Origin of the sequence: Hyalangium gracile (genome assembly GCF_020103725.1) — a bacterium.
Taxonomy (GTDB): Bacteria; Myxococcota; Myxococcia; order Myxococcales; family Myxococcaceae; genus Hyalangium; species Hyalangium gracile.
The window spans coordinates 230,687-288,357 of record NZ_JAHXBG010000013.1 but is presented as its reverse complement, the minus strand read 5'-3'; the positions used below and the strand labels follow the sequence as shown (position 1 = coordinate 288,357).

Here is a 57,671-nt window from a genome sequence, read left to right as displayed (position 1 = left end):
CGAGTCAATCAACTCCTGACACTTGCACTCGGGTGGATCAGCTCGCGGCGCTACTCACCTGCTCGCTCTCCAGGCTGCTCCCTATGATGCACTCGTGCATACCCCGGGGCATGCCGTCATCAACCTGGCCATCTTGTCTGGCGCCGTCACGCCCGAGCACACACTGCCCATCGTCGCGGGGGCCATCCTCCCGGACGTTCCCATCGTCGTGCTCTACCTGCGCGAGCACTACCTGCGCGGCCTGCCGGAAGAGCGCATCTGGAGCGAGAGCTACCAGCGCCCCTTCTGGCTCAACCTCATCCATGGAGCGCACTCCATTCCGCTGACGCTGCTGGGCACACTCGTCGGCGTGGCCACGGGCTCCAGTCTGGTGGCAATCTTCTTCGGAAGCATGCTTCTGCATGCGCTGGGGGATCTGCCCGTCCACGCGGTGGACGCGCACCGACACTTCCTCCCCTTCAGCCACTACCGCTTCATCAGCCCCATCTCGTACTGGGATCCGCGCTACCACGGACGCAAGGTGGCGCTCGTGGAGGCGCTGCTGGTCGCGGGGGCCACGGCCTGGCTGTGGCGGGACAGCTCGCTGACTGCTCGGCTGCTCCTCTCGGCCGTCCTCGCCTGGTACGCCTTCTCCTACTGGAAGGCCTTCCTCCGATGAGCGGGCTGGCGCGGCTGTGCACCCATTGGCTGGAGCTGACGCTGGCGGGAGCGGCCTGCGTGGCCCTGATCAAAGCCGTGAAGTACCGGGGCTTCTCGGTCGATGCGGCGATCGATCTGGAGGATCTCGCGTGGGTGGCGGGGCTGGAGCTGGTGCTCGTGCTGCCCGCGAGCCTGGGCCCGGCGGGCGCCGTCGTGGGGCTGCTGGGGGGAGCGCTCCTGTACTTCGCGCTCTGGCTCGACGCGCTCCTCTTCCGCATCTTCACCATCGAGCTGGGCCCTGGAGGCGTGCGCAGCGTCATCCTCTCGGTGCTGTACCGGGAGCTGGCGGAGCTGTCCTTCGCGCGCCGCTTCTTCGCCACCCATCGGCTCTTCGCGGCGCTGCCGGCGGTGGCGGCGCTCGCCCATGCCGGGCTGTTCCTGGGAGCCGAGAGCCCTGCACGGCTGGGGCTCACCCTGGGGCTCTGCGTGTACTTCGTCGCCGCCGCGTGGGTGTGCACGGCCGCTCGGGCACGGCACCGGGCGCTCATGGCCTGTGGCGCCCTGCTGCTGGTGGGCGCGGCCGTGCCCTTCCTGCCTGGCGCGGAGGTGCCCGCCGCGGCCTCGGTGCTGGGGCTGCTGGCGTTGAGCTACCCGGTGCAGGCCTGGCGCGGGAGGAGCACGGGCCCTTCGGGCGTCCGGCACTTCCTCTTCGAGCGTCTCCGCCCGAGCCGCCCAGGCTTCCAGCCTCGCCCGGAGCACGCGCACCTCCTCGCCTCCGAGCCCCGCCCGCCCCGGCCGAGCGCCGCCCATGGGCTGCTGCGCGGACGGGACGTCGTGCTCCTCACCTTCGAGTCCGTGGGGCGGCTCCACCTCCACGCCACCGCTGCCGGCGGCGCGCACACCCCGTTCTTCCAGGGGCCGCTGCCCGGAGCGCTCCGCTCGCGCCACCACGCGTGCCTGTCGCCCACCACCAACAACGCCCACATCGCGCTGTATGCGAGCCGCTACACCGAGGCCGCGGGCTTCTCGGGGCTGCGCGCGCTGCGCGAGGCGGGCTATCAGACCGCCTACCTCACCACCGCGCGCACCGCGGACTATGAGCTGCGCGCCATCCTGGACAAGGCGGGCTTCCAGCACGTCATCGACCGGCCGCTGCTGGCCCCCGAGCAGACGGGGCTGCTGTCGGACCACCTGCTCCTGTCCCAGGGGCTGGAGCAGCTCGGGAAGGCCTGGCGCGGCGGGAGCGGACCGCGCTTCCTGCACGTCCACGCCACCCACACCCACGTGCCCTATCGCGTCATTGACCCGGAGCGCTTCCGCCGCTTCGACTCCACGGAGGACTACGGGCGCTTCCTCAACGCCATCGAGGAGGAGGATGCCCTGTTCGGCGCCCTGCTCGAGGGGCTGCGGCAGCGAGGCCTGGTGACGGAGCCCCTCGTCGTCGTCAGCAGCGACCATGGACAGGCCTTCGGCCGCCTGGGCTACCACTCGCACGGCAGCGCCATCACCCGGGACGAGCTGGATGTCCCTCTCCTCTTCCACCACCCGGAGCTCGCACCTCGTGAGGTGCCCTTCTCCTCGCACTTCGACGTCCTGCCTACCGTGCTCGATCTGCTCGGGCTGGCCCATGGAGAGCCCGTCTTCGGCGACTCGCTGCTGCACGACGACCGGAGGCCCGAGCTGCTCGTCTGGGCGGGCCACCCCTCGCGCGGCACCACCTCGCACTACGGCGTGCTCCTCCAGGGAGAGAAGCTGATGGTGGATCTGGTGCTCGACCGCTGCCTGCGCATGGACTGGAACGACGAGCACGTCGAGGAGCTCACCGGCGCGGAGAAGCGCTACGCGGTGGAGCTGGCCTCCCACCTGATGAACCTGCGAGGCATCACATGATGGCTCCGGCCCCTCTCCCCTCCGAGCGCCCTCGCGTGCTCGTCGTCTGCCCCGGGCCATGGGACAAGGAGACGCTCGGCGCGCGCTTCCACGAGCGCTTCGAGCTGCTCTTCCATGGCGAGAAGCTCGTCGAGCAGCCGTCACTGGTGGCGGGCCTGCGCTTCGACGTGTCGCGCTGGGTGGAGCAGGCCGTGGAGACGTACCGCGACGCGGGCCTGAGCGGCATCCTGGGCACGGGCGACTACCCGGGCTGCATGTTCGCCGCGCTGGTGGGAGAGCGGCTCGGGCTGCCCGTTCCGCCCCCCGCCGCGGTGGTGCTCCTGAGCCACAAGTACTACAGCCGGCGGCTCCAGCAGCAGTCCGTGCCGGAGGCGACGCCAGACTTCGAGCCCATCAACCCCTTCTCCGGACCGCCGCGGCTGCGCCGGCTGGCCTATCCGTTCTTCCTCAAGCCGGTGAAGGGCACCATGTCCATCCGCGCGCAGATGGTGCATGGCCCCGAGGACTTCCGCCGCGCCGTGCGCTTCTCCTGGCGCGAGCGCATCGAGAAGTCCCTGCTGCTGCGGCCCTTCCAGCAGCTCTTGCGGCGCTACACCGACGGGCAGGTCCCCGCCTACTGGTTCATCGGCGAGGCCCCCCTGGCGGGCACGCAGGTGACGGTGGATGGCTTCGTCGAGCGCGGCAGGCCGGTGGTGATGGGCATCGTCGACTCGGTGATGTACCCGGGCACCATCAGCTTCCAGCGCTTCGAGTACCCCTCGCACCTGCCCGACAGCGTCCAGGCCCGCATGCGGGACATCGCCGTGCGCCTGATGCGGGCCTCGGGGTTCGACCATGCCTGCTTCAACATCGAGATGTTCCACGACACGCAGCGCGACACCGTCTCCGTCATCGAGGTGAACCCGCGCATGTCCTACCAATTCGCGGACCTCTACGAGCGCGTGGACGGGATGAACACCTACGAGGCGCAGCTCGCGCTGGCCACGGGCCAGCCGGTGCCATGGCAGCCGGGCTCCGGGAGGGACAGGGTCGCCGCCAGCTTCGTCCTGCGGCGCTTCAGCGATGCCCGCGTCCTCCGCGTCCCGTCCGAGGCGCAGCTCGCGGCGGTGAAGGAGCGCTTCCCGGGCACCATCATCAAGGTGCTGTGCACCGCGGGCGAGCGGCTCTCGGCGCTGGACCAGGACGTGGGCAGCTTCCGCTACGGCATCGTCAACCTGGGCGCGCCGACGCGTGAGGAGCTCTTCGCCCGCTACCAGCAGGTGGAGGAGATGCTCGCGTTCGAGTTCGGCTGACGGCTCACAGGCGCAGCTTCTTGGAGGTGACCTGCCCGGCCCAGATCTCCACCTCGATGACGGTGGAGATGTTCTTCTCCTCGTTGACGAGCTTGAGCTGATGCCGGCCCGCGGGCAGCGGGTGGTTGATGAGCGGGGTGTCCCCAAGCTGCCGCCCGCGCAGGAAGACGCGCGTCCAGGGCGTGGTGTTCAGGGTCAGCCGCCCCATCGCCGCCTTCTTCGCCGTCTTGGACGCGCCAGCGCCCTGCGCGTCGCCAGCCGGCGCCTCCGGAGGGGTCGTCTCCGGAGCTGGTGCCTCAGGAACCAGCGCGAGCACCACCATGGCCCGCTCGCCCGGGTGGGCCAGCTTGACCTGACGCTCCGCCGACTTCCGCCCCTCCAGCGTGGCCGTCACGGTGTGCTCGCCCAGGGCCAGCGTGTCGAGCGTCACGGGCGAGCGCCCGACGTCCTTGCCATTCACCCGCAGCGCGGCTCCCGGCGGATCCGTCTCGATGGTGAGCACCGGCGGGGCTGGGAGCGAGGGCGCGGGTGGGGTGGCTCCCTGAACGACCGACTCCACTGGCGCCGGACGCAGGGCGTAGATGACCCCGGCCGCCAGGGCGAGCACCAGCACCGCGGCCGCCGCCAGCAACGACCGCGGTAGCCCTCGAGCCGGCTGCCCCTGCTGCGTCTTCTCCTCGGGAACCCCACCCTCCGGCATGGACTCCGTGGTGGGCTTGCGCAGCACCCGACGCGCGCTCGAGGGAGTGAAATCCCCGGAGCGTGCCGCCTCGAGCAGCCGGGTGCGCTCCTGGATGCGCGAGCCGAACACCTCGGACATGTAGCTGGCCAGCTCGGCCGAGCCCGGAGCATCCGGCTGGGTGCGCAGCCAGTCCTCCAGCGCGCTCTGGAAGTGACGCGCGGTGGGGTAGCGCTGGTCGCGATCACGCGCGAGCGCCTTCTCGATGATGCGGCTGAGGGGCTCCGGGACGTCGGGGTTGCGCTCGTGCGCCAGGGGAATCGGATCGTCGCTGGCCACCGCCTGCAGCGCCGCGAGCGGCTCGGGGAACTGGAAGAGGCGCCTGCGCGTCACCAGCTCGAAGAGGATGATCCCCAGGCTGAAGATGTCGCTGCGCCCATCCAGCGTCTGCCCCCGCGCCTGCTCGGGCGACATGTAGGACGTCTTGCCCTTGACCTGGCCGGCCAGCGTCTGGCTCTCGCGGTTGGCGGCCTTGGCGATGCCGAAGTCCACCACCTTCACCACCCCGTCATAGGTGATGAGCAGGTTCTGCGGAGACACATCCCGGTGGACGATGCCCAGCAGGGCCCCGTCCGGCCCCTTCTTGGCGTGCGCGTAGGCCAGGCCCTCGGCGACATCCGCGATGATGCGAACCGCGTAGGGGATGGGCAGCGGCTTGCCCTGCCGCAGGCCCACCCGAGCCACGGTGGAGACGTCCTCGCCCGGCAGGTACTCCATGGCGATGTAGAACGCCCCCGCCTCCTCCCCCAGATCGAAGATCTGGACGATGTGCGGGTGGTTGAGCTGCGCGGCGATGCGGGCCTCGTCCAGGAACATCTTCACGAACTCGGGGTCCGTGCCCAGCCCGTCGAGGATGCGCTTGATGACGATGAACTTCTCGAAGCCCTGGGGCCCCAGCTGGCGGGCGAGCCAGATCTCGGCCATGCCACCGATGGCGAGCCGCGACAGCAGGTGGTAGCGGCCCACGTCCAGCCCCTGCTCCCAGGCGGCAGGGACATCCGAGAAGAGCTGGCGTGGGGGTGGGGTGCTCACAGGCCCACTTTCTTCATCCCTCCGGGGCACTGTCAATTCGACCATTCCTGGGATGAACGGTTAGCATGGTAGGGCTTGTCCTCCCTACCCAGGCTCATCGCACTCGCCACCACCCTGCTGCTCGTCCCTCTGGCCCGAGGCGAGTCCGCCAACCCGGACCTGCCCCGCGCCCGGATGCTGTTCGACAGGCTGCGTTATCCCGAAGCCTCCCGGGCCTTGGACGCCGCCCGTGCACATCCCGGTAACGACCGCGACACCCTGCTTCAGATCCTCGAGATGCAGGGGGTGGTGGCCGCCATGCTCCAGCAGCCGGCGAAGGCGCGGACCGCCTTCCAGACGCTGCTGGTGCTCTCGCCGGAGCACCGGCTCGAGGGGGACTATGCCCCCCGCGTGGTGACGCCCTTCTTCGAGGCCAAGGCCTGGGTGGGAGACCACGGGGCGCTGCGGCTGGAGCCGGAGCCGGAGCAGGAGGGGCCCACCCCCATCGAGCGGGTGACGGTGCGGGTGGCGGCCGATCCCTTGAAGCTGGGCCGGGCCGTGCGCTTCCACCTGCGCGCGGAGGGAGCCGACTGGAGCCTCCAGGAAGTCCCGCTCGCGAAGGGCGAGGCCTCGGCGGCGGTGAAGGGAGCGCGGGTGCAGTGGTGGGCGGAGCTGCTCGACGAGCGCCAGGCCGTCCTCGCCCTGGTGGGCAGCGCCACCGCTCCCCTGCTCCGGGCCGCTCCCCGGCCACAGGCCGCCTTGAACCCTCCCCTGACGCCCACGCAGGACACGCCCTCCGTGGAGAAGCGCTCCTCCGCGACCTCCACCTCTGCCTGGCGCAAGCTGGCCTACGTGAGCCTGGGGGTGGCGGCGGGGACCGGGGCCGCGGGGGGATACTTCGGACTGCGCTCCCGCAGCGCCCGCTCCCAGCTGGAGGGCGCCGCGGTGAATGAGCAGGGCCTGACCACCGGGCTCACCCAGCGAGAGGCCTTCGAGCTCGATGAGCGGGCCCGCTCGAACGCACGGCTGGCGAATGTCCTCTTTGGCATCGCGGGCGCCACGGCCATCGCCGGAGGAACGCTCTGGCTGCTCGGCACGCCTGTCACGGTCTCCGCCACGCCGGCGGGGGTCACGGTTGGAGGTGAGCTGCCATGACGCGCTTCGAGAGACGCTCCTCTGTCATCTGGCTCGCCATGGCGCTGCTGGCCCTGCTGCAGGGGTGTGACTGCGGCTCCACCGACGTCACGACGCGGCGCTTCGCGTGCACCCAGGACACGGAGTGTGCCTCGGGCTTCGTCTGCGACCAGGGCGAGTGCCGGGCCGAGTCAGCCCTTCCCGACGGCGGCACGGACGGTGGGGCGGATGGCGGACCTCCCGATGGCGGTGGCATCGATGGCGGGCCAGATGGCGGGCCTCCGGATGGTGGGCCTCCGGATGGTGGGCGCCCGGATGGTGGGCGCCCGGATGGTGGGCCTGCCGATGGCGGGCCTGCTGACGCGGGCCCCGACGGTGGAGTGCCGGATGGGGGCCCTGCTCAACCGACGCAGCTTTCCTTCGTCAGCCCGCCGCAGAGCGTGACGGCGGGACAGTGCTCCGCGCAGGTGGTGGTCGAGACGCGCGATGCCATGGGGAGCCCGGCACCCGTCAACTCCGCGACGCCCCTGTTCCTGGTGAGCCAGGGGGACTCGGGCTTCAACTTCTTCAGCGACTCGGCCTGTCAGACCGTCACCACCCAGGTGACCGTGCCGGCTGGAAACAGCCGCGCCGCCTTCTATTTTAGAAGCACCGTGGCGCAGTTCGCGCGGGTAGTCGTGGGGACGCCCAGCGGGCTGTCTCCCGCGTTCCAGGACGAGACCATCCTCCCTGGCTCTCCGGCGGTCCTCGTCTTCCGAAGTCCCCCTCAGACCCTGCTCACCGGGGCCTGTTCCTTCCGGGTGGAGCTCGAGGCGCGGGACGCGTTCGGCAATGCCTCTGCCTTCTCCTCGCAGACGCCGGTGTCCCTGGTGACGCAGCCCTCCTCGGGGCTCTCGTTCTTCTCCAATGCGTCATGCGTGACCGCCATCACCCAGGCGAGCTTCGCCGCTGGCACGTCACGCGCGTTCTTCTATTTCAAGGGGAACACCGGCGGCACGATGGTCCTCATGGCCAGCGCCTCGGGAGTCACCGCCGCCAGCCAGAGCGAGACGATCCTGCCCATGGTGCGCACAGGCACCTGCACCATGTCGTCCACCACCCGCACGCTGACGTGCCCCATCTCGCCCGCGCAGGTCGACATCTCGAAGACCCTGATGATCTTCCAGGCCACCTCGGACCTCGGCAGCCCCGCCGCCGCGAACGTGCGCTGCTCGCTCACCTCCCCCACGGCCATCACCTGCTACCGGAACACCGCGGAGGGCACCGTCCGGATCCGGTGGCAGACGGCGGAGCGGTCTTCCGGCCTGAAGGTCCAGCACCTGGAGGCAAGCTGCGCGGGCGAGAACATCATCTACCTGCCCATCCAACCCGTCGCGAGCTTCCAGCGGACGTTCCTGCTGGTGAGCGCCGAGAAGGGCGGCGTCTCTCAGGACGCGGATGACTTCTACGTCGCCAGACTCGCCGATCTGGACGAAGTGGAGCTGGAGTTCGATTCCGACTACACCTGCTCGCCGACCTGGACAGCCTCGGTGCAGGTCGTCGAGCTCGCCAGCGTGAACGTGACGCGAGGAGAGACGCTGCAGATGCAGGGCACGCAGCAGATCGTCTCCAATCTGACGCCCGTGAACCCCGCCTCCACGGTGCTGCTCTTCACCTTCAATGCGGATGAATCCAGTGGTTCCGGCATGTGTGATCTGGTCGTGCGAGGAGCGCTCAACCCCAACAACCCCACCACCTCGCTCCTCTTCACGCGCAGCGCCGGAGACTCGACCTGCACGGAGACGGACATCGAGTCCATCTCCTGGGAGCGCATCGACTTCGGCACGAGCGCACGGGCGCAGCACGTGGGGGTGGAGATGCTGCCAGAGACCACGACCACCTCCGTGCCCATCACCGCGGTGGATGTGACGCGCACCCTGACCTTTGCCGGCGGGCAGTGGCAGTCTGGACAGGGCGGGGGCGAGAGCGACTACCAGGACGATGACATCCTCGGAGAGGCGGTGGGCCTGCACTCGCTGACTTCGCCCACGACGCTGGAGGTGACTCGCGGCAGCGGCAATGGCACCACCCGATGGACCTCCACGGTGCTCCAGCTCGAGCCCTGAACGCCGGTGGCGCGGTAGCATGGGAGGATGAGCCCTCCCTCCGTTGGCAGCAGCACCCAGGCTCCGCCTGCACGCGAAGCGGAGGAGCCTGTTCCTCCGGCTGAGCCGAACTCCCATCAGGCGGCCTCGCTCGCGCTCACCGTCAGCATCATCGCCGCGTTCACGGCGCCCGTCTGGGTTGTGGCCGGCCTCTTCCTCGACTCGCTCGCTTTTTTGCTGGCAGGCATCCCCGGCATCGTGTCGCTCGTGCTGAGCCTCCGGGCGCTCATGCTCACCTACAGGAGGCCTGGCGGGAGAAAGCGCAGCCTCGTGTCCCTGGGGTTGGGGGCGCTCGCGTTCGTCATCGCCCTGCTCTCGAGCGGCCTTGGCCTGGCGTTCATCCAGTCCCAGATGCGCGGGGTGGAGGGGCGAGCGCTCCGCATCCGAGGACGCCCCGTGACGGCGGATGGCGCCCCGGAAGATGCGTGGTCGGGGGACGAGGCTCCCGAGGCTTCCTCCTCGGACGCGGAGAGCCGGGAGGTGCTCGCCGCTGAGTGGGAAGCGGACGCGAAGAGCGAGCACGCCTCCATCGCCTCATTCACCCGGCTCTCGTTGGATCTGATGGCGGAGGGAGCCCCACCCCACCTCATCGAAGCCTGCCTGCGCGCGGCCCTCGACGAAGTCCGGCATGCCCGGGGGGCCTACTCGCTCGCCTCGGGGTATGCGGGCCGCTCCCGGGGGCCGGGGCCGCTCCCGGAGGTCGCCACGGCGCCAGGAGGGCTCTCCCGCCTCGCCATGGAGACCCTCATCGATGGCTGTTTTGGCGAGGGGCTCGCCGCCGCGCGTGCGCGCGAGGCCGCGGCGGAGGCGAGGGATCCTGCCGTCCGGGCACATCTCTCCGCGGTGGCTCGTGAGGAGAGCGACCACGCGGAGCTTGCATGGGACGTCCTGGCCTTCTGCCTCGAGCGCGGTGGCGTTCCGGCGCGCCTCGCCACAGAGCGGGCACTGGAGATCTGCGCGCGTGGCGTACAGCCCGTCTCGAACAGCTCTCGCCCGCTCGATGGCAGGCTCTCACCCGAGCGCATCGCAGCGCTCAGTGTCACCGTTCAACGGGAGGTGGAGGCTCGGGTCCGGCGCATGTGTGGCGTAGCTTCCGTGCCTGCGGAGAGTTCCTCCTGGCTGTGAGGGCGAGAGCGCGGAAGAGTTGCTTCGCCGGGTGCGTGCAACCCCAGCCTCCGAACCTCCGACCAACGCAGAAGAAGCTGCGCCGAAGCAACGGGGTAGGCCCCGGAAGGTCCCAGCGGTGGGGACCTGAACCGCTCGTGATGGTTCGAAGCGAGGAAGTTCCTCCCGTTCTGCCGGTCCGACCGGTCGGACTAACGTAACGAGAAGCATCCACAGGCTTGCTGCCTGGAAATCAAACCTTCCATGTCCTCTCGAACTGGTTCAAAGGAGTGAACTCCACGTTGCGGATCTTCGCCCGTTCGAGTGCCCTCTTCACCTCCTCCACCACGAAGACATACCCGCCGCGCTCGGCTGGCATGAAGAAGTCAGATCCATCCCACGACTCTGGGTCAAAGAAGAGCCCCATCCACACAGGGAAGATGCCGGCTGGGCGGCTCCTCGGCACCTCGACACCTCGCTCCCAAGCGATGTTGCCGCACCGTCCGGTGATGGAGAGGCCACTGTAGCCTGGGATGGGCTGGCCCTGCTTATCGCGAACCGCGACATCATATAGAGACCAGCCAGTGAACCCGTGCGACCGCAGAAGCTGCACCACGGAATCCGCAAGAATGAGTGGTGCTGCGTACATCGTCCACATCACCTGCATCGGCCTGGCGCTGCCCATCGCCCATTCGACTGGGATCGGCTGAGAGGGACGCAGCTCGGCACGAGTCAATGCAAAGGGATCGATCTCGATGCCCATCTTGCCTCTGAACGCCCTGCTGCTACCTGACTCCCCAAGGGTGAAGACCCTGTCAAAGCCGGGGAAGGCCCTAGAAATGGACTTTGAACCCAAACTCGCCTCCCAGCTCTCTTCCGTACTGAAGAATCTACTCGAAGGCTCAACACGGGGAGGCTCAGGCTCAGGGCTCTCCCGAGGTAGGCGCCGGGGGGCTGAGTATGAGGGGCAAGTAACAGGCGTCCTCGAAGTCGAAGGCCTCTGGACCACAGGGTGGCTTCTTCCGCGCCACCTCGACCCAGCAGACTCCATTGATGGCGCGTTGTGACTCGGGATCACAAGGGGGCTTCTTCTGTCCCGGAAACGGTGTGGTAGGCATCGACCGCCCCAGGGAGCGCAACTCGGGAAGGAGCGCCCGAGGAATCTGCTCGATGGCGACCAGCGCCTCATCCGCCACGCCGGCATCCGGCATCTCAGGAGAAGGCACGTGCCGTTGCAGCTCCGCCAGGAAGTACGAGGGATCCGGCTGCGGCGGGGCCGTCAGCTTGAATGCCGCAAACACCACGAGCCCTCCCACCAGAGCCGCAGCGCTGGCCGAGAGCCACCAGGGGACGACGAACTCAGGCGGAGGGCCCGGCCTGGATGCACGCTCCGTCCTGGCTGCTGAAACAGTGGGAACGATGGGCCTGGAGGCGTCCTTCTCTCCGGCGGCTTCTGAAAAGCAGATAGCCAAGGCCTTCGCAGGTGGGCGTGAGACACGCTCTTCGGAGAGTGTTGACAGAACGAGCCGCTCGAGGCCCCTGCTCACCGTAGCCAGGTCGCTGGGCGGAAGCACCCGGCGCTGCGGGCCGGAGCCTTCCTCCGGCGGCGGAGGGTAGGTGCGCGTGCACAGCCGGTAGGCCGTCACGCCCAACGCGTAGATGTCATCCGGAGGGCCGGCCTCATAGGGCTCCCCTGTCTTCCGGTGTGCCCAGGCCCAGCGATGGGCCTCGGGCGTGCGGTAGCTGCGAGTGCCCGGGGGCAAGGCCGAGTCCGTCAGTTCCTTCGCTCCGGCATACGTGCCGCAGCCCCAATCAAGGAGGACGGCACGCCCCTCGGTCGTGACGAGCACATTGTCCCCCTTGATGTCGCGGTGCAGGCTGTCGGAGGCGTGCGCCACGACGAGGGCCTGCGCCAGTTGCGCCAGCAGCTGCAGCACGTCGGCGGAGGTACGTTGCTGCTCCCGGGCCCACCTGTACAAGGGCACGCCCTCCACCCACTCCATGACGACATACGGGAACAGCAACCCCTCTTCCCCCGTCCACCAGCCCCGATCTTCGAAGTGCGGCACCGAGGGATGCACCACCCGCTGGAGAAGGTCTACCTCTCGGACGAAGCGCGGGTCCTCGGGATGCAAGGCGAGTTTCAGCGCAAAGTTGCCGGCTTCGGGGTGACCGGCGCGTTCCACTCGGAAGACGAGCCCGAAGGAACCCTTGTCGTGCCGCTCTCGCACGACCCAGGGGCCGATCCCCACGCCGGGGACAATTTCGGGATGAGGACGCATATCGCGAAGAGTCATGGCTGCCCTCAAGGGTCGGCAAGATGCAACCCTACCTCGCAAGGTGGGTCAGGCGCCAGATGCGACGCCCCACTCCACCGAGAGCGCGGCCCTCACGGCAGGTCACGTGCAGCGAACATCGCGGCCTGCCGCAAGGACTCCGCCGGAACGAAACTACGCCGGTCCGACCGGTCGGACTGTCGTAAGGGCTCGGTCGGACTTACGCCGTGCCGAACGGTCGGACATATGCCGTGCCGAACGGTCGGACCTACGCCGTGCCGAACGGTCGGACTGCCGTAAGGGCTCAGTCGGAATTACGTCGGTCCGACCGGTCGGACTGCCGTAAGGGACTCCAGCAGTGGCCAGCCCTACATCGGTGCCCGTCTCCCGCGGTGGACTGGACCGTCTCGCAACTCGGACTTGTCGCCTCACAAGTGCCTGATTTTCCGAGCGCGGGAGCCTGGCCCCGCTCCTGCTCTATGGGCGCGCAACCGGCATGCCCTGACCCGCCGGCCGAGCCTCAGCAGGAGTGAGGCTCAACAGGGGGGGGCTCACACTTATGCAGAACAACACTGTTATCCCGAATCCCTACGAGGGACTGACGAAGGAAGAGGCGCTGGAGACCATGCTCCAGCTGGTGAAGGACGGGGCGCGCAACCACATCCGCATGGGGTTGCTCTACAACTACCTGGTGGACAGCAAGCTGCTGGAGGGCTCCAAGCAGTACAAGAGCCCGCTGGACTTCATCTGCGACAACGTGGAGGAGGTGTCGCGCACGTCCTTGCTGGACTACGGCGCGGTGGCGCGCGCCTTCCGCGAGGAAGTGGGGGTCCGGTACGGCGTCACCCGCCTGCGCGTGCTGCTCAGCTACAAGGACGCCACGAAGCTGGAGCTGGACTACGCGGAGCCGGGCACCACTGTCATCCAGGTGCCGAACAAGAAGGGCGAGGTGAAGCCCAAGCTCTTCGCGGACTGCAGCCTGGAGGAGCTGCGCCAGGCCCTCAAGCGGGTGCGCGAGGAGGAGCCCTCCACGCCCTTCCCGCCGGAGGATCGGGCGCTGGTGGACGGCTACCGCGAGGCGGTCCTGCGCAGCGTGCCGCAGGGCTCGCCGGTAAGGGTGCAGCTGAACCGCCACAAGGGAGAGTCCGTGATGGAGATCCGGACCCTCCCCCTGGGGCAGGTGCACAACCTGATCGAGGCGCTGCTGAGCCAGTACAGCCCCATGGCGAGCACGGTGCCGACGCCGCTGAAGCGGGCGGACAAGACGCCGCGCTCCTGAGGCAGGGTGCTGAATGAACAGCGGCCCCGTGTTCCGAGAAGACTCGGAGCGCGGGGCCGTCGTTCTTGTATCCAACGCTCCCGGCCATCCCGCCGAACAGCTCCAGATGAGCCGCTCCTGAGTCGCCAGCCCACGGAGTAGGCTCCCGCGCATGGAGAGCGCTCCCGAGGGAACGAGCAAGGCGGGCCACCCGGTGGCGTACCTCACGGATGTGGAGGGCATCTGGGAGAAGCTGGCCACGTTCTGCCAGGACAATCCCCATGTCTCCCTCGAGTCCGGAGATCGGCTCGTTGTGCGGCCGGGCGCGACGTTCGTGTTCGGAGGAGACGCCATCGACCGAGGCCCGGCGGGGCTCCGGGTGCTGCGGACGCTGCTGGAGGCCTGGCGCCGGCAGCCCTCGCAGGTGGTGCTCCTGGCGGGCAATCGAGACATCAACAAGCTGCGTCTGGTGCGGGAGCTGCACGGACACCCTCCCACGCGAACGCCGCCCGAGATACGGACCGCTCCCCGCCCCGTGCTGCTGCGGTGGATCTTCGAGAACACCATGGGCGCGCGCGGGGCGTTCGACCACCGCCTGGAGGAGCTGTCCCGCACCGGCACGCCCGTGAGCGATGAAGACGTGGTGGACAGCTTCCTGGAGGACCTGGGCCCCGGAGGCCTGCTGCGCGACTACCTCACCGCGTGCCGGCTGGTCCACCGCATCGGAAACACCCTCTTCGTCCACGGCGGTGTGCACGAGCACAGCGTCGGTCGAGTGCCCTCCCGAGCTCCGGTGAAGGGCGTGGACGCCTGGGGAGAGGCCCTCAACCGCTGGTACAGCGAGCAGCTCGAGGCCTTCGCCGAGCAGCGCTTCACGCCCGAGGGCACGCCTGCCTGGGAGCCGGTCATCGCGTATCAAGCCCCCACTCCGGGCCAGCGCATCAACACCGCCAGCGTGGTGTACGGGCGCATGGCCGACCAGCACAACCACCCCGCCCTGCCCTCCCAGGCCCTGATCACGACGCTGGCCCGCGAGGGCATCCATCGACTGGTGGTGGGCCACACGCCCAGCGGGGACAGCCCCTCGGTGCTGCGAAGCGAGCAGTTCGAGCTCATCCTCGCGGACAACTCCTACGGCCGCGTCGAGGGGGCCTCCCAGCTCTTCCTCCGCGAGGACAGCGTGTTCGTGGAGGGCCGAGCGAAGCTGGACGACGGGCGCCTGGAGCAGGTCCGCTTCCAGCTGGCGCTGGAAGACGATGCCTCCCTCATCGGGCGGCAGCTGCTCGACACCGGGCAGCTGGTGAAGGGGCCACTCCAGAGTGGCGAGTGGCTGCTGTTCCGAGCCCTGCCGCAATGGCGCATCGAGCAGCTCGCGGCGCCTCTCGGAGAGCTCGCGCAACGACACCCGGGCCCTGCACCGCTCGCGCCCCAGGCGCCGTGACGCTCAAGGCTTCGCCGCCGGGCTCTCCCTGCGCAGCAAGGCCTCGTAGCGGGGGTACACCCACTCGACGCCCTTGAGGAGCAGCGTGGTGGCCACGACGAGCCCAAGCCACGCCACGACGTAGAGGCCCCACCCCAGCTTGTCCCGCGCGAGGACGGCGAGCGAGATGCCCCCTACCTGGTAGTAGATGAGCATCTCGTGGAAGAAGTAGCCGGCGAGCGAGTTCGTCCCCAGCGTCTCCACGAATCGCCCCCAGAAGCCCTCCCGCCAGTGCCGCGGCAGCCGAGGCTCCAGGAGCAGCAGCCCCATGAGCACCAGCGACACGATGAGGAAGCGCTGCCCGTGGTTGCCGGGGCTCGAGACGTGGAACTTGTGGGGCGGGTAGACCGCCGTGAACACGGGCCCCAGGAAGTAGCACACGGCCCCGATGCCGGCGATGAGGGCGAGGAAGGCGAGGATGTGCCGCATGCTCCCGCCCGCCGCCACCGCCCCCACGGCGGCTCCCAGGAAGACGTAGCCGGTCCACGGCAGCAGGGGGAACAGCGCCTTCATGGGCCCCTGCCGGTTCACCACATCCGCCCAGGGGCCCGCCACGAGCTCCCCGTAGGGGGTGACCAGGAAGAGCCCGAGCGCCACCAGCAGCGCGAGCACGGAGAGCACGGCCGGCCGGCGCGCAAGGCCCACAATGAGCGGCAGCGCGAGCAGGAGCGACACGCCGATGCACGGCAGGATGTCCAGCCGCAGCAGCCACCCGGGCTGCTGTCTCCAGGGGAACCAGATGGCGTTGACGAGGAGCCCCACCGCCAGCACCTCACCGATGCGGCGAAGGCTCCGGCGCACGCGCGGCCAGCGCGGCCCGTGGGCTCCGCGCACCTGCACGAGCGCCAGGCTGAAGCCGGCGGCGAAGATGAAGGACGGCGCGACCAGCCCGTTGAACCAGCCGAGGGAACGGGCCGCCTCCGATGCCCGCAGCTCCGGACGCAGGAGCACCAGGGCGTGCGTCTCGATCATGAAGAGGACCGCGAGCCCTCGCAGCCAGTCGAAGGCCTTGATCCGGGGAGAAGCAGAAGCCATGTCAGCCTTCTTCCATCACCCGAGGAGGGCTGGAAGCAGCCACCGGATCAGGGGCCGATCCGGCGAAGGATGAGGATGGGGCCGTCGTCGAGCTTGCGGCCGCGCAGATCGATCTCGCAGTCCAGGAGCCAGTCCCCATGGCCCTCCGGGTCCATGATGCGCTGCTGGGCCTCCCACATGCGCTGGCCCGCCTCCTTGATGAACGTCAGGCTCGGCCTGCGCGCCGCCGGCGTGAGCACCACCACCTTGTGCTCCTCGAAGTACGGCGCCATCGCCTGCTCCAGCTTGGGGGCCGTCCACTCGCCCACCGCGCCGTCCAGCATCGCCAGCGCGTCCATGTAGCGCTTCTGCCCCAGCGCCCGCAGCAACCGGTGCAGTTCCTCGCGCACGCGCGCCGCGAAGGCCTTCGGATCCTCTGTCAGCTCCTTGGGCTTGAGCTCCACCACCGGCTTCGGCGCGAGCACCGCCTCCGGGTTGCGCATCCGCTCCCACTCGTCCAGCAGGCTGGAGTCCACCTGCCGCAGCGTGGCGCGCAGGTGATCGAGGATGTCCTCCACCGCCTCGTCCTTGAAGCGCTCGGGCACCGTCTGCACCAGCGTCTTGTACACGTCGCTCACGTACCGCAGCAGCACGCCCTCGCTGCGCTGCAGCCCGTACTCGCGCACATAGTCGTGGAAGGACATGAAGCGCTCGAACATGTCCCGGACGATGGACTTGGGACGGATGTTCTCCTGGCCCACCCACGGGTGCTTGCGCTCGAACTCGTTGAAGGTGCTGTAGATGAAGTCCCGGTTCGGCTTGGGCCACTCCAGCTTCTCCAGCTCCGCCATCCGATCGTCGTACTCGATGCCCTGCGCCTTCATCTCCGCGATCTTCTCCCCCTTGAGCTGGTGGAGCTGCGCGTAGAGGACGACGTCCGGGTTCTCGAGGATGGACTCCACCAGCGTCACCACGTCCAGCGAGTACGTCTCCGTGGTGGGATCCAGCTTCTCCAGCGTGTCCAGCAGGTACAGCGACAGCGTGTGGTTGAGCGAGAAGTCCCGTTGCAGATCCTCGGCCACCTTCACCAGCGCCCCACCCGGCCGCTTCTCCACGCTGACGATGCCCGCCCCCGCCAGCGTCCGGAAGCAGGCCGCCGCCGTCTTCAGGTGCCGGCGCTTCACGTAGTCCGAGTCGTGAGTGCGCCCCACCAGCTGCACCAGCCGCTTGTACCCGCCGCTGCCCTCCGTCAGATCGCTCTGCAGCAGGTTGAGCAGCAGCCCGTGGGAGACTTCAAAGCGGGACTCCAGGGGCTCGGGGATGCCGTTCTGCAGCCGCTCGAAGGTGCTCCTGTCGTAGTTGACGAAGCCCTTCTGCGGCGGCTTGGCCTTGGGCGCCTTCTTCTTGCCCGCGGCCTCCTTCTGGGCCTGCTTGATGTTCTCGATGACGTGCTCGGGCGCCTGGGCCACCACGCTGCCCTGGTCATCGAAGCCCTTGCGGCCCGCCCGGCCGGCGATCTGCTGGAAGTCGCGCACGCTCAGCGTGGCCAGCTTCTCGCCGTTGAACTTGAACAGCTGCGTGAAGAGCACCGTGCGGATGGGGATGTTCACCCCCACTCCGAGCGTGTCCGTGCCGGAGATGACCTTGAGGTGTCCCGCCTGCGCCAGCTTCTCCACCAGCAGCCGGTACTTGGGCAGCAGGCCCGCGTGGTGCATGCCCACGCCATGGCGCAGGAAGCGCTGGAACTCCTTGCCGTAGGGCGTGTCGAAGGGCGCGTCCATCAGCGCCTGCCGGATGGCCTCCTTCTCCTCCTTGGTGGAGAAGTCCACGCTCATGAGGTTCTGCGCCTGCTCCGCCGCCGCGCGCTGGGTGAAGTTCACCAGGTAGATGGGGTACTTCCCCTTGCCCACCAGGTCCTGGATCGTCTCGTGCAGCGGCGTCTCCCGGTACTCGAAGTCCAGGGGCACCGGGCGCCTGGCGCTGCGCACGGAGACCACTTCCTTCCCCGTGAGCTTCTGCAGGCCCTCCTCGATGATGTGCGTGTCGCCCAGCGTGGCGGACATCATCAGGAACGTCGTCTTCGGCAGCCCCAGCAGGGGCAGCTGCCAGGCCGTGCCACGCTCGCGGTCCGAGTAGTAGTGGAACTCGTCCATCACCACGTAGTCCACCGGGGCGCGCGAGTCCCGCATGGCCATGTTGGCGAGGATCTCCGCCGTGCAGCAGATGATGGGGGCGTCGCGGTTGATGCTCGCGTCGCCGGTGAGCATGCCCACGTTCTCCGCGCCGAAGGCGTCGCAGAGCGCGAAGAACTTCTCGTTCACCAGCGCCTTGATGGGGCACGTGTAGTAGGAGACCTTGCCCTCGGCCATGGCCTTGAAGTGCAGCGCCGTGGCCACCAGCGACTTGCCCGAGCCCGTGGGCGTCTTCAGGAACAGGTGCTTGTCCGCCAGCAGCTCGAGGATGGCCTCCTCCTGCGCCGGGTAGAGCTCCAGCCCGTTGGAGGACACGTAGGTGACGAAGCGGTTGAGGATCTCGTCAGAGCTCAGGGGGGGCGCGCCCCGCGCGGGGAGCAGGGCAGCCAGGGGAGCGCGTTTCTCGGGGGTATCCATCTCGGAGGTGGAATCTAGGCGGGCGAGCGCGACCGTTCCTTGAAAAATCGCGCTCCAGGCGCTTCCTCTGGAAGAATGCCCGCATGGCCAGCATGCAAGGGAAGACTGTCGTCATTACCGGGGCTTCCGCCGGAATCGGCAAGGAGCTCGCCGTGGTGCTCGCCGGGCGCGGGGCGAACGTGGTGCTCGCGGCCCGGAGCGAGGAGGGGCTCGCCCAGGTGAAGCACCAGTGCGAGCAGGCGGGGGGCCGCGCCATCGCCGTGGGGACCGACGTGGCGGACCCGGAGGCCTGCCGGCGCCTGGTGGAGCGCGCCGTGGAGGCCTTCGGCGGCATCGACACCCTGGTGAACAACGCGGGCATCACCATGTGGTCGCGGCTCGACGAGGTGAAGGATCTCTCGCTCTACGAGCACATCATGCGGGTGAACTACCTGGGCGCCGTCTACTGCTCCTACCACGCCCTGCCCCACCTCAAGGCGCGCAAGGGGATGCTGGTGGCCATCTCCTCGCTCACGGGGAAGACGGGGGTGCCCACGCGCAGCGCCTACAGCGCGAGCAAGCACGCCATGCAGGGCTTCTTCGACTCGGTGCGCGTCGAGCTGATGGGCACAGGGGTGGACGTGCTGGTGGTGTCTCCCGGCTTCGTCGCCACGGAGATCCGCGCGCGCGCCGTGGGGCCGGACGGCAAGCCGATGCAGCGCAGCAAGCGCGATGAGACGCTGCCCACCATGGACGTGCACACCTGCGTGGCGCAGATCGTCCGCGCCATGGAACGCCGCGACCGGGAATTGGTGATGACGGCCCAGGGCAAGGTGGGCCAGTTCCTCAAGCTCGTCGCGCCGGGGCTGGTGGACCGCATGGCCCGGCGGGCCGTCCAGGAGCGGGATTCCTAGGGGGAAGCCGAAGGCCCGCGCTCTCGCTCGGGGGGCGGAGCGAGAACGCCGCGGATGTGCTAACTGAGACACCTCTTCTCGCGAGGACCGCACCGTGAGCGCTTTCACCTACCAGGACATGCTGCCGCTGGGCGAGGACACCACCCCGTACCGGCTTCTGAGCAAGGACCACGTCTCCACCTTCGAGGCCGGGGGGAAGACATTCCTCCAGGTGGCCCCCGAGGCCCTCACCCTGCTCACCCGCGAGGCGATGCGCGACATCGCCCACCTGCTGCGCCCCGGCCACCTGCAGCAGCTGTCCAACATCCTCAAGGATCCCGAGGCCACCTCCAACGATCGCTTCGTGGCGCTGGAGCTCTTGAAGAACGCCAACATCGCCGCCGGCCGCGTGCTGCCCTCCTGCCAGGACACCGGCACCGCCATCGTCATGGGCAAGAAGGGCCAGTACGTCCTCACCGGCGCCAATGACGAGGAGGCCATCTCCCGCGGCATCTTCGAGACGTACACCACCAGCAACCTGCGCTACTCGCAGCTGGCCCCGCTGGACATGTACAAGGAGGCCAACACCGGCACCAACCTGCCGGCGCAGATCGAGCTCTACGCCACCGAGGGCGACGCCTACAAGTTCCTCTTCATGGCCAAGGGCGGCGGCTCGGCCAACAAGAGCTACCTCTTCCAGGAGACCAAGGCGCTGCTCAACCCGGACAGCCTGATGAAGTTCCTGGATCAGAAGATCCGCTCGCTGGGCACCGCCGCGTGCCCGCCGTACCACCTGGCCATCGTCGTGGGCGGCACCTCGGCGGAGTTCGCCCTCAAGACGGCCAAGTACGCCTCCGCCCGCTACCTGGACTCCCTGCCCACCACCGGCAACAACCTGGGCCGCGGCTTCCGGGACGTGGAGCTGGAGGAGAAGGTGCACCAGCTCACCCGCCGCATGGGCATCGGCGCCCAGTTCGGCGGCAAGTACTTCTGCCATGACGTGCGCGTCATCCGCCTGCCCCGTCACGGCGCCAGCTGCCCGGTGGCCATCGCCGTCTCCTGCTCCGCGGACCGCCAGGCCGTGGGGAAGATCACCCAGAGCGGCATCTACCTGGAACAGCTCGAGACGGATCCGGCGAAGTACCTGCCCGAGACGACGGACGCGCAGCTCGGCGGCGAGGTGGTGAAGATCGATCTCAACCGGCCCATGTCGGACATCCGCGCTGAGCTCGGCCGCTACCCCACGAAGACGCGCCTGTCGCTGTCCGGGCCCGTCATTGTCGCGCGCGACATCGCCCACGCGAAGATCAAGGAGCGCCTGGACCGGGGCGAGGGCCTGCCCCAGTACATGAAGGACTACGCGGTGTACTACGCGGGGCCGGCGAAGACGCCGCAGGGCTATGCCTCCGGCAGCTTCGGCCCCACCACCGCCGGCCGCATGGACAGCTACGTGGACCTGTTCCAGGCCAACGGCGGCAGCCTCGTCATGCTGGCCAAGGGCAACCGCTCCAAGGCCGTCACCGAGGCGTGCAAGAAGCATGGCGGCTTCTACCTGGGCAGCATCGGCGGCCCGGCCGCGCGCCTGGCCCAGGACTGCATCAAGAAGGTGGAGGTGCTCGAGTACCCCGAGCTCGGCATGGAGGCCGTGTGGAAGATCGAGGTGGTGGACTTCCCCGCCTTCATCGTCGTGGATGACAAGGGCAACGACTTCTTCGCCGAGCTGAACGTCTCCGCCAAGGACTGAGCCCCGGCTCAGGAGCGCGGCAGGTGCACCGTGAACGCCGTGCCCTCCCCTTCCAGGGAGCGCACCTCGATGCGCCCGCCGTGCGCGCGGACGATGCTGTCCACGATGAAGAGCCCCAGCCCGATGCTGCGCCCGGCGTTGGCCTGCTCCGAGCCGCGCCGCATCGGCTCGAAGAGCTGGGGCAGCAGCTCCGGAGCGATTGGCGGCCCCTGGTTGTGCACGCGCAGGAGCACCTCATGCTCCGCGCCGCGCGTCTCCACCCGCACCGGTGTCCCCTGGGGGCTGTAGGCCAGGGCATTGCTCACCAGGTTGGTCACCACCTGCGTGAGCCTGTCCCCATCCCAGGCCCCCTCCCCTTCCCCCTGGCAGTGGAAGTCGATGACGCGCTCCGGGTGGGCCGCCTGCACCTCCTCGAGCGCCTGGCGCACCGTCGCGTGGAAGTCGAGCGCCTTGCGCTCGATGGGGATGCCTCGCCCGAAGCGGGCCTGGGTGAAGTCGAGCAGATCCCTCGTCATGCGGGTGGCGCGCTCGGCGGCGGAGATGAGCCGGGCCACGGACTTCGCCTGCCGCTCGGTGAGCTCCTCGCCGCGCAGCAGCACCTGGGCCGACAGCGTGATGGCGTTGAGCGGGTTGCGCAAGTCGTGGCTGACGATGCCGATCAGCTGCTGCTCGAAGCTGGCGCTGCGGCGCAGCTCCGCCTCCTGGCGCTTGATGTCGTCGATGTCCGTGCTCGTGCCCAGCCACTTGATCACCCGTCCGCTCTCATCCCGGGCCGGCACGGCGCGGGTGAGGTGCCAGCGGTAGACGCCATCCTTTCGCCGGAGGTGCTGCTCCACCTGATAGGGCTCGCCCGTCTCGAGCGAGCGCCTCCAGGCCACCAGCACCTCCGGAACGTTCTCCGGGTGGAGGATCCGGTGCCAGCCGGGCTCCAGCAACTCCGAGCCCTGCCGGCCCACCAGCTCGCCCAGGCGCTGGTTGACATAGTCCACCTGGCCGTCGGGACGGGCCGTCCAGACGATCTGCGGAATCGACTCGGCCAGGGTGCGGAACTCCCGCTCGCTGCGCACCAGCGCCTCGCGCACCTGCCGGAGCGCGGAGACGTCCTGCACGGTGCCGATGAAGCGCACCGCGCGCCCCTCCTCGAACCAGGCCTGCCCGCTGGAGTGTCCCCAGCGCAGGACTCCATCCTGGAGCCCCACCACGCGGTACTCGATGTCGAACCTGCTCCCCGGTGGCTCGGTGGCGCGCTTCACGGCGGCATCGACACGCTCGCGATCCTCCGGGTGCACCCCCGCGAGGAACGTGTCGTAGGTCACCTCCGCCTCGGAAGGCAGCCCGAAGATGGCCTTGCACCGCTCATCCCAGCGCAGCGCTCCCGTCACGGGGTTGTAGTCCCAGGTGCCCAGCTGCGCCGCATCCACCGCCAGGCGCAGGCGCTCCTCGCTCTGACGCAGCTGGGCGTTCGCCCCACGCAGCTGGCCGATGAGGAGCGCCCGGTCGACGATGCCGGACAGGTACTCCACCAGGGTCTCGAAGTAGCGGCGGGCCTGGGGCTCGAAGGAGCGCACCTCGGCCAGGCCCACGTAGAGGACGCCGAGCAGCTCGCCATGAGGCCAGAGCCTGAGCCCCAGCAGCGAGCGCAGTCCCGCCGTGCCGAGCCCCTCGGTGGTCTCCTTCAAGGCGGTGGTGGCGTCCGGCAGGTGGAGGGGCTCCTCGGAGCGGGACACCTGGCCGAGGAAGGACGCGGGAGCCAGGGGGATGGAGAGCCGGAGCGGGCGGCGAGAGCACAGGCCCGTGGCGACCGCCGCGACCAGGTTCCTGCCGGACGCATCCACGAGGAACAGCTCCGCCCCGTTCGCTCTCAGCGCATCCTGGATGACTTCCACCACGGGCATGAGCTGCTCGCACAGCAGGCTCGGATCTCCGTCGCGATCCAGGGTCTTGGGAGCGAGCGCGTCCAGCCTGCGCAAGGTGCGCTTCTCACGCTGCCGATCCTCCACGGAGTAGCCGCTGAAGAAGGCGATGGTGGAGTCCATCGCATCCTGGAGGTCGGCGAAGAGCAGGTCCGTGTCCTCGGGAGGCGGCTGCTCCTCCCGAGGCAGCTCCGCCCAGAGGCCCGCGATGAGGCTCCCCATCACCGTGTACTCGGTGGTGACCTCCTCCTGGTTGTAGCCCAGCCGAAGGCGCAACGAGAGGTGGGTCTCCTCGAGCCGCTTCTTCGTCCGGGCCTTGTCTCCCCGGTGTCCCTGCCGAGAGATGGCGACGAGCGTGTCCAGGTACTCGGGGAAGGTGTCCGTCAGCTCGTGAAGAGACAGGCCCCGAGCGGACTCCAGCTTGCCCACCTCCTCGGAGTAACGCCGGACGAGGTACGCATGGTTCCTCTCGATGAAGTCAGCGACGCTGGGCATATCGGTGGCGGTTCCACGAGAGCACGTGCCCGCCAGCAAACCGAGTCCAGACCGACCGTGCGGCTCCGCTCCGTGTCCTTCTCAACGCTGAAACACGTGGGGTGCCCCAATGGGCACTAGATCCCCAGGTCCTCCCGGACGTTCCTGAGTGTGCATTTTCGATCATTCTTCCTGTATTTCTCCGGGGTGCTTCGATGAATCGGTTGGAAGCAGTGCGTTCTGGGAGGGGCTCCTCCCGGATGGGTCCAGGTGTGCTCGCGCTCCTGGGGCTGTGGGGAACACTCACCGTCGGCTGCGGTGGAATCGCGGCGGAGGAGCCGCGGCCCGTCGAGCCGGTGGGAACCACGCAGGGCGCGCTGGGACTGCCGGGGCCCGTCGCCCACTGGGCCATGGAGGACGCCTCGGGCTCGAGCATGCTCGACAGCTCGGGCAACGGGGCCACGGGCACGCGCTACAACGGGTATGGGAGGACGCTCCAGGGGCGCATCAACTCGGCCTTCACCTTCGACGGGGTGGATGATCGCGTCGAGGTGCCGGACCGCCCCGCCTTCCACTTCACCAGCGCGATGACCGTCTCCGCGTGGGTGAAGCCCTCGCGAATCACGGGCCTGCAGTCGCTCGTGGGCAAGTGGTACTCGCCGGACGCGTATATCCTCCTGATCCAGGACGGGCAGTACCGCTTCACCGTGCAGCTCTCCAACGGGCAGCTGCCGTCTGTCTCCGCGCCCGCCACGGTGAACCAGTGGGCTCACGTCGCCGGTGTCTTCAACGGCTCGTCGATCCAGCTCTATGTGAACGGGGTGCTGGCGGCGTCGGCCCCCGCGCAGGGAACGATCCAGGACTCGGCGCGCCCGCTCGTCCTGGCCAACCACCCCTCGTGGAACGCCTACGCGGGAGCGCTCGACGAGGTGCGGCTCTACAACGTGCCGCTCACCTCGAGACAGGTCCGCTTCCTCGCGGAGGCCATGAAGCGGCGGCTGGCGGTGGTCCGCTACGATCCCATGACGCCCTCGGGCCGGCTGACGACGGTGCTCGGGTGGCCGAGCGCGACGACACGCGCGCAGATGCTGGTGGACACGCTGCAGGCCGTGACGAACGGCGCGGTGAACTACCAGATCGTCGAGAACGTGGTCATCAACGCGTTCCCGAAGAAGCTGGACGGCTTCCGCTACACGTACAGCACGTACATGGCGTGCCGCGCCGACCCGGCCAACTGCCACATGCCCGATGAGATGAGCTACGCGTCCATGCTGGCCGAGTACAAGACGGCATCGGGCAAGGATCTGTGCGCCCAGATCTCCTCGGGAGCCGTGGACGAGGTGTGGATGTGGGGCGGCGACTACTTCGGCTTCGACGAGTTCGCCTTCAAGATCCCCGGTGATCAGCCCGCCTACTCGCCCCAGCCGTACAACTACTGGATCTACGACGGACGGAAGAAGGATCTACCGGTGTGCGGGCGGACGTACTTCGTCATGGGCTTCAACTGGGACGTGGGCTTCGACAACCAGATGCACAGCTACGGGCACCGCATCGAGTCGGCGCTGACGATTGCGCCCCCGGGGCAGGGCTACTGGCACCGCTGCAGCACGCAGAGTTCTTGGACGCAGTTCACCTGCATCGATCAGGACGCGCCAGGCGGGGGCTCGTGCGGAGACGTCCACTATCCGGTGAATGGGGCCAGCGACTACGACTACGGGAACACGGCGGCGCGGATGAGCTCGTGCGCGCAGTGGGACACCTACCCGGAGATGAACCTGGGCAACCGGACGCCGGTGGACTGCTCCACGTGGGGCTGCTCGCAGGAGGGCTACCTGACGTACTGGCTGTCGCGCATCCCGAAGAACCCCGGCAACAGCACCACCGAGCATTACAACTGGTGGAAGTACATCGTGGACTACGACACCGTGTACCGTCCGCTTCCGTGACCCCTTCGGAAGCAGAGCCGCCCTACCCGGTGACGCCGGATGGGCGGTACTTCGTGGTGCGAGGCAGGCTCTGGCGCCGCAGCAACCCGGCGCTGGGGCCTCGCCAGCGCGCCACGCTGGTGGAGGCGCTGATGCGGGCCCGAGCGGACGTGCGCCGGGCACTGCGCGCGGGAGCTCGCGACGCCGAGCGCGACGCGCGAGCCCGCGTCCACCGGGCCAAGGTGGGCCTGGGCGAGCGCGGGCCGGTGTGGTGGAGCGACGGCGCCCCCGACTTCAACCGCAAGATGGCGCGCAACACGCCCTACGCGGAGTGGTACTCGCGGGTGATGCGTGAGACCTAGTTTCCCAGACAGGACGGGACGGCACGGCACGGTGCTGATTCCTCTCCTCTGTCTGCTGTCCGCCTGCACGACGAGTTCGGGAGTGACGCGCCCCATGCGTGACTTCAAGCTCTCGAGCCATGACCCGCCGGCGATGGCCTTGGAAGGCAGTGAGCACTCGAACCCTCTGCTCACGCCGCCTGCTGTTCTCCCGGAACACGACGACGAAGACCTGGAGAAGGCTCGACAGCTGGAAGCCGAGCGCGTCCAGGAGACGCTATGGGCCGCAGTGAGCTCGACGGAAGCGGTAGGTGCTGAGTGGGAGTTCCATTTCTGGTCCCACCGGGGCGTCATGACGCTCCTCTCCCTGCGCCTCACCAGGCAGGGCCAGGGACGTGCCGTCCCTGTCAGTCGAGGGGCCTTCCTCGAGCGCTTCAAGGAAGACCTCCCCACGCTGCTGGGTTCCCATGCACGGGAGGTCACCGTCACTCTCAAGCGTGAGGAGAGGAGCTGGAGCGCGGATCTCGAAACCTCCTCGCGGGACATGCCCCCCTCGCATGCGCGGACCGTTCCCTCCTTGCACGGTGGCACGTCCGCGGAAGAGCTCCGGGCGGCACTGCAGCTGGCGCGAAGCGTGACCCGGCTGATGAGCGTGCCTCGTGACGGCAGCGCACGGCTGGAGGTACGGGTGGGGCTGGAGGATGAACGCATCATGGAATGGGCTCCGGGTGCGATGGAGTCCTCCGGCGACGGCCCATCATTCCGTGCGTCCGACGAAACCGCCTCCCTCGTTCTCGGCCTCTTGCTGCCGTTCACGCACGCCCTGGGCGAACGCACGGTGGCCCTCACACTGCGGGGTGAACACAGGCGCGGCGAGGACAGGCCGCGCTGGCAGGTGGCGGAGGCTCGAACGCTGGAGCCCCCCCCGCCACCCATGGAAGTGGCCGACATCCATCAGGAGTACCGCGCACTGCACGAGCAGATCCTCGTCGAGTTCCAGGACCAGTCGCGCCACTACGCGGTGCTCGCGGCGGGCTTCACCCTGGAGCAGATCGCCTACGCCTTCGTGGGCGGCATCCTGCTCAAGCGAGCCCTGGTGCTCGTCGAAGTGGCGGCACCGACCATCGCATCCATCCTGTCCCGAGGCGGAAAGGGTGCGGTGAGCTGGTTCCGCACCCTCCTGGTCCGCGCGGCTCCCGAGGAGCACTACACCTGCACGTCCACGAAAGTGTCAGTACCGTCTGGCGCTCCACCCGGGATGTCTCGCATCGTCTGAAACCTCGGGACGTCGCGCGAGTCATCGACATCATCCACCACCACTATGGCCGCTGGTTCGACCGACTCTACGATGCAAAGGATGCTTCGGCGCTCGCCCGGGCCGAGCAGTCCGCGCTAAGCGAGGTGGCTCGGCTCAAGGCCTCACTCTCCCCATGAGATGAAAACGGAACGAGATGCTCACTGACTCCACGCTCCCTGGGCTCGACCAGCTCACGGCGGTCTGCCAGCGCCACTCCCTTCGGATGAAGCTCGCGCCTCCAGGGGTCCCCAGCCCGCAGCCAGGCGAGTCCATCCTCGGTACCCCCCTGGACCCCCAGCTCGCCGCCATCTACCGCCGCCTGGGTGCCGCCGAATTCTGGGATCTGGCTCTCCATGGCCTGACCTCGGACGAAGACGGCCTCATCCCAAGGAACGAGTGGCTGAGGAGGCGGGGACAGGTCCAGTACCGTGCCTCGCTCGTCTTCGGCTGGAAGCCAGGCTTCGCCTTCTACTACGGCACGGTTCCCCAACTGGCCAACTCTCGGGGAATCCAGCCCGTCATCTACATCCAGGCCATGGAGGCGCTGTTCGCGGTCCCCATTGCCTCGAGCGTTGACCGCTTCTTCCAGCTCTACTCACACTATCTCGAGCGCTTGGTGAGGAACCCGGGCTACGTCGGGAGCGGCATTCCCGACGTCACCTTTCCGTGGGACATGGCGGATCTCATCGGACAGGATGCAGCGCTGATGCGGCAACTCCATGCCGGCCGCTTCGACTTCCTGACCGACAACCAACGGGACGCGCTCGAATGGCTCCAGGAGTTGCGGGCGCTGCATCCTTGAGCAGGCTGATCTACCCGCTGCCCACCAGATCGAACATCTGCCCGACGCCCTTGGCACGCGCCACGTCGTAGAGCGCCTTCGCCAGCGCCACGTCCTGCACCGCCAGGCCCGTCGAGTCGAAGATCGTGATCTCGTCGCCCTTGCGCCCCGGCTTCCGGCCCGCCACCACCTCGCCCAGCGTGCCCGCGATCTGCTCCTTGCGGAGCTGCCCGTCGTGCAGCGGCACGTTCACCTCGCCCGAGTGCAGCGCCTGCTCCTCGTCGTCGATGAAGATGCGCCCCTCCAGCAGGATGCGCGGATCCAGCTCCTGCTTGCCCGGCGCGTCCGCGCCCATCGCGTTGATGTGCGCCCCCGCGCGGATCCACTCGCGCTTCACCACCGGCGAGCGCACCGGCGTGGAGGTGCAGACGATGTCCGCCCCCGACGCCTCCTGCAGGCTCACCACCCGCCCGCCCTTCTCCTTCTGCAGCGCCTGCGCCGCCGCCTCCGAGGCATCCGCGAGCAGCAGCTCCAGCCCCTCGAACAGCGCCCGGTGCGCGTCGATGAGCACCCGCGCCTGCACGCCACAGCCCACCAACCCCAACGTCCGCGGCTTGCCGCGCCCCAGGTACTTGGACGCCACGCCACCCGCCGCGCCCGTGCGCCACGCCGTCAGCAGCGTCCCGTCCATGATGGCCAGCGGCGACGCCGTCTCCGGATCGCTCAGCACGTACACCGCGCGCACCGTCGGCAGGTGGTGCTTCTCCGGGTTGCGCGGATGCGCGTTCACCCACTTCACCCCCGCCGCGCCGTCCAGGAACGCCGGCATCGCGCGGAAGTCACCGTCGTACTTCGGCAGCGAGAGGTACACCTTCGCGGGCATCAGGGCCTCGCCCAGGCCGTGCGCGCGGAAGGCACGCTCCACGGCGTTCAGGCCCAGCTCGACGGAGTAGAGGCTTCGGAGATCGTTCGCACTGAGGAGGAGGGTCGGCATGGGGGCGCCTTATAGCGGGGGAAGTCTCCACGGCAAACGACGCGGCACACGCCCCCGTTTCACCCGCGATGCCCCTTGTTCTGGATGAGCGGAAAGAAGTAGGAGTCCCGGTTTCACGGGTTGTGTCACTCGTCCCCAGCCAGCCTGCCGCGTCCCGGAGCCCCATGAGCCACCGCCGCCTCTCCACCCTCCTTCCCCTCCTGCTGTCCGTGCTGGCCCTCACCCGCTGCGCGCCGCCGGAGGCCTCCGAGCCGGACGCCCCCCTGGAGGAGAGCACCCAGGCCCTCAGCCCCGGCGGCGGCCTGCGCGTCATGACGTACAACATCAAGCACGGGGAGCTCAGCAGCCTCGAGGCCATCGCCAGCGTCATCAACGGCCAGGCCCCGGACATCGTCGCGCTGCAGGAGGTGGATGTCCTCACCAACCGCTCGGGCAAGGTGGATCAGGCCACGCGCCTGGGCCAGCTCACCGGCATGTACGCCTCCTTCGTGCCCTCGCTGCTCAGCTATGACGGGGGCCAGTACGGGCTCACGCTCCTGTCCCGCTACCCCATCGTCTCCTCGCAGCGCATCCCCCTCACCTCCGCCGCCGAGCAGCGCATCCTCGCCCTCTACGAGGTGCAGTTGGACGCCGCGCACCGCATCCCCGTGGGCGTCAGCCACTTCGGCCCCACCGGCGCCACCGAGCGCAACAGCCAGGCCGCCGAGGTGAAGGCCGCCCTCGCCGGGAGGACGTGGGCCGTCTTCGCCGGTGACTTCAACGCCACGCCCTCCGAGTCCAGCATCACCAGCCTGCTGCAGCAGTTCACCGACGCGTGGGCGCGCGGCGGCTCGGGCAGCGGCTACACCAGCTCCGCCAGCTTCCCCACCAAGCGCATCGACTACGTGATGCTCGGCTCCTCGTGGACGTCTCCCCTCACCGCCAGCGTCGTCGGCGCCTCGTCCCAGTCGGACCACCGCCCCGTCGTCGCCACCCTCATCCTGCCGTGGAGCCAGACGCTGCTGGGCGATCGCACCCCGGGCACCGCCGTCCAGGCGGACACCAAGGCCGTCGAGGTGGGCGTCCGCTTCCGCAGCAACGTGGCGGGCACCATCGAGGCGCTCCGCTTCTACCGCGGCACCGGCAACGCCAACGGCTACGTGGCCCGGCTGTGGACCCACTCGGGCACCCTGCTGGCCCAGGTGTCCGTGCGAGATGGGCGGCTCCCCGGATGGCAGGAGGCCACCCTCCCCGCCCCCGTCTCCATCACCGCGGGCACCACCTACGTCGTCTCCTACTACTCGTCCAACGGGCAGTTCGCGCGCGACGTGAACGGGCTCACCAACGCCATCGTCAGCGGCAACCTCACCGCGCCGGCCAGCGCCAGCGTGGGCGGCAACGGCGTCTACGTCTACGCCACGGGCGGAGGCTTCCCGACGAGCTCCTATAAGGACACCAACTACTGGGTGGACGTCCGCTTCAAGCCCGCGCAGTGAGCCCCGGGCCCGGCGCTGGCCTGGCTCGCTCCCAGCCAGGACGCCTCCCCGGCCAGCGCCCGAGCCCATGACCTGGAGTCCACCGTCCACCCAGGTGAACAGTGGTAGCTTGAGCCCATGGCGCCGTCAGATCGAAACCGAGACATTCTGCTCACCCTGGACTCCCAGGGTCAGGGGAACCCCGAGGGCGGAAGCGCCGAGGGCGGCAACCTCCACGAGACGCTCCCCTACGAGCACGCGCGCCGTCCGGAGGGCCTGCCCGCCGTGCGCCGCTTCCGCCTCACGGTGGTGGAGGGCCCCGGGCTGGGCACCTTCTGGGAGTCCGCCTCGGACGTGTGCTCCATCGGCTCGCACCCGCTCAATGACTTCCCGCTGGATGACTCCACCGTGTCGCGCTTCCACTGCGAGGTGCGCATCGGGCCGCGCGGCCCCCAGGTGAAGGACCTGGACAGCACCAACGGCGTCATCGTGGACGGCGTGCAGGTGGCGGAGGGCTACCTGCGCGGCGGCAGCCTGCTGCGGCTGGGCCGGGCCGTGCTGCGCTTCGACTTCAGCGCGGAGAACAACCGGCTGCAGCTGTCCGCGCACACGCGCTTTGGCTCCCTGGTGGGCACCTCGGTGGCCATGCGCGGGTGCTTCGCCCTGCTGGAGCGCGCGGCGGCCCGTGACGTGACGGTGCTGCTGGAGGGCGAGACGGGCACCGGCAAGAGCCAGGCCGCCCAGGCCGTGCACGAGGCCAGCTCCCGGCGGGACAAGCCCTTCATCGTCGTGGACTGCGGCGCCATCCCCTCCAACCTGCTGGAGAGCGAGCTGTTCGGCCACGAGAAGGGCGCCTTCACCGGCGCCATGGGCCGGCGCGCCGGCGCCTTCGAGGAGGCCCACGGCGGCACCGTCTTCCTGGACGAGATTGGCGAGCTGCCCGCCGAGCTCCAGCCCAAGCTGCTGCGCGTGCTGGAGAACCGGGAGATCCGCCGCGTGGGCAGCAACACCTACCAGCCGGTGGACATCCGCCTCATCGCCGCCACCCACCGCGAGCTGCGCGGCGAGGTGAACGCGGGCCGCTTCCGCTCGGATCTCTTCTTCCGGCTCGCGGTGCTGCGCATCACCCTGCCCTCGCTCCGCCAGCGGCCGGAGGATCTGCCCACGCTGGTGGAGAAGCTCCTGGCCTCGCTGGGCGCCGCCCCCGAGCACACCCAGGCCCTGCGCACCCCCGAGTTCATCTCCCGGCTGCAGCACGCGGCCTGGCCGGGCAACGTGCGAGAGCTGCGCAACTACCTGGAGCGGTGCCTCGTCTTCGAGGACGCGCTCGCGCTCTCCGAGGAGCAGGCGCGCACCGAGGGGACGCTGGAGATCGATCCCACCCAGCCCTACGCGGAGCAGCGCCGCCGGGTGATGGACGACTTCGAGCGGCGCTACCTGCGGGCCCTGCTGGAGAAGCACCAGGGCAAGGTGGCCCAGGCCGCCACCACCGCGGGCGTGGACCGCGTCCACCTCTACCGGCTGCTGCGCCGTCACGGGATAAAACCGTGAGCCTCAGCGGCGGCCGGTGACGCGCGCCAGGCCCGCCGCGCCTCCGGGCTCCACCCGGAAGTCCGCCTCCAGCCCGTGCACCGCCGCGCCCGTGGCGGCCAGCCCATGGCCCGAGTGTGCCGCCCACCCCGGCAGCCACAGCAGGCCACCCGGCTCCGAGGGCGTGGGCCCCGCCAGCTCTCGAGGCGCCGGCGCCGCGTCCACATGCACCGTGAGGCTCAGCCTCACCCGACGCAAGGGCGTGAGCGCCCCGGCGTACTCGAGCAGATCCAGCGCCGCCGTCAGCACCCGGGCTCGGGCGGAGTGCTCCCCGGCCACATCCTCGGGCAGCGGCGCCGCCGCGAGCAGGCACCCCGCCCCGTCCACCTTCAGCTCCAGCCCGGCGACGCGCGCCACGGCGCCCGCCCGCTCCAGCACCAGATCCAGCTGCTCCAGCGAGGTGGCATCCGGCTCGCCGTCCACGTGCGCCTCCGCGTAGAGCGCCACCGCGCGCCCCACCCGCGCCGGCCCCTGGCCTCCCCGCACCGCGCGCCGCAGGTCCTCCAGCAGCTCGTCCACGTCCGCGTAGCGCTCCTCGCGCCGCTTCTGCAGGCAGCGGTGCACCACGCCATCCAGCGCGGCCGGCACCGGAGCGCGCTCGCTCACCCGGGGGGGCGGCGCGTGCAGGTGCTGCTCCTCCACCTCGTGGGAAGTCGCCCCCTGGAAGGGAGGCTGCCCGGTGAGGAGCTGGAAGAGGAGCACGCCCATCGCGTACAGGTCGGTGCGCGGATCAGGCACCTCGCCGCGGATCTGCTCCGGCGCCATGGACAGCGGGGTGCCCAGCACCGCGCCCGTCTGCGTCAGCGTGGAGGCGCCCGGGGCCTCCGGGGACAGGCCCTTGGCCACTCCGAAGTCCACCAGCTTCACGCGGGGCTCGGGCCCTCCGGGCAGCCGCATCACGTTCTGCACCTTCAGGTCCCGGTGCACCACGCCTGCCTCATGCGCGGCCCGAAGCGCGGCGCCCACCTGCTCCAGCACCTCCAGCGCCTCGGAGGCGGAGAGCGGCCCTTTCGTGGCCAGCTCGGCGGCCAGGTCCTTCCCCTCCAGCCACTCCATGGCGATGAAGGGCCGGCCGTCCGCCAGCTCTCCGTACCCCAGCACCTCGACGATGTGCGGGTGGCGCAGCCGCTGGAGGGTGTCCGCCTCGCGGCGGAAGCGCCGCAGCGCGGTGCTCGTCTCGGTGAACAGCGAGCGCATCACCTTCAGCGCCGTGGGAGCCCCGGTGCGCAGCTCCCGGGCGCGGTAGAGGATGGAGACGGGCCCCTGGTAGTGGAGCTGCTCCACCACCCAGCCGCCCACCAGGGCGCCGGGGGACAGCTCCTCTCCGTAGAGCGACTCCTCTCCTCCAGGGACCATGGGCTCCTTGTAGCGCGCCTACTTGCGCTGGCACACGCCCGACTTGGGGGAGCCGACCGTCACATCACACGCCTGGTTGAGGTAGACGGTGAGGGGCTCCGCCCACAGCGTGCCGGTGTTGTCGCGGCAGCCCGCGAAGTCCCCGTCTCCCTCCACCCGCGAGCCATCCTCCGTAGCGCACATGGACGTCGGGTAGGAGCGGTGGCTCGGATCCACGCACGTGCCCACCACCTTGGCGGCGCAGTTGGAGCCCGAGGAAGGCAGCGCGCACACCCGGTGGGCCGCCGTGGCCGCGCCGGCTGTCCAGCCCGCGTCGAAGCAGGAGTACATCCGCAGGTACACGGAGCCGTGCACCACCTGCCCCCTGCCGATCACCTGATCCCCCTCCACGTAGACCTGCACGGCCAGCGCCCCCGGATCGAAGATCGTCCCGTAGTAGGCGCCCTCCCGCTGGGCGAAGACCTCCGCCTCGGACAGGCGGTAGTCGGCTGGCGCCGCCACCTGCACCGTCGTCAGCACGGCCAGGTTGCTGTTGAAGGAGCCCTTCATCACGTTGAAGTACCCTGACGCCGGGCAGGTGAACGACACCGCCGGAGCCAGCTGGCTGCAGCTTCCCTGGCTCTGGGCCAGCATCCGCTGGCTGGCGTTGTCACACCCGGCGATGCCGTCGCACACCCGGAGGATGGCCCGCCCCAGGTTGCTGGAGCCCAGCATGGGGCCGGTGCAGTCGTCCGGCGCGCGCCCCCCGGCCCCCAGCCGCACCGTCTGGCCCGGCGTGCAGCTGCCGATGGAGTCCACCGCCCAGCCGCAGTTGCGTGCCGCGCCCAGGGTGGCCAACTCGCACTCGCTGATGCTCGCCAGCCGCGACGAGGTGTCCGGATCGTACGCGGAGGGGCGCGCCACGGCCTCGAGCGGGTAGGCGCTCAGGTTGGTCGGGTGCTCGCCCCGGACGGACAGCTCCACCCGCAGGCCGAAGGCGTTGTTGCGCGCCAGCAGACAGGAGGACACCCGCTCCAGACACCCTGGGGAGGGAGCCTGCGTGGCCCACTCCGGACACAGCCCCAGCGAGCCGGGCCAGACGTCCTGAAGTCCCGTCAGCGGGTTGGTCCACTTCAGGTCCTGCCCCGTCTTCAGCGCGCAGCTCACCACGTACTTCATCAGCTGCTGCGCGTTGGGATCCTTGAGCTGGGTGTTGATGTACGGGTTGCCCGGCGGGAGGAAGAGCGACGTCAGCGAGCTCGTCCCCATCATCTGGTTGGCCGTCGGGTTCGTCGTCAGCGCGTTGAGCGTGAGCGCCTGCGTCGACAGGGAGTTGGGGATGCGGATGGCCGCCTCCTGCGTCTCCCACTCCATGCCCGTCTCGTCCCCGCCCTCCCCCGGCAGGGCCTGCCCGCAGCCCCCCAGCACGAGCAGCACCGAGACCCCCGCCCCACGAACCCACTGCCGCCAGGAACGCGCACGAACCTTCATGAACTCTTCCTCCGTTTCAAGCTCAGCCAACATTGCAAAGCTCGGAAAGCACGTAGCGCGCCAACCTCCGAACGGAGGCTCTCAGAGGGCCGGCAGGCTGGGGGTCCGGGGGCTGTAGCGCGGGGAGCTACAAGCGTCGGGCACACGAGTAGCGCTCCGCGCTACACCCTCTCTTCGAGCGCCTGTCGGAGGGGATGTAGGCGCGCGCGCCACAAGGGAGCTCCTTCCACGGCGCGCTCCGCTCGTGCGAGCCACTCACGTGCTTCCCCCACGCGCCCGGAACGCAGCGCGCCACGCGACACCTGGAGCAGGATCTCTGCCATCTCATCGGCCGAGGCGCAGGACTCGGCCTCGGCCACCAGGGTGCGCCACTCCTCGCCGCCTTGAGCGGCGCCCGTCTCGGCCTCGCGCACCGCCAGCTCCACCAGCCTGCGCATGATGGCGGTGGGGGGCAGGGACTCGGGGGCGCAGCGGGCCTGGATCCACCGCAGCTGCCGGGCCGCCTCCGCCGTGTCCCCCAGGGCCATGGCGATCCGGGCGATGAGCAGCGCGTCCATGGGCACCGGGTGCTCCTGGAAGAAGCGCACGCCCAGCTCGTGCGCGCGGCGGGCCAGCGGCAGGGCCTCCTCCAGCCGGCCCTGCATGTACAGCACCTCGGCGAGGTTGAAGGTGGACCAGCGCTCCACCTGGGCGTGGCCCAGCTCGCGCCCCAGCGCGATGGCGCGGCGCAGGTCCTCCTCCATGCGCGCCACATCCCCCAGCTTGAGCCACAGCAGCACCCGGGCGGTGCTGGTGGCCGCCAGTTGCAGGGCGTCCCCCACCTGCGCGCAGCGGGCCAGGGCCTCCTCGAAGCACGCGGCGGCCTCGGCCGTCCGGTCCAGGAACGTCAACGCCGAGCCCAGCATCGCCAGGGCCACCACGTGCGTCTCGTGCTCCCTGGCCAGCTCCGCTCCCTCGGCCGCGGAGCGGAGCACGCGCGCGGCGGGCTCCCACTCTCCCAGCCGGACGTGCAGCCGGCCTCGGGCCAGGGTGCAGCGCAGCGAGAGGCGGGGATCATCCAGCCGCTCGATGCGCTCCATCGCCTCGCGCGTGCAGGCCGAGGAGCCCTCCACGTCCTCCATCCAGTCGCGGGCGGTGGCCTCCTCCAGCAGCAGATCCACGACGCGGGGCTCGTCCCCCAGCGCCTCGGCCAGGGCGCGCGCGGCGGACAGATCGGCCAGCCCCTCGCGGAAGAGCTGGAGCCGGTGGCGCACCCGCCCGCGGCCCGCCAGCGCCTGCGCGCGCAGGGCCCGCTGCGGCTCGGGCAGCAGCGAGAGGGCGCGCGTATAGGACTGCTCGGCCTCCACCAGCAGGTGGGTGCCGCGAGCCTCCTCCGCCAGCGCGAGGAAGGCCCTGGCGGCATCCAGGTGGGCACCACAGCCCGCGGCATGGTGCGCTCGGCGGCGGCGCTCGGAGGGCCCCTCGCCCTCGAGCGAGCGCAGGGCGGCGGCATGCAGGGCCCGGCGGGTGGAGGCAGGCAGCGCCGCCTCCAGGGCGTGGCGCAGCAAGGGGTGCCGGAAGGCGAAGCGGCCCCGCTCCGTCTGGCGCATGAGCCCCGCGCGGACCAGGCGCGCCAGCCCCGCCCCCGCGTCCCACAAGGCCACCCGCTCCACTTCCTCCCGCGCTTCCAGGTGCCGCAGCGCCGCGTCCACCCGAGCCACGTCCACCTCGTTGCCCAGCACCGCGCACAGCTGCGCCAGCACCTGATGCACCTCGGGAAGCTCGGCGAGGGCGCGCGCGGCCAGGCGCTCGAAGAGCGGCGTGACCGAGACGTCCAGCAGCGCATCCGGGGCCAGGTACCACCCTCCGCCGGGAGAGGCGCGCAGCGCCCCCGCGGCCCGCAGCGCTCCCGTCAGCTCCACCAGCGACAGCGGCACGCCCTGCGCGAGCTGCTCCAGGCGCGCGAGGACGGGCTCGGGGACGAGCTCCACCGGGTGCAGCAGGGAGAAGAGCAGGGCCCGGCTGGCCTCGGGAGACAGGGGCGGCAGGGCGTGGCGGGACACCCGGGCGCTGCGCTCGCCGAAGTGAGGGCGCAGGCCCAGCAGCGAGGGGCGTCCGGCCACGCAGATCCACAGGGGCGCCTGGGCGCCGGCCAGGGTCGCCATCTCCAGCAGGTCCAGGCTGGTGGGATCGGCCAGGTGGGCATCGTCCAGCAGCAGCACCAGCGGCACCTGCCGCGCGCGCTGGCGCAGCCCCTCGGCCAGGGCGCGTGCGTCGGCATGGCGCCGGGCCCCCGAGGAGGCCGAGGGAGCCGCGGGGCGAGCGTCGCGCTCGAGCGCAGCGGCGCTCCTCAAGGACTGGAGCAGCATGTCCGGCGAGGTGCTGTCGGGAGGCAGGGCCCGGAAGCTGAGCACCCGGAGGCCTCCCTCCGCCTCCCAGCGCGCGGCCAGGGACTCCAGCAGCCGCGTCTTCCCGTGGCCCACCTCGCCCGTCAGGACGCAGAGGCCCGGCACGCCGTCGGCGAGGCACCGCGCCGCCTCCGCGCGCAGCTCCTCCAGCAGCGCCTCGCGCCCCACCAGCGGTGGAGCCTCGGAGGCGGAGGACGCGGCGCCCCGCTCGAGGACGAGCAGGCGCTCGCCGCCGGGCCCCGGGCGGGTGGCGCGGGCTTCGAGGCCCGCCGAGGCCTCGGGAGTGACGAGCACCTGCCCCTTCGTGAGCTCCGGCGGCCACCAGCGCTCGGGAGACTCCAGGGCGGTGCCGGCGACGCGGGTGGTGGCGGCCCCGGGGCGCACGTGCAGCTCGGCGAGGTGGAGGACGGCCGCGGCCTCTCCCTCCTCGACGAGCCTGCGCGCGGCGAGGGAGGCGGCTCGCAGGCTGGCCTCGGCGGAGAGGGACTCGGGAAAGGCGACGAGGTAGCCCGCGGGCCGTGCTCGCGCGAGCGTGCCCCCATGGGGCTCGACCGCCGCGAGCAGCACATCCACGGGCGCTCGCGTCCTGACGCCCAGGAGCGCCACGGGCCGCTCCCCCGCCCCCGAGGCCACGGCCGTGGAGGCACTCGGAGCCACCTCCGAGACCATGGGCCCCGTGACGTGGCACGCGGCCTCGAAGGCGGCGAGCACATCCGCGGCGCGGGCAAAGCGGCCAGCGGGGGCCTTGTCCAGGCATCGCCGCACCACTTCGTCGAGCGCCGACGGCAGCTCGGCGCGCTCCGAGACACGCGGGGGGCGGAGGCTGACATGCCCATGGCGCACCTCGTCCGCGCTCCCGGTGAAGGGCGGCGTCCCGGTCAACAGCTCGAAGAGCAGGACACCGATCGCATAGATGTCCGCGGCCGTCCCGGCCTCACGAGCATCCAGACACTGCTCGGGCGCCATGTAGACGGGAGTGCCCAGCCGCTGGCCCTCGCGAGTGAGCTCGGCGGGCTCCTCGCCCGGCACCTCCTCGCCCGGCGTGTCGGGGAAGCGCGCGAGCCCGAAGTCGAGGAGGCTGAGCGCGCCGCCCTCGCGCAGGAAGATGTTCTCGGGCTTCAGATCGCGGTGGGCCACTCCGGCGGCATGCACGCGCTCCACCGCCGCGCACAGGCCGGCGAGCAGCTCTCGCACCCGAGGCACGGAGGCGGCACCCTTCCCCGGCAGCGTGGCCATCCACGCGGCGAGCGTCTGCCCATGCAGCGCCTCCAGCACCAGGAAGGGCCGCCCGCCCGCCGTGCCATGCTGGAACAGCTCGGGCACGGTGGGTGGGCCCACCCGGCGCAGCGCGGCGGCCTCGCGGGCGAAGCGCTCGGGATGGGAGCCATGGCCGACCTTGAGGGCCACCTCGCGCCCATCCACCGCCTGATAGGCGGTGAAGACGTGCGAGAAGCCGCCGCTGCCCAGCTCGGTGGCGGCACGCAGGCCAGGCACACTCGGGAGCGGAAACGGCTCGGGAGGTGGGGCTGGCGGTGGGCGCTCGCCATGCACGGGGCACGCCGCGCCGGGAGCAAGACGGCGGTAGCAGACCGGACAACGCATGGGCTCCCTTCGAGGCTACCAGACTGATCCCAGTGCGGCGATGACGACTCCAACGAGCCCTTCGCCCGCGATGAGCCCCGCGGACAGAGGTAGCACCCGGCCCTCCACGGAGGCGGGACGCACGCGCTGCGTCACCGCCATCGCCAGCCCTCCGATGAAGAGGCCCATGGAGGTGGACGCCGGCAGCAGACACGCCAGCCCCACCCCCAGCGGCGAGGGAGCCCAGCGCCGCAGCCGCTCGGGCAGCAGGTGCTCGGCGAGGGTGAGCACGGCCGCGGCGAGCGCCGCCCAGGCCACCGCGGCTCGAATGGCGGGCGAGAGCCCCTCCAGGCCCGAGGCGAGCACCTCGGCGACGCTCGCGGTGGTGAAGGCCGCGGGGGCTGGGAAGCGCTCTCCGCCCAGCGCGGAGCGGTCCGGCACCAGCAGGTAGAACAGGGGCACGACGGCCAGGGCGCCCACGGCCGTCCCCAGCAGCTGCGCGAGGAACTGGCGCCGCGGGTGGGCGCCCAGCAGGTGCCCCGTCTTGAGATCGCTCAAGAGGTCCGCCGCGGAGGAGGCCGCGTTGACGGTGATGCCGGCCGTCACGAGGTTGGCCTCCACGTTGCGCGGCAGCAGCACGCCATAGGTGAGCTGCGTCACCTGCCCCAGCGGCCCCACGGGCGTGGCATCCGTCTCGCCGGTGACGCGACAGGCCATCAGGCACAGGATGAAGGACAGCCCCACGGCGAGCGTGGCGTGGAGCACGGGGATGCCAAAGCCCACATGCGCCACGGCCACGGTGGCGGGGGTGAGCACCGCCATCCCGGCGAGCAGCCAGCCCCGCGGCACCTGGAGCGCGTCCACCGGATGCGGCGGCCGGTTCCGCGCGGCCCCCCACCCTCGCAGCGCGCGCGCCAGCGTCCGGCCCTGGAGGGCGAAGCGCAGCAGCGACGCGGTGGTGAGCGCGGCGGCGCCCGGCCAGAGCCCCCAGGTGAGGAGCGCACCCACTCCCCCCTCGGCGGAGATGTGGCCGGCCGAGATCAACCTCGGCGCCACCAGCCCATGGAACACCCCCGCGCCCAGCAGCATGGAGGCGGTGGTGCGCAGCCCCAGGAGCGCCCCGGCCCCCACGGGCAGCAGGCTCGTCTCCAGGGCAAAGCCCAGCTTCTCCAGAGGCACCCCGCCCAGCGAGCCGGGGAGAGGCCACGCGGCGGGGATGCGGCCCAGCGCCTCGCGCCCGGCGGTGATAACCCCCGCCACCAGCCCCCCCAGCCCCAGCGCCCGCAGCCGGGCAGCGGCCTCGGCCCCCGTGCCGTTGAGCGCATGCACGGTGACGGCGGCGGCGGTGCCGGTGGCGAAGGGGAGCTGCTCGCGATCCACCAGCTGCCGCTTGAGCGGCACGGCGAAGAGGACGCCCAGCGCGGACAGCAGGAACGTCCACGCCAGCAGCGTCCACCCGGGCGGGTGGTGGCCCTGGGTGATGAGGTACGCCCCCTGGACGGACACCAGCGCGCCCCCGGTGGCATAGCCCGCCGCGGAGGCCACCGCCTGTGAGCAACACGCCTCCAGCGGTGACAGGGGCGCCCCGCCGAGCCCGGGCGAGAGCCGGCGCAGCAGCCCATGGGTCATCTGCGCCAGCAGCACGGCGGTGACGGCCACGCCGAACTGCAGGCCCACCTTCAGCCCGGCATACAGGTTGGTGGCACAGGTGACGACACCGACGGCGCTGCCCAGCAGCACCGCGCGCAGGGTGAGCTGCGGCAGCCGATCCCCCCGGTACACCTGGCGCAGCCAGAAGGTGTCCGCCGCCTCGGGAGTGTCGCCGGGGACGCGCAGCAGCATCCGCGAGGGCGGCACGGAGGTGGCGTCCTCGGGCTCGGGCTCGAGGCGGAGTGCTGGCTGGGCCATGGGGAAGGCTCCATCCTGCCACCGCGCCCCCTTCCCGACCCTCCCTGGAAAGCCCGAAGTGCCTTCCCGCTCGGTCCACTGGCAGACTGTAGGAGGATGTGCCCGTAGCGGAATATTTGCCGGGAGGTAGAATCCAACCCGCCCCTGACTTCACTGCTTTTCGCACTAAGGAGGACTTGGGTTCACTCCTGGTGCTTCCCGTCGCTGCCGAGCCGCACCGAGAGCATCGTCACACTGAACATTCTTTCACCAACGACCGAGCAACTCTCCGCCCGGTCGAGTAGGGTGTGCTGCCATGACGCCAGAGAAGCTCGTTCACGCACAGACCGTCGAAGCGCTGTTCGTCCGTGCCTTCGAGAACCGCCTGACGCCGGCTTCCCGAGAGGCCTTCAAGAAGGTGGGCCTGGACCTGGACCGGAAGCTGGAGCGGTCCTACACGCTGGAGCAGTGGAGGACGTTCCTGCGGACCGCCGCGGCGCACATCTACGGGGGAGTCCCCGCCGAGGCCGCCTACTACTCGCTGGGCGGGCGCTTCATGGACGCGTGGTTCGGCACCTTCTTCGGCAAGGCGCTGCTGGGCATGGCCCGGCTGGCGGGCCCCCGGAGGATGCTGCTGCGCGCCGCCCACGGCTTCCGCGCGGGCAACAACTTCAGCGAGGTGCGCGTGGTGGAGCGTGGCCCCACCTCGGTGGAGCTGTGGATGAATGACGTGATGGCGGATCAGCCCACGTTCGCCGCGGGCCTGCTGTCGCGGGCGGTGGAGCTGGCCGGGGGCTGGCGCGTGGTGGCCATCCCCGAGGGCTTCGACGGCACCTGCTGCACCTTCCACATCCGCTGGTCCGAGGCCCCCGCCGTGGAGACGCTCACCCCGGGCGCCACTGCGGATGGGCAAGCAGCCGCGCCTCGACCTCGGGCGTGAGCTCGGCCCCATGTGGGGCCCTGGAGGAGGAGCGGCGCCACCGCTCCAGCCACCGGGCCCCCAGCGGGGCCTGCAGGGCTTCCAGGCGGGTGGCCGCCACCGTCGTCTCACCCTTGGTGCCGGTGGACACCCCTGCTCCCACATAGAAGCCCGCCAGCAGCAGCGTCACCCGGGTGGGCGTGGCCGCGCTGTACGTCATCAGCAGGGCGCCCTCCCCCTCCTGGCGGCAGTGGGCGCGCACCTGTGAGAGCACCCCTTCGGTCCACATCTCCGGGTTGGAGGCGGGCGAGAAGGGATCAAAGTAGACGAAGTCCACCGGGGGCAGTGGCTCCTTCAGGTGGGCCAGCGCGTTGCCCAGGCGCAGCCGCCAGCGCAGCCCCTCCGCCTCCCACACCCCGTCGCGCATGAGCGCCTCGGCGGCCTCGCGGAAGGGCTGGAGGAAGGGGAAACCCGAAGCGTCCGCCAGGGCGAGCCGCAGCGGCGCGAGCTCCACCTCCAGGCTGACGACTTCGAGCGGCCGGCGGCGCTCGGCCCCCAGCTCGCGCGCGCACGAGAGCGCGGCCACGGCGTTGGTCGCGGCGCCCAGCCCCACGTCGAGCAGGACGAGCGGCGGGCCCGGCTGGCGCAGGCGCTCGGCCAGGCGCGGCTGCTCCACATAGAGGCGCAGCGCCTCCTGCCAGGGGCCCACGCTCGGGTGCATCACCTCGCCGTGCCCCAGGTGCCGCACGGCGCGCGCGCCGTTGCGCAGCGTCACCAGCTCGAAGTCGCCGTCGCGCGGAGAAGTGTCGGGCCCGGGCTCCCCGTTCGGAAGTGCCATCCGGCTCCCTCTATCGACACGGGCGCGCCCTGGGAAGAGGTGACGGCGCAGGCCGCTCCGCCGCCGAGTAGCCCGGGAAGCCACAGGCCGGCGCTGGCTGTGACTCCGCGAGTTACTGCTCTACCCCCGCTTCCGAGGGAAGCGCTCCTGTCAGCTCCCTGGCCCGCGCCGTGCACCACGGTGTCGCGTGTCGATGACGACCCCAACACCGGGGGATTTCCCCCGGTCATGGACACCGTGGAGCCTCACATGAAAAAGCTGAAGCATCCCTTCACCATGAAGTTCCTGCGCGGCGTGCTGACGCCGGCGCTGGCCTCGGTGGCGCTGCTGAGCGGCAGCGCCATGGCCCAGCAGGAGCCGCCCCCCGAGGAGGAGCCCAAGTACGAGGAGGTCATCCTCGAGGAGGGCAACGGCTGGCAGCTCAAGCACATCAAGGGCACGGCGCTGGACGAGCGGACCAAGACGTACCAGCCCTACGAGGAGAAGGTCTTCACGCTCACGCCGAAGGGCCTCTACGAGGCGCCGCTGGCCGGCGGCGTGAGGGAGGAGCTGATCGCGGACGCGAGGGAGGAGACGGACGTCTTCACCCTCAACCAGCGCATCCTCGAGGAGATCGACATCTCCGAGAAGCAGGGCTTCCTGACGCCGGCCCTGAAGGAGCTGGCCCAGCCGGCCGACGAGGTTCCGCCCGATGAGAAGTCGAGCGGCATCGAGCGCAACGGCTACACCCAGTTCGGCTCGTGCTCGGATCAGATCCACACCCGCTCCAAGTCGCTGAACATCAACACGCCGCTCAACTGGTCCGGCAACCTCGGCGGTGGCTTCTCGGGCAGCCTGTCGGCCTCGGGCAACCTGTCGGGCTCGGCCACGGGCGAGGTGCAGTTCGCCATCAAGCGCAAGAAGGTGCTGTGGTGGTGCGTGCCGTACGGCGCGAAGTTCAACCACGCCCACGTGTGGGGCAACGCGAGCGTGGCGTACGGCGCCAACGTCAACGGCAACCTCAGCTACAACTGGGCCTGGCAGACGCAGATCGCCAAGCCGAGCCTGGGCTCGCTGTCCTTCTGGATCGGGCCGGTGCCGGTGTACATCGGCTTCAACCTGCCCATCAACCTGGGCATGGACGTGCAGGCCTCGGTGACGGGCAACCTCACCTACAACGGCTCGCAAACGGCGACGGGCTCCTTCAACTACACGTGCACGCTCAGCGGGTGCTCGGGCAGCTCCAGCTACAACCTGGGCGGCAACACGCAGAACACGCTCACCGGCAGCGTCTCGGGCCGCGTGTACCCCAACGTCTGGGTCCAGGTGGCGGTGCGCGCCTACCTCTATGACGAGTGGCTGGCCTACGCGCAGATCGGCGTGCGTCCCTACCTGCGCGGTGACTTGTGGGGCTACTACGGCAACGCCTGCGGCGACGCGGATCAGAACGGCGCCAACGAGACGGTCAGCGCCCTCACCTTCGATCTGGACTGGCAGCTCTACCTGACGGGCGAGGCGCGGGCCTTCGGCAACTCGCCGACGCAGTGGAACAACCTGTGGAGCACCCCGCGGCGCCACATCAAGTTCTGGGATCTGATCGGCTCGAGCGCGCTGCGTCCGATGACGAGCGGCCCGGCGTCCACCACGGTGGGCACCAGCACGGCCTACAGCGCGCGGATGCGCCCCTGCTGGCCGTACAGCGATCAGATGGGCTACCGGTTCGACTGGGGTGATGCCTCCACGACGACCTTCAACGGCGCGGCCCACGCATGGAACGCGAGCAGCCACGCCTGGGCGGCTCCTGGGACGAAGACGCTCTCCCTGACGGCCCAGAGCGACACGCATGGCCGCACCCTCAACCAGACCACCACGCGCGGCGTGAAGGTGGTGGGCTGGACGCCGTGGCTGAACCGCGATGCCCCGGGCGGCGTGGGTGACTACGAGACGCTGTCGGACTTCCTGGCCGCGGGCCAGGCCTGCTCCAACCCGACGGCCATCGAGTGCCGCACCACGGGCGGCGTGCTCTGGAACCAGACGGGCCAGGTGTACAGCTGCACGCTGAGCGGCGGCGCGTGCCAGAACAGCAACCAGAGCAACGGGCAGTGCCTGGACTACATGGTGCGCTTCTACTGCCCGTAAGGCAGCTCTGAAGGGCTGAAGTGGAAGCAACGGGCAGGCTCCTGGACAGGGGCCTGCCCGAATCATTTGGGGGCCCTGGCGCTGGCCCCGGGCCTTCAGCTTGGCACGTGCTCGCCCTCGATCCCGAGAACGCGGTGGCCCTGCAGCTCTCCGGGTGGCTCAAGCAACGGGACGAGGAGCTGAACCGTCAGCCTCCACCCGTCTCCCCCAGGGCTCTACAAGGCGGCCGAGGCAGCGAAGGACGTCTACCTCCAGGCGTACGCGCTCGAGGACAGCGAGCCGAAGAAGAGCATCCCGCTGTTCCAAGAGGTGATGAAGCTCACGCCCGACACCGACGAGACGCACCAGAAGGCAAAGCACTGGCTCGACAAGCTCCGGAAGTGAAGGCGCGGAGCGGAGCCCCTGGACCGGACCGAGGCCTATCGGCCGGACCGGTTGCGAACTGGTATGACAAGCATACCAGTTGGCGGCGCGCTGGCCCGACACGGGCCCCTCCCCACCCGGTGCTTGCACCGGACCGGGCGTCCCTGGAACAGGTCAGCCCACTTCCTTCAGCGTGACGGTGTCGGGCGAGACCTCCCCGCGCAGCTCCTTCGGCGGGGAGATGGTGGCCTTCAGCTCGGAGTACACCTGGGCATAGGAGCCGCGGAGGATGGCCTCGCGCAGCCGGCCCATGAGCAGCTGATAGTGGCGCACGTTGTGGATGGAGAGCATCCGCGAGCCCAGGTGGTGCTTGCCGCGCATCAGGTGCTGCAGGTAGCCGCGCGTGTAGCGCTTGCAGATGAGGCAGTCACAGGCGGGATCCAGCGGCGAGTCGTCCAGCCGGTGCACCATGCGGGTAATCCGGACCAGGCCCTGGAAGGTGTAGGCGTAGCCCTGCTGCGCCATCTTCGTGGGGATGATGCAGTCGAACATGTCCACGCCGCGCATCACCGCCTCGACCAGATCCATGGGGGTGCCCACGCCCATCAGGTAGCGCGGCTTGTCCGTGGGCAGCGAGGCCGTCACGCGGGCCGTCATCGTCTCGCGCTCCTCCTTCGTCTCGCCCACCGCGAGCCCGCCGATGGCGAAGCCGTCGAAGGGGTGCGGGGTGAGGAAGGCGGCGCTCTCGTCCCGGAGCCGGGAGTGCACCCCGCCCTGGACGATGGCGAAGAGGGCCTGGCCGGTGGACGACTTCTCCTTGGCGGCCAGGCTGCGCAGGGCCCAGCGGTGGGTGCGCTCCATGGCCTCGCGGGTGCCGGCCTCGTCCGTGCGCGAGTCGATGCACACGTCCAGCACCATCATGATCTCCGAGTTGATCGCCTGCTGCATGGCGATGCTGGACTCGGGGCTGAGCAGCTGCCGGCTGTTGTCGTAGAAGCTGCGGAAGTGCGCGCCCTTCTCCTCGATGTGGCGATCCTCGGGCAGCGAGAAGATCTGGAAGCCGCCGGAGTCCGTCAGCACCGCCCCGTCCCACTTCATGAAGGGGTGGATGCCGCCGAACTTGCGGAACACCTCTGCGCCGGGCCTGAGCATGAGGTGGTAGGTGTTGGCCAGGAGGATGCGGGCCCCCGTATCCCACACCTCCTCCATGCCCAGGTGGCGGAAGGCGGCGTGGGTGGCCACCGGCATGAACATGGGGGTGGGGAACGAGCCTCGGCGGGTGTGCAGCACCCCGGCGCGGGCCCCGGTGGGATCGGTGGAGAGGAGCTCGAAGCGGACAGCCATTGGGGGGCCTTATACCTGTGGCGCCGCCGCTTCACCCGGACGATGTGAGCGCCCCTCCCCCCGTCCGCCAGCCGGGCAGGCCAGGGGGCGGAGGGCCCCATCCCACATGGGCGCCGGGCGGGAACCGGGGGGGCCTGCCCGCACCGGGGGCATGAACGCCTGAGGCAACGCGTTAAAAGGTCTCCACACCGCGCCCTTCGCGGTGCTAATCGCGCGCCATGTTCAACGTCATCAACGTCTCCAAGGCCTACGGACCCAAGAAGCTCTTCGAGGAGGTGAACGTCTCGTTCGCCCCGGGTCGCCGCTACGGTCTCACCGGCCCCAACGGGGCGGGCAAGTCCACCTTCATGAAGATCCTCGCGGGGGACGAGGAGGCGGACATGGGCACGCTGTCCCGGCCGAAGCGGCTGGGCATCCTCCGCCAGGACCACTTCCGCTACGAGGACACGCGGGTGCTGGACGTGGTGCTCATGGGGAACAAGGCCCTGTGGGAGGCCATGCACGAGAAGAACACGCTGCTGGCCAAGGCGGACATCACCGAGGAGGACGGCAACCGGCTGGGCGAGCTGGAGGGCGTCATCGCCGAGGAGGACGGCTACGTCGCGGAGAGCGACGCGGCGACGCTGCTGGTGGGCCTGGGCATCGAGGAGAAGTTCCACGAGGGCCCGATGCGGCAGCTCACCGGCGGCCTGAAGCTGCGAGTGCTGCTGGCGCAGGCGCTGTTCGGCAAGCCCGAGGGCCTGCTGCTGGACGAGCCCACCAACAACCTGGACATCGAGTCCATCCGCTGGCTGGAGAACTTCCTGAAGGAGTACCAGGGCGTGCTGATCACCATCAGCCACGACCGGCACTTCCTGAACGAGATCTGCACGCACATCGCGGACATCGACTACGAGACGATCATCCAGTACACGGGCGGCTATGACGACATGGTGCACCAGAAGGCCCAGGTGCGCAGCCGCGTCGAGTCGGAAGTCAGCGAGAAGAAGAAGAAGATCGCCCAGCTGCAGGACTTCGTGGCGCGGTTCCACGCCGGTACGCGCGCCTCGCAGGTGCAGAGCCGCATCAAGCAGATCGAGAAGCTGCGCACGGACGACCTGAAGCGCTCGAACATCGCGCGGCCGTTCATCCGCTTCGATCAGAAGGCGCCCAGCGGCAAGCAGACGCTGATGATCGAGGGCATCCACAAGTCGTTCGACGGGGTGCCCGTCATCAAGCCGTTCAAGTCGCTGGTGGTGAAGGGCGAGAAGATCTGCGTCATCGGCCGTAACGGCGTGGGTAAGTCCACGCTGGTGAAGATGATCGCGGGGCAGCTTGAGCCGGACGGCGGGAGCATCCAGTGGGGCCACCAGGCGAGCATGGGCTACCTGCCGCAGGACCACCACGGGACGATCCGCAAGGACAGCACGGCGTTCGAGTGGCTGCGCGACATCAACGTGAAGCTCACCAACGAGGAGATCTCCGGCGTGCTGGGGCGGATGCTCTTCTCGGGCGAGGAGCGGATGAAGCCGACCAACACCCTGTCGGGTGGTGAGACGGTGCGGCTGCTCTTGTGCAAGCTGATGCTGACGCAGGACAACGTGCTGGTGCTCGACGAGCCCACCAACCACCTGGACCTGGAGTCCATCAGCGCGCTGGCCGAGGGCCTCAAGAAGTTCGAGGGCACGGTCATCGTGGTGACGCACGACCAGGAGCTGATCTCCGAGGTGGCCACGCGCATCTGGTCGCTGAAGGGGGATGGTAGCGAGGTGGTCGACTACAACGGGCCCTTCAGCGAGTTCCTCGAGAAGCACGCGTCCGACACGACGATGCGCCGGCGCTAGTCCCGGGCGCGCAGGAACGCGTCGATATCGGCGAGCGGGGCGCGTCGGGGCTCGGGCGTGGGGGCCAGGGCCTCTCGCGCCGCGGTGGCCAGCGACCGGGCCCGCTCGGGCTCGGTCCGGGCCTGGCGCAGGGCCCTGGCCAGGCTGAAGCGGGCGGCGGCCATGGTGAGCGGCGTGGCCTCGGACTTCTCCCAGCTCGCGAGGGCCTCCTCGAGGTGCTTGCGCGCTCCCCCGGCATCTCCACGCGCCAGCAGCACCTCTCCGAGCACCTGCAGTGACTCGGGCGACGCCTTCCCTCCAGGACCTGAGAGGCGTGAATGGAGGTCGATCGCCTCCTGAGCGGCGCGCTGTGCCTCCGGGAGACGACCGGTGCCCAGGAGCGCCTGGGCCAGGATCGGGAGCGTCCCCGCCCTTCCGGACTCGGCGCCCAGCTCGCGGAGCAGCTCCAGTGACTTGCGTGCCGCCTCGACGGCGCGCTCGAACTGCCCGGTGCGCAGCAGCACCTCTCCCTGAGCGGCGAACGTCCTGGCGAACCACATGCTGCGCCGGCCCTCCGCCGACGCGGCCTGCTGCTCGGCCTCGCTCTCGCGCAGCAGCGCCATGGCCTCCTCTGGGCGCCCCCGATCGAGGAGCAGCTGGGCCACGTTGCTGCTCAGCACCACCCGCGTGGGGTGTCCCGGGGGCAGGTTCTTGCGCGCCAGCTCCAGCGCCCGCCCGAGGAAGCGCTCCGCCTCCTCGTAGTGCTCGAGGCTGTAGTGATTGGCGCCGATGTTGCTGAGCATGGGGACGACGTAGCCCACCGGCTCGCCAGGGCCGTGCGCCCGCTCGAGCAGCGCGAGGGCCTTCTCCTGGGAGGCGAGCGCCTCGTCGTAGCGCTTGAGCGCGACCAGCGTCGTGCCCTGGTTGTTGAGCACGAGCGCCACGCGCGGGTGCTCGGGGCCATAGGCAGCCTCGAGGAGGGCCTGCGCCCGGCGCTGGAGCGCGAGCGCCTCGTCCAGGCGTTCCAACCCCTTGAGGGTATCCCCCAGGGTGTTGAGCACGCCGTGGAGCTCGACGCCGTCCTTGCCGTACAGCTGCTCCTGCAGCGAGAGCGCCTTCTGCAGGAGCGGCAGCCCTTCGGCATAGCGCCCCTGCCGGGACAGCGCGGTGCCCCGGTAGCGCAGCAGCAGCGACTCCAGGAGGGTGTCGCCGCCCGTGCGCTCCAGGAGCGCGTTCACCTGCTCCGTCAGGGCCTCCACCTGCTCCGGGCGCTGGGCAATCTCGCCCTCGACGTGGATCTGGTGCACCAGCGCCTCGATGGCGTGCTTGTCGTCGCGGCCCGCCAGCGAGGCCAGCGCCGCGCGGCGCAGGCGGGAGGTGGCGTTCTTGTCGTCGCGGAGATCCTTGTAGGCCATGCCCTCGACGAGCAGCGCCTCGCCCAGCAGGGGCTTGTAGCCCAGCGACTCGGCCTCGGCGGCCACGGCGGCGGCGCGCTCCGCGGCCTGCTTCCACTGGGCGGCGTTCAAGCGCGCCCGAGCGTCCGCGAGCTTGCCGAAGGCCACTTCCACCCGAGGCGCCAGCTCGGGGCGCTCGGGAGGCGGCACCGGCTGCGCGAGCGCCTCGACGTCCGCGCACGCGGAGAGCGGGCTGAGGGCCTGCGCCGCTTCGGGAGCCCGGAGCACCGCGGCCTTGTCGGCCGAGAGGAGCACGTCCGTGAGCGCGCCGAGCTCACGGCGGCGACGGTCGAGGCAGCGCATCCGCAGATCCAGCGCGGCCTCCGACTGCTCGCCGCGCACGCGGGTGGCCTCGCAGGCATCCCGGTGGGCGCCCACCCAGGCCTGGGCATAGGCATCGAGCACCCGGCCCGTCGCCGCGTGCAGGGAGACGGCGGTGGGCGCGCCCGTCGCGGTGAAGGCCCGCAGGAGCGCTTCCTTGCGCGCGGCGCTCCAGACGTCGGCCAGTCGCGGAGAGGCATCCGCGCACGCAGCGGGCTTGCGGAGGGAGACCACCGCCGCGGCCACCACGACCAGACCGACGCCGGCCGCCACGAGCACCCTGCGCCGAGCCCGTGGAAACGCGGCTCGATCCAGGGCTTCGAGGAGCGCCTCCATGGAGGCATGCCGGGCCTCGGGCGCCTCGGCGAGTCCTCGGGTGACGATGGCCTGCACCGCGCGGGGCACGGACGAGCGGCCCACTGGAGCTCGGGCCCCTTCCTGAGACGGCCTTGACCCGAAGAGCCCCTCGTACAGCGAGACGCAGAAGCTGTACTGGTCCGAGCGAGCATCCGCCGGTGTGCCCTTGAACACCTCGGGAGCGATGTAGCCCGGTGTCCCAGCCACGGCCGTCTGCGCCACCTTCCCCTGCTCCGCCGGAGCCTGGGCGGGCTCGGATGAAGGACCGTCAGCGGGCGCCGGAGGCGGGAGCGCTGGAGCGGCCATGCGGGCCAGCCCGAAGTCCGTCACGCGGACGCGCCCCGCGCGGTCCACCAGGACATTGTCCGGCTTGAAGTCGCGGTGGATGACGCCCGCGGCATGAGCGGCGGCCAGGCCTCGGCCGGCCTCGAGGTACAGGCGGACAACCTCACGCCAGTCCGGGCGAGTGGCGGCCAGGTGCTGGCGGAGCGTGCCTCCATCCACCAACTCCATGGCGATGAAGACCCGGTCCTCGAAGGTGCCCACGTCATGCACGGCGACGACGTTGGGGTGCTGGGTGCGCGCGGCGGCCTGGGCTTCCCGCATGTGCCGCTCGACGGAGCCGACGGAGCCAGCGCTCGTGAGGAGCAGCTTCAGCACGATGCGCCGATCGATGCTCGGATCATACGCGGCATAGACGACGCCCATGCCGCCAGCTCCGAGGCGATCGAGGACGACATAGCGCCCGAGCAGCGTGCCGCGGGCGAGCTCGGGCATCCGGGTCTCGGATGATCGGTCACCGCGCAGCACGGTCGTGGCAGCCATGGTGGGGTCGGTGTTCCCGGGTTCCACGGCGGGGGCCCGAGCTCGCAGGAAGCCCGCGAGCTGCTCACGGCAGTGGGCGCAGCTGTCGAGGTGGGCCTCGGCGCGCTCGCGCAGCTCGGGAGAAGGGACTCCGTCGGCCAGATCGAGCAGCTCGACCTCGTCGAGACAGGCGGAGGCGGGAGACTGGGACATGGGACTCAGTTTTCCTTGAACAAGGAGGAGAGGCTCACCTCGAGGTGCCCATCGAGGACACGCAGGAGGCTGTCGAGCTGGGCGGTGTTCAGCGCCAGCCGCCGGGCCAGGCCCGCGCGAGTTCCCTCGAGCAGCTCCGCGCGAGCCTTGGCGAGCCAGCGCGAGATGGTGGAGGCGTGCACATGGTGGAGCGAGCCCAGGGCCTCGACACCCAGCCCCTGGGCGAGGCTGAGGCGCAGGAGGTTGCGATCGCGCACCGAGAGGGAGGCGAGCGCCTCGGCGAAGGCGGCGCGGAAGGAGGGCCGGTAGCGCTGCTGCATCATCGCGAGCTCCGGATCGGAGGCTCCGAGGCCCGACTCGAGCATCGCGTCATCCAGGGGCGTGGTGTGCTCCGGGCGGCGCTTGAGCGACACGGCGACGCCAACCGCGACAGCCTCCGCCCACCGCCGCAGCGGGCCCTTGCCGGCATACTCACTCAGCCGAGGCCCCTTGCGATCCTCGCCCACGAGGAGCCGCAGGCGGGTGAGCTGCATCACCTCATCGACGAAGGCATCCGCCGCATCCACGCGCCGCACGGCACGCTCGGCGGGAGCGAGCGCGGTGCGATCGATGGCCTCGAGCGCGGAGCGGTCACCCTCCAGCCCCGCCAGCGCCAGATAGAGATCCTCGCAGTGCATGGCGCGCAGGCCGGGCTCGAGCTGGGCGCCCGCAGGGAGACACTTCCCGAGGTGGCGCGCGAAGTCCTCGGGGGGAATACGGACCTCGGACCAGGCTTGCTGGCTGCGGGCCACGGCCTCGGAGAGGAGCTGTCCGAGGAGCTCCTCCTTGCCCGTGGGGCACGAGCGGCCGGCACCCGCGACGAAGGCCTGCACGAGCTCCGAGGGTGAGGTAGGCATGGGTTCCGATCGAGCCTCTGCCACATCGACTCACGGCGGACGTTAGCGAAGGGCGCGGGCCTCCCGGAAGACCCTGGCGAGTGGGCCCCCTGCCTGCTGCCCGTCAGTGGACGGTGGTAGCGTGCCTGCTCCTCACCCAAGGAGACGTCATGTCCCACACTTCCTGGAAGTTTCTACTGCCCTGCCTGCTGATCAGCACCGCCGCGCTCGCGGCGGGCAAGGCCGACGTGAAGGTCGGCACCGCCATCGAGAAGTACGAAGTGATGGGCGCGTCGGACACCTTCAAGGTGTCGCCCGAGACGAAGCTCTACGCGGGCACGAAGGTGTCCGGCATCGAGAACGACAAGGTGACGGTGCTCTGGCAGAAGGAGGGCAAGGACGCGTCGAAGGTGGAGCTGAAGGTCCCGCGCAACCCCTACCGGACGCACGCGTACAAGACGTTCCGCGCGGGGGACTCGGGCGCGTGGACGGTGAAGGTGGTAGGCCCGGACGGCACGGAGCTGGGCTCGGCCAACTTCCAGGTGGACGTCTCCGGCTGACGGGAGCGCGCTGATCCAGCCCTTGCGTCGTGGGCCCTTCCACGGCGCAAGGAGTCCAGTGACTCAGGCGGACTTGCCCAGCACCGCGCGCATCTCGGCCAGATCTCGCTCCAGCTCGGTCCTGCGCGCCGCGTGCTGCTCGAACGACTCGAAGGGCACCGCGTCGAGCTCCCGGGACGTAGCAGCGGCCACGCGCTCCAGGCCCTCGCGGGTGATGAGCCCTCGCCGGAAGGCCTCGGTGGCCGCGCCCACGTACGTGTCGAAGATGAAGACGCCCTTGTCGGCCATCGCCTTGCGCTCGTCGGCGCTCATGTTCGTGACGTTGTGGATGAAGACGGCCTTCATGTCCGAGGGCGCCGTGGCCACCGCCTTCGCTCCGAAGATGGCGTCACCCTGACCGCTGTCGCCGATGAAGACGCTCTTGTACTCGGGGAAGAGCTGTCGGTACTCCTGCCAGTTGTCGAACTTCTTGTCGGCGATGTTCGAGTTCCCGATGAGGTGCAGGAAGTCCCCCGAGAGCACCGTCGCGTCGCGCAGGCCGTTCTCGTCCAGCATCGCGCGGGTGAGGCCTTCCGCGAAGCCAGCGCGATCGTAGGGCCGCGCGGAGATGAAGGTGAGATCGCCCTCGCGATCAGCCGTGGGCCCCGCTCCCTTGTCGAGCTCCGAGTAGAACGCCTTCACGCCGGGGTACACCGTCTTGCCCGGGTACCGGTCATCCTTGAGGTTGGCGTAGAAGGTGTCGTCGATGTCGCTCAGCACCTTCACCTGGCCGGTGGGCTGGGCCTGGCTGCGGAAGTGCTCGAGCAGCTGCGAGCGAATGCCCGCATTGTCGATGTCGTGGAACACCAGCTGCTGCAGATCGTGGTAGTCGCCGCCCGCGTCGACGGCATTCTTGAGCGCGGTCAGCGCGGCGCCCTGGGTGCCCAGGAAGATGTCGCGCACCGCCGCCTCGTCCTTGGAGCCGGTGGCATGGCGCTGCAGGGCGTCGATGACCCTGGCCCGGCTGTCGATGCTCAGCTCGCCCAGGCGCTCCTTGGACAGGAGCGAGACGAAGGCATCGTGGTTCTGGGGCCCGAGCAGGTGGTTGTCCATGTCCCCCATGAGCGCATGCAGCTCATTGCGGGACAGGCGGCACAACATCTGGTTGAGCTCTCCGGCGGGCGCCGCGCGGAGCATCTCCAGGATCTGCTTCTCCTCACCCCGGTCGGTGTGGCCGTTCATCCACCCGCGCAGCTGGGAGAGCTTCGCATCCACCGGTGAGGACGTGGCGGCCTCGAAGCTGCTCGGGGCGGAGGCACCGACCGCGACACTCGAGCCCGGACCGGACGAGGGCGCGACCACCGTGTTGCGCACCGGCTCGTCCTTCGGCGCCTGAGTCCTGGGCTGAGAGTTCGGTCCCTGTGGAGTGATCCTGGCCATAGGGACCGAACGCTAGCAGCCCGTTCTCTGGCGCGGCAAACCGCGCTCCTCCCCGGAAAAGGCCGGGAAGGAGTGGCACTCAGGTCACGAGGACCGGGTGCCGCGGCGCAGCAGGAAGATGCCCAGGCCGAAGCCAGCCGCCCACTTCGCGGCGGCCGCCAGCGGAGTGCTGCGAAGCGACGGAGGCTGCGCGGGCTCGGGCGGCGTGGGCCGGAAGTCCGTGGCGCCGGGCAGCCGGGCGCCGCCGTTCTCCACCTCGGTCTTGGTCGCCGCCACCGGGACGCCGCCCTGCCCCGGCACCTTCTGGCCGGGCGACTTCCCCTCGGGAGAGCGGTGCTCGATGATCGCGTTGATCTCCGCGCCCAGCAGGATGACCTGCGCGGAGATCCACATCCACAGCAGCATGACGATGACGCCGCCGATGGCGCCATAGTTCGCGTCGTACTTGCCGAAGTTGGCCACGTACACCGAGAAGCCCCACGAGGCGATCACCCAGATGACGACGCCCACCACGGAGCCCGGAGTGATGAACCGGAAGCGCTGCTTCACATCCGGCAGGGCGAAATAGAGCAGCGCCCAGAGGAACATCATCATCAGCCCCGCCACGGGCAGGCGCAGCCACGTCACCAGCGTGGGGAAAGGCCCACCGAGCTTCTCGGCCAGGGGGGGAGTGGCCACCGCCACCGCCGCGGCGATGATGGAGAACAAGGCCGTCACCAGCGTCACCAGGATGGCGGTGCCGCGCACCTTCCAGAACGGCCGCGTCTCCTCGACACCGTAGACGGTGTTGAGCGCGGTCATCAGCGCCACCATGCCGCCCGACGCGGCCCAGACGGCGCCGAGCCCGCCCACCGTCAACAGCCCCACGTTGTTGCTGACAGCCAGCGCCTGGATGCGCTCACCCAGGATCGACACGACCTCCTTGGGCGCCACCTGGGACAGTTCCTTGATCAGCACCTGAGCCTGAGCGGGATCGATGATCACGCTGGCCAGCGAGACGAGGAAGAGCATGAACGGGAAGATCGCCAGCACTCCGAAGAAGGTCAGCGCTCCCGCGACGTCGCCCACCTTGTCCCGCGTGTACTCGTTCTTCAGCGTCTTGAAGAACTCCTTCCAACCCATTCCCTTGCCCGGGAGAACCATTCCGCCTCCTCGACAGTGTCCCGGAGGGAGGATGCGCACTTACTCCCGGGCTGGCGGCGCTTGGGAGGGTGGCGCTCGATGGGGCGCTACCTGAGCAGGCGAGCAGAGGAGCGACTGGCTCGGCCCTTCAACCGTCACTCCCCCTGCTCGACGTCCACGTACAGCGGCCCGGCTTCCGGGTGGAAGGCGACCTCCAGCAGCCACCCCTGCCGCCTCCAGGTGAGCAGAGTGTCGCCCAGCAGCTCCTCGGTCTCGTCCGGCTTCGAGAAGGCCCGCTCGAAGTCCGCGCGCGTCACCCCCGAGGAAGACACATTCTGCCCCGGCAGGACGAGCTGCCCGGCGAAGGACTGCCAGGGCAGCCGAGAGGCCGTGAGCCCCCGCTCGGGCTGTCCCAGCGCGATGCAGAAGGAGGACACCTCCCGGTCCGCCGGCACATCCAGGCGCAGGCCCCAGCGGGGATAGGCCCAACACCCCCGGCGCTTCTCCCGCCACGAGGCAGGCGCCCCCAGCAGCTCCCGCACGCGGTGGGCGGGAGCGCCGAGCTGGATGCCACAGAGGCTCGGCCGGGTCAGGTCCAGCACCAGCCGCTCGGGGCGCTCGGGCCTCGGCCAGCCCCGGAAGATGAGGGCCTCGGCCAGCCCCATCAGCGCTTGCCGAGCTGGGCCCGGCCCTCCTCGGCCCCCTCGAAATGGATACGGGCACGCTCCATCACGTACTCCACCGCGTGCAGGTGCAGGGCCGTCTCCGCCACCGTCCGGGCCACGGCGCGGTCCGTCTTCAGCGCCTGCAGCACCTCTTCCCGCTTCATCCCCAGCTGCGGCGCCACGCGCTCCAGCAGCCCGTGGATCTGCGCCTCCTCCAGCTTCAGCCCCTGGCTCTCGATGAGGGCGCCGAGCCCCAACGAGACGCGCAGCCGCCGCTCGGCCTCCAGGCGCTGGCCCGGGTCCGAGAGCCAGCTCTGGAGCAGCGCCTCCTGATCGGCCGTTGGCAGGCCCCTGAGCGCGAGGATGCGGCCCTCGGTCCTGCCCCACAGCCTGCGGATCTCCTCATCGATGAGCGAGGCGGGCAGCTCCACCTGGGTGCGCTCGGCCACCTCATCCAGCACCCGCTGCTCGGCTTCGATCCACAGCGAGTCGATGAGCTCCTCCTCCAGCTCCGAGGCGATGGAGCCCATCACCTCCTCCAGCGTCTTGCCTCGGCCCAGGCGGGCGAGGAACTCGGGGCTCTCCTCCTCCGGCAGCGTCAACTGCCAGGCCTGCTTGAGGTCCACCACGAACTGCGCCTCCACGCCGCGCAGCCACTCGGCGGGGTAGCTCGCCGGGAGCTTCACCGGCACCCGCACCTGCTCGCCGACCTTGTGCCCCACCAGCCCCTCGAGGAAGCCGGGCAGCGCGGGGATCGGCGCCAGCTCGGTGCGGAAGTCACTGCGGATGCTGAAGGGAATGAGCTTGCCGAAGGCGAAGGCGAGCACGTCCACCACCACCAGATCCCCCTCGGCCACCGGCTCGCCCACCGCGCGCTGACGGCGCGTGGCGTGCTCGCGGCGCAGCTCATGGAAGCGCTCCAGCAGCGCCTGCTCGGTGATGTCCGGCGCGCGCGGCACCGTCACCTCGAGCCCCTCCAGCGAGGGCGGCTTCACCTTGGGCAGCTCCACACTCTCGGAGGAGAGCGCGCGGACCAGGGTGCTCTGCTCCACCTTCCTTCGCATGTTGGCCTCCGCCAGCGAGGTGGCGGGGCGCGAATCCGGCTTCTTGGGCATGAGGGAGGCATCTCCGCTGCAGTGAGCGAGCCCTAGCAAAGCAAAAGGCCCGTGGCAGTGCCACGGGCCTCGAGGACCCCTTCAGAGGTGACTGTCAGGGGCTCAGCCGAACAGGCCGCCCACGAAGCTGGAGACCACGGAGACGGCGGCGCCCGCCTGGCTGAGCACGGGGATGTTGGTGGCCGCGGCGATGGAGCCCAGCGCGGTGATGCCGCTGGTCACCCGGGCCGTCGTGGAGGACTCGGGGTTGGCCATGGTGGCGGCGAAGATGCCCACGTCCATCGCGGCGACGGCCACGTTGACGCCGGGGGCGAAGCGGGCGGCCGCACGGCCCAGGGCGCTGGCGCCGGAGTGGGCCGCGGCGCTGGTGGCCGCACGGGCCGCGCCAGCAGCCGCGGTCCGAAGCTCGGCACGGGCGGCGGCGCGGGTGCCGGTGCCCATGATGGTCCGGATCGCATCATCCGAGCTGCTCCTCACGGCGGAGGAGATGGCGCTCTCGGCGGCGCGAACGCCGTTGCTGTTGACGAGCTGGGTGGCGCCGGAGCGGATGCCCGAGGTGACGGCATCCAGCGAGGAGCGGGCGGCGGCGTGCGAGGCGGCGCTCAGCGCGCGCTGGGAGGCGGCGGGAGCCGCGGTGCGGAAGGCGCCCTCGGCGGCGCGGAAGGCATCGCGGTAGGTGCGCGCATTGGCGGCGCCGAACAGCGCGCCCGCGCCCGCGGCGATGTT

General features: G+C 70.1%; 40 protein-coding genes (1 of these 40 cut by a window edge). 20 read left to right on the top strand and 20 right to left on the bottom strand.

The features are described 5' to 3' along the window. Nucleotides 1-94 precede the first annotated feature (94 nt). Genes KY572_RS26585 through KY572_RS26575 form a run of 3 tightly spaced genes read left to right on the top strand, consistent with a single transcriptional unit; the run spans nt 95 to nt 3,821 of the window. Nucleotides 95-658, top strand: coding sequence for a hypothetical protein (locus tag KY572_RS26585; RefSeq protein WP_224245765.1), 564 nt, complete (start codon nt 95-97; stop codon nt 656-658). Continuing rightward, the gene (locus tag KY572_RS26580; RefSeq protein ID WP_224245764.1) at nt 655-2,529 is read left to right on the top strand and encodes a sulfatase-like hydrolase/transferase; all 1,875 of its coding nucleotides are present in this window, start codon (nt 655-657) and stop codon (nt 2,527-2,529) included. Before KY572_RS26585 ends, KY572_RS26580 begins: the two co-directional genes overlap by 4 nt. Next, nucleotides 2,526-3,821, top strand: a complete 1,296-nt coding sequence (locus KY572_RS26575; RefSeq protein ID WP_224245763.1) for an ATP-grasp domain-containing protein — start codon at nt 2,526-2,528, stop codon at nt 3,819-3,821. The genes KY572_RS26580 and KY572_RS26575 overlap by 4 nt, the downstream gene beginning before the upstream one ends. A gap of 4 nt (nt 3,822-3,825) precedes the next feature. Here KY572_RS26575 and KY572_RS26570 read toward each other — a convergent pair whose 3' ends face one another. Further along, nucleotides 3,826-5,592, bottom strand: a complete 1,767-nt coding sequence (locus KY572_RS26570; RefSeq protein ID WP_224245762.1) for a protein kinase domain-containing protein — start codon at nt 5,590-5,592, stop codon at nt 3,826-3,828. A 75-nt stretch (nt 5,593-5,667) separates the two neighbouring features. On the opposite strand from KY572_RS26570, the gene KY572_RS26565 reads away from it, so the two are divergent. Genes KY572_RS26565 through KY572_RS26555 form a run of 3 tightly spaced genes read left to right on the top strand, consistent with a single transcriptional unit; the run spans nt 5,668 to nt 9,974 of the window. Beyond that, nucleotides 5,668-6,726, top strand: a complete 1,059-nt coding sequence (locus KY572_RS26565; protein WP_224245761.1) for a hypothetical protein — start codon at nt 5,668-5,670, stop codon at nt 6,724-6,726. Then, nucleotides 6,723-8,810, top strand: coding sequence for a hypothetical protein (locus KY572_RS26560; RefSeq protein ID WP_224245760.1), 2,088 nt, complete (start codon nt 6,723-6,725; stop codon nt 8,808-8,810). Before KY572_RS26565 ends, KY572_RS26560 begins: the two co-directional genes overlap by 4 nt. Nucleotides 8,811-8,837: 27 nt before the next feature. After that, on the top strand, nt 8,838-9,974 hold the full coding sequence (locus KY572_RS26555) for a hypothetical protein (RefSeq protein WP_224245759.1): 1,137 nt from the start codon (nt 8,838-8,840) through the stop codon (nt 9,972-9,974). Between the two features lie 232 nt (nt 9,975-10,206). Here the strand turns inward: KY572_RS26555 and KY572_RS26550 are convergent, their stop codons facing one another. Both KY572_RS26550 and KY572_RS26545 read right to left on the bottom strand, forming a co-directional pair. Continuing rightward, a complete protein-coding gene (locus KY572_RS26550; RefSeq protein WP_224245758.1) occupies nt 10,207-10,716 on the bottom strand; it encodes a hypothetical protein in 510 nt (169 codons plus the stop codon). 160 nt (nt 10,717-10,876) lie between these two features. After that, nucleotides 10,877-12,235, bottom strand: coding sequence for a serine/threonine protein kinase (locus KY572_RS26545; protein WP_224245792.1), 1,359 nt, complete (start codon nt 12,233-12,235; stop codon nt 10,877-10,879). A gap of 553 nt (nt 12,236-12,788) precedes the next feature. Between KY572_RS26545 and KY572_RS26540 the strand changes: the two genes are divergently transcribed. Continuing rightward, the gene (locus tag KY572_RS26540; RefSeq protein ID WP_224245757.1) at nt 12,789-13,508 is read left to right on the top strand and encodes a hypothetical protein; all 720 of its coding nucleotides are present in this window, start codon (nt 12,789-12,791) and stop codon (nt 13,506-13,508) included. A gap of 151 nt (nt 13,509-13,659) precedes the next feature. After that, a complete protein-coding gene (locus KY572_RS26535) occupies nt 13,660-14,928 on the top strand; it encodes a metallophosphoesterase (RefSeq protein ID WP_224245756.1) in 1,269 nt (422 codons plus the stop codon). 3 nt (nt 14,929-14,931) lie between these two features. On the opposite strand, the gene KY572_RS26530 is transcribed toward KY572_RS26535, so the two are convergent. Together KY572_RS26530 and KY572_RS26525 are read right to left on the bottom strand one after the other, a co-directional pair. Next, the gene (locus tag KY572_RS26530; protein ID WP_224245755.1) at nt 14,932-16,002 is read right to left on the bottom strand and encodes a heparan-alpha-glucosaminide N-acetyltransferase domain-containing protein; all 1,071 of its coding nucleotides are present in this window, start codon (nt 16,000-16,002) and stop codon (nt 14,932-14,934) included. A gap of 47 nt (nt 16,003-16,049) precedes the next feature. Further along, on the bottom strand, nt 16,050-18,590 hold the full coding sequence (locus tag KY572_RS26525) for a DEAD/DEAH box helicase (RefSeq protein ID WP_224245754.1): 2,541 nt from the start codon (nt 18,588-18,590) through the stop codon (nt 16,050-16,052). Between the two features lie 83 nt (nt 18,591-18,673). Between KY572_RS26525 and KY572_RS26520 the strand changes: the two genes are divergently transcribed. Both KY572_RS26520 and KY572_RS26515 read left to right on the top strand, forming a co-directional pair. After that, the gene (locus KY572_RS26520) at nt 18,674-19,483 is read left to right on the top strand and encodes an SDR family oxidoreductase (RefSeq protein WP_224245753.1); all 810 of its coding nucleotides are present in this window, start codon (nt 18,674-18,676) and stop codon (nt 19,481-19,483) included. 118 nt (nt 19,484-19,601) lie between these two features. Then, nucleotides 19,602-21,206, top strand: coding sequence for a fumarate hydratase (locus KY572_RS26515; protein ID WP_224245791.1), 1,605 nt, complete (start codon nt 19,602-19,604; stop codon nt 21,204-21,206). A gap of 8 nt (nt 21,207-21,214) precedes the next feature. Here the strand turns inward: KY572_RS26515 and KY572_RS26510 are convergent, their stop codons facing one another. Further along, entirely contained in the window at nt 21,215-23,614 is a 2,400-nt protein-coding gene (locus tag KY572_RS26510; RefSeq protein ID WP_224245752.1) for a sensor histidine kinase, read from the bottom strand. Between the two features lie 239 nt (nt 23,615-23,853). Between KY572_RS26510 and KY572_RS26505 the strand changes: the two genes are divergently transcribed. From KY572_RS26505 to KY572_RS26490, 4 genes are all read left to right on the top strand, one after another. Continuing rightward, the gene (locus KY572_RS26505) at nt 23,854-25,539 is read left to right on the top strand and encodes a LamG domain-containing protein (protein ID WP_224245751.1); all 1,686 of its coding nucleotides are present in this window, start codon (nt 23,854-23,856) and stop codon (nt 25,537-25,539) included. Next, nucleotides 25,536-25,880, top strand: coding sequence for a hypothetical protein (locus tag KY572_RS26500; protein WP_224245750.1), 345 nt, complete (start codon nt 25,536-25,538; stop codon nt 25,878-25,880). The genes KY572_RS26505 and KY572_RS26500 overlap by 4 nt, the downstream gene beginning before the upstream one ends. A gap of 913 nt (nt 25,881-26,793) precedes the next feature. Beyond that, complete coding sequence (locus KY572_RS26495; protein ID WP_224245749.1) at nt 26,794-27,135, top strand: hypothetical protein; 342 nt, start codon at nt 26,794-26,796, stop codon at nt 27,133-27,135. A gap of 244 nt (nt 27,136-27,379) precedes the next feature. Beyond that, complete coding sequence (locus KY572_RS26490; RefSeq protein WP_224245748.1) at nt 27,380-27,958, top strand: hypothetical protein; 579 nt, start codon at nt 27,380-27,382, stop codon at nt 27,956-27,958. 10 nt (nt 27,959-27,968) lie between these two features. Here KY572_RS26490 and KY572_RS26485 read toward each other — a convergent pair whose 3' ends face one another. Continuing rightward, nucleotides 27,969-28,931, bottom strand: coding sequence for a Rossmann-fold NAD(P)-binding domain-containing protein (locus tag KY572_RS26485; RefSeq protein ID WP_224245747.1), 963 nt, complete (start codon nt 28,929-28,931; stop codon nt 27,969-27,971). Between the two features lie 164 nt (nt 28,932-29,095). Between KY572_RS26485 and KY572_RS26480 the strand changes: the two genes are divergently transcribed. Together KY572_RS26480 and KY572_RS26475 are read left to right on the top strand one after the other, a co-directional pair. Beyond that, on the top strand, nt 29,096-30,406 hold the full coding sequence (locus KY572_RS26480; protein WP_224245746.1) for a DUF4082 domain-containing protein: 1,311 nt from the start codon (nt 29,096-29,098) through the stop codon (nt 30,404-30,406). A gap of 117 nt (nt 30,407-30,523) precedes the next feature. Further along, nucleotides 30,524-31,936 (top strand): sigma 54-interacting transcriptional regulator, encoded by a 1,413-nt coding sequence (locus KY572_RS26475; RefSeq protein WP_224245745.1) that lies wholly within the window; start codon nt 30,524-30,526, stop codon nt 31,934-31,936. 3 nt (nt 31,937-31,939) lie between these two features. Here the strand turns inward: KY572_RS26475 and KY572_RS26470 are convergent, their stop codons facing one another. From KY572_RS26470 to KY572_RS26455, 4 genes are all read right to left on the bottom strand, one after another. After that, entirely contained in the window at nt 31,940-33,331 is a 1,392-nt protein-coding gene (locus tag KY572_RS26470; protein ID WP_224245744.1) for a serine/threonine-protein kinase, read from the bottom strand. An 18-nt stretch (nt 33,332-33,349) separates the two neighbouring features. Continuing rightward, nucleotides 33,350-34,801, bottom strand: a complete 1,452-nt coding sequence (locus KY572_RS26465) for a hypothetical protein (RefSeq protein ID WP_224245743.1) — start codon at nt 34,799-34,801, stop codon at nt 33,350-33,352. A 161-nt stretch (nt 34,802-34,962) separates the two neighbouring features. After that, nucleotides 34,963-38,790: a serine/threonine-protein kinase gene (locus KY572_RS26460; protein WP_224245742.1), complete on the bottom strand. Its 3,828-nt coding sequence runs from the start codon at nt 38,788-38,790 to the stop codon at nt 34,963-34,965. A gap of 15 nt (nt 38,791-38,805) precedes the next feature. Next, nucleotides 38,806-40,677 (bottom strand): OPT family oligopeptide transporter, encoded by a 1,872-nt coding sequence (locus KY572_RS26455; RefSeq protein ID WP_407659998.1) that lies wholly within the window; start codon nt 40,675-40,677, stop codon nt 38,806-38,808. A gap of 295 nt (nt 40,678-40,972) precedes the next feature. Between KY572_RS26455 and KY572_RS26450 the strand changes: the two genes are divergently transcribed. After that, the gene (locus KY572_RS26450) at nt 40,973-41,596 is read left to right on the top strand and encodes a DUF2378 family protein (RefSeq protein WP_224245741.1); all 624 of its coding nucleotides are present in this window, start codon (nt 40,973-40,975) and stop codon (nt 41,594-41,596) included. Here KY572_RS26450 and KY572_RS26445 read toward each other — a convergent pair. Further along, complete coding sequence (locus tag KY572_RS26445) at nt 41,541-42,413, bottom strand: MnmC family methyltransferase (RefSeq protein WP_224245740.1); 873 nt, start codon at nt 42,411-42,413, stop codon at nt 41,541-41,543. The two genes, KY572_RS26450 and KY572_RS26445, sit on opposite strands and share 56 nt — an antisense overlap. Nucleotides 42,414-42,662: 249 nt before the next feature. Here KY572_RS26445 and KY572_RS26440 point away from each other — a divergent pair, with 249 nt between their 5' ends. Continuing rightward, a complete protein-coding gene (locus tag KY572_RS26440; RefSeq protein ID WP_224245739.1) occupies nt 42,663-44,531 on the top strand; it encodes a hypothetical protein in 1,869 nt (622 codons plus the stop codon). A 537-nt stretch (nt 44,532-45,068) separates the two neighbouring features. On the opposite strand, the gene tgt is transcribed toward KY572_RS26440, so the two are convergent. Continuing rightward, on the bottom strand, nt 45,069-46,238 hold the full coding sequence (gene tgt, locus KY572_RS26435) for a tRNA guanosine(34) transglycosylase Tgt (RefSeq protein ID WP_224245738.1): 1,170 nt from the start codon (nt 46,236-46,238) through the stop codon (nt 45,069-45,071). 218 nt (nt 46,239-46,456) lie between these two features. On the opposite strand from tgt, the gene KY572_RS26430 reads away from it, so the two are divergent. After that, complete coding sequence (locus KY572_RS26430) at nt 46,457-48,061, top strand: ABC-F family ATP-binding cassette domain-containing protein (protein WP_224245737.1); 1,605 nt, start codon at nt 46,457-46,459, stop codon at nt 48,059-48,061. On the opposite strand, the gene KY572_RS26425 is transcribed toward KY572_RS26430, so the two are convergent. Next, nucleotides 48,058-51,189, bottom strand: coding sequence for a serine/threonine-protein kinase (locus KY572_RS26425; RefSeq protein ID WP_224245736.1), 3,132 nt, complete (start codon nt 51,187-51,189; stop codon nt 48,058-48,060). The genes KY572_RS26430 and KY572_RS26425 overlap by 4 nt on opposite strands. Nucleotides 51,190-51,194: 5 nt before the next feature. Then, nucleotides 51,195-52,085 (bottom strand): transcriptional regulator, encoded by an 891-nt coding sequence (locus KY572_RS26420; RefSeq protein ID WP_224245735.1) that lies wholly within the window; start codon nt 52,083-52,085, stop codon nt 51,195-51,197. A 149-nt stretch (nt 52,086-52,234) separates the two neighbouring features. Between KY572_RS26420 and KY572_RS26415 the strand changes: the two genes are divergently transcribed. Beyond that, nucleotides 52,235-52,624, top strand: a complete 390-nt coding sequence (locus tag KY572_RS26415) for a DUF2914 domain-containing protein (protein ID WP_224245734.1) — start codon at nt 52,235-52,237, stop codon at nt 52,622-52,624. A gap of 63 nt (nt 52,625-52,687) precedes the next feature. On the opposite strand, the gene KY572_RS26410 is transcribed toward KY572_RS26415, so the two are convergent. The 5 genes from KY572_RS26410 to KY572_RS26390 form a co-directional block, all read right to left on the bottom strand. After that, nucleotides 52,688-53,977 carry a phosphatase domain-containing protein gene (locus KY572_RS26410; RefSeq protein WP_224245733.1) on the bottom strand — a complete coding sequence of 430 codons (1,290 nt, stop codon included), beginning with the start codon at nt 53,975-53,977 and terminating at the stop codon, nt 52,688-52,690. Nucleotides 53,978-54,127: 150 nt separating this feature from the next. Continuing rightward, a complete protein-coding gene (locus tag KY572_RS26405; protein ID WP_224245732.1) occupies nt 54,128-55,186 on the bottom strand; it encodes a YihY/virulence factor BrkB family protein in 1,059 nt (352 codons plus the stop codon). 134 nt (nt 55,187-55,320) lie between these two features. Then, nucleotides 55,321-55,830 carry a hypothetical protein gene (locus KY572_RS26400; protein ID WP_224245731.1) on the bottom strand — a complete coding sequence of 170 codons (510 nt, stop codon included), beginning with the start codon at nt 55,828-55,830 and terminating at the stop codon, nt 55,321-55,323. After that, a complete protein-coding gene (locus KY572_RS26395) occupies nt 55,830-56,945 on the bottom strand; it encodes a trigger factor (protein ID WP_224245730.1) in 1,116 nt (371 codons plus the stop codon). Before KY572_RS26395 ends, KY572_RS26400 begins: the two co-directional genes overlap by 1 nt. Nucleotides 56,946-57,047: 102 nt before the next feature. Continuing rightward, nucleotides 57,048-57,671: the 3' portion of a hypothetical protein gene (locus tag KY572_RS26390; RefSeq protein ID WP_224245729.1), read on the bottom strand. The gene runs 414 nt beyond the window's last position; only the last 624 of its 1,038 coding nucleotides appear in the window; its start codon lies beyond the right edge, outside the window; its stop codon occupies nt 57,048-57,050.

Excerpts from the sequence above, each read along its gene's own strand:
- KY572_RS26580 (WP_224245764.1), top strand. The coding sequence starts at position 655 with ATGAGCGGGCTGGCGCGGCTGTGCACCCATTGGCTGGAGCTGACGCTG.
- KY572_RS26575 (WP_224245763.1), top strand. The coding sequence starts at position 2,526 with ATGATGGCTCCGGCCCCTCTCCCCTCCGAGCGCCCTCGCGTGCTCGTC.
- KY572_RS26560 (WP_224245760.1), top strand. The coding sequence starts at position 6,723 with ATGACGCGCTTCGAGAGACGCTCCTCTGTCATCTGGCTCGCCATGGCG.
- KY572_RS26555 (WP_224245759.1), top strand. The coding sequence starts at position 8,838 with ATGAGCCCTCCCTCCGTTGGCAGCAGCACCCAGGCTCCGCCTGCACGC.
- KY572_RS26550 (WP_224245758.1), bottom strand. The coding sequence starts at position 10,716 with ATGGGCATCGAGATCGATCCCTTTGCATTGACTCGTGCCGAGCTGCGT.
- KY572_RS26545 (WP_224245792.1), bottom strand. The coding sequence starts at position 12,235 with ATGCGTCCTCATCCCGAAATTGTCCCCGGCGTGGGGATCGGCCCCTGG.
- KY572_RS26540 (WP_224245757.1), top strand. The coding sequence starts at position 12,789 with ATGCAGAACAACACTGTTATCCCGAATCCCTACGAGGGACTGACGAAG.
- KY572_RS26535 (WP_224245756.1), top strand. The coding sequence starts at position 13,660 with ATGGAGAGCGCTCCCGAGGGAACGAGCAAGGCGGGCCACCCGGTGGCG.
- KY572_RS26530 (WP_224245755.1), bottom strand. The coding sequence starts at position 16,002 with ATGGCTTCTGCTTCTCCCCGGATCAAGGCCTTCGACTGGCTGCGAGGG.
- KY572_RS26525 (WP_224245754.1), bottom strand. The coding sequence starts at position 18,590 with ATGGATACCCCCGAGAAACGCGCTCCCCTGGCTGCCCTGCTCCCCGCG.
- KY572_RS26520 (WP_224245753.1), top strand. The coding sequence starts at position 18,674 with ATGGCCAGCATGCAAGGGAAGACTGTCGTCATTACCGGGGCTTCCGCC.
- KY572_RS26515 (WP_224245791.1), top strand. The coding sequence starts at position 19,602 with ATGCTGCCGCTGGGCGAGGACACCACCCCGTACCGGCTTCTGAGCAAG.
- KY572_RS26510 (WP_224245752.1), bottom strand. The coding sequence starts at position 23,614 with ATGCCCAGCGTCGCTGACTTCATCGAGAGGAACCATGCGTACCTCGTC.
- KY572_RS26505 (WP_224245751.1), top strand. The coding sequence starts at position 23,854 with ATGGGTCCAGGTGTGCTCGCGCTCCTGGGGCTGTGGGGAACACTCACC.
- KY572_RS26495 (WP_224245749.1), top strand. The coding sequence starts at position 26,794 with ATGGAAGTGGCCGACATCCATCAGGAGTACCGCGCACTGCACGAGCAG.
- KY572_RS26490 (WP_224245748.1), top strand. The coding sequence starts at position 27,380 with ATGAAGCTCGCGCCTCCAGGGGTCCCCAGCCCGCAGCCAGGCGAGTCC.
- KY572_RS26485 (WP_224245747.1), bottom strand. The coding sequence starts at position 28,931 with ATGCCGACCCTCCTCCTCAGTGCGAACGATCTCCGAAGCCTCTACTCC.
- KY572_RS26480 (WP_224245746.1), top strand. The coding sequence starts at position 29,096 with ATGAGCCACCGCCGCCTCTCCACCCTCCTTCCCCTCCTGCTGTCCGTG.
- KY572_RS26475 (WP_224245745.1), top strand. The coding sequence starts at position 30,524 with ATGGCGCCGTCAGATCGAAACCGAGACATTCTGCTCACCCTGGACTCC.
- KY572_RS26470 (WP_224245744.1), bottom strand. The coding sequence starts at position 33,331 with ATGGTCCCTGGAGGAGAGGAGTCGCTCTACGGAGAGGAGCTGTCCCCC.
- KY572_RS26465 (WP_224245743.1), bottom strand. The coding sequence starts at position 34,801 with ATGAAGGTTCGTGCGCGTTCCTGGCGGCAGTGGGTTCGTGGGGCGGGG.
- KY572_RS26460 (WP_224245742.1), bottom strand. The coding sequence starts at position 38,790 with ATGCGTTGTCCGGTCTGCTACCGCCGTCTTGCTCCCGGCGCGGCGTGC.
- KY572_RS26455 (WP_407659998.1), bottom strand. The coding sequence starts at position 40,677 with ATGGCCCAGCCAGCACTCCGCCTCGAGCCCGAGCCCGAGGACGCCACC.
- KY572_RS26450 (WP_224245741.1), top strand. The coding sequence starts at position 40,973 with ATGACGCCAGAGAAGCTCGTTCACGCACAGACCGTCGAAGCGCTGTTC.
- KY572_RS26445 (WP_224245740.1), bottom strand. The coding sequence starts at position 42,413 with ATGGCACTTCCGAACGGGGAGCCCGGGCCCGACACTTCTCCGCGCGAC.
- KY572_RS26440 (WP_224245739.1), top strand. The coding sequence starts at position 42,663 with ATGAAAAAGCTGAAGCATCCCTTCACCATGAAGTTCCTGCGCGGCGTG.
- tgt (WP_224245738.1), bottom strand. The coding sequence starts at position 46,238 with ATGGCTGTCCGCTTCGAGCTCCTCTCCACCGATCCCACCGGGGCCCGC.
- KY572_RS26430 (WP_224245737.1), top strand. The coding sequence starts at position 46,457 with ATGTTCAACGTCATCAACGTCTCCAAGGCCTACGGACCCAAGAAGCTC.
- KY572_RS26425 (WP_224245736.1), bottom strand. The coding sequence starts at position 51,189 with ATGTCCCAGTCTCCCGCCTCCGCCTGTCTCGACGAGGTCGAGCTGCTC.
- KY572_RS26420 (WP_224245735.1), bottom strand. The coding sequence starts at position 52,085 with ATGCCTACCTCACCCTCGGAGCTCGTGCAGGCCTTCGTCGCGGGTGCC.
- KY572_RS26415 (WP_224245734.1), top strand. The coding sequence starts at position 52,235 with ATGTCCCACACTTCCTGGAAGTTTCTACTGCCCTGCCTGCTGATCAGC.
- KY572_RS26405 (WP_224245732.1), bottom strand. The coding sequence starts at position 55,186 with ATGGTTCTCCCGGGCAAGGGAATGGGTTGGAAGGAGTTCTTCAAGACG.
- KY572_RS26400 (WP_224245731.1), bottom strand. The coding sequence starts at position 55,830 with ATGGGGCTGGCCGAGGCCCTCATCTTCCGGGGCTGGCCGAGGCCCGAG.
- KY572_RS26395 (WP_224245730.1), bottom strand. The coding sequence starts at position 56,945 with ATGCCCAAGAAGCCGGATTCGCGCCCCGCCACCTCGCTGGCGGAGGCC.